Source organism: Leisingera sp. UBA4491 (genome assembly GCF_002388965.1).
Taxonomy (GTDB): domain Bacteria; phylum Pseudomonadota; class Alphaproteobacteria; order Rhodobacterales; family Rhodobacteraceae; genus Leisingera; species Leisingera aquaemixtae.
Genome location: NZ_DGNN01000020.1, coordinates 1 through 47,793 on the forward strand (window position 1 = coordinate 1; position 47,793 = coordinate 47,793).

General features: G+C 65.3%; 38 protein-coding genes and 2 pseudogenes. 24 read left to right on the forward strand and 16 right to left on the reverse strand.

The window, feature by feature from the left end:
• A pseudogene (locus B2P87_RS10970) lies at positions 1-422 on the forward strand (Na/Pi cotransporter family protein); the annotation flags it as partial.
• A 96-nt stretch (positions 423-518) separates the two neighbouring features.
• Here the strand turns inward: B2P87_RS10970 and B2P87_RS10975 are convergent.
• Positions 519-1,322 (reverse strand): helix-turn-helix transcriptional regulator, encoded by an 804-nt coding sequence (locus B2P87_RS10975; RefSeq protein ID WP_141889159.1) that lies wholly within the window; start codon positions 1,320-1,322, stop codon positions 519-521.
• Between the two features lie 229 nt (positions 1,323-1,551).
• Here B2P87_RS10975 and B2P87_RS10980 point away from each other — a divergent pair, with 229 nt between their 5' ends.
• The 7 genes from B2P87_RS10980 (at position 1,552) to B2P87_RS11010 (ending at position 10,078) form a co-directional block, all read left to right on the forward strand.
• Positions 1,552-3,114, forward strand: a complete 1,563-nt coding sequence (locus B2P87_RS10980; RefSeq protein WP_141889158.1) for an ABC transporter substrate-binding protein — start codon at positions 1,552-1,554, stop codon at positions 3,112-3,114.
• Positions 3,115-3,225: 111 nt separating this feature from the next.
• Positions 3,226-4,164 carry an ABC transporter permease gene (locus B2P87_RS10985; RefSeq protein WP_141889157.1) on the forward strand — a complete coding sequence of 313 codons (939 nt, stop codon included), beginning with the start codon at positions 3,226-3,228 and terminating at the stop codon, positions 4,162-4,164.
• A 14-nt stretch (positions 4,165-4,178) separates the two neighbouring features.
• Entirely contained in the window at positions 4,179-5,036 is an 858-nt protein-coding gene (locus B2P87_RS10990) for an ABC transporter permease (RefSeq protein ID WP_141889156.1), read from the forward strand.
• Positions 5,033-6,013, forward strand: coding sequence for an ABC transporter ATP-binding protein (locus B2P87_RS10995; RefSeq protein WP_141889155.1), 981 nt, complete (start codon positions 5,033-5,035; stop codon positions 6,011-6,013). The genes B2P87_RS10990 and B2P87_RS10995 overlap by 4 nt, the downstream gene beginning before the upstream one ends.
• Positions 6,010-6,933: an ABC transporter ATP-binding protein gene (locus B2P87_RS11000; RefSeq protein ID WP_141889154.1), complete on the forward strand. Its 924-nt coding sequence runs from the start codon at positions 6,010-6,012 to the stop codon at positions 6,931-6,933. The genes B2P87_RS10995 and B2P87_RS11000 overlap by 4 nt, the downstream gene beginning before the upstream one ends.
• Positions 6,934-6,956: 23 nt before the next feature.
• A complete protein-coding gene (locus tag B2P87_RS11005; protein ID WP_141889153.1) occupies positions 6,957-8,582 on the forward strand; it encodes an amidohydrolase in 1,626 nt (541 codons plus the stop codon).
• A complete protein-coding gene (locus tag B2P87_RS11010) occupies positions 8,579-10,078 on the forward strand; it encodes a M81 family metallopeptidase (RefSeq protein ID WP_141889152.1) in 1,500 nt (499 codons plus the stop codon). Before B2P87_RS11005 ends, B2P87_RS11010 begins: the two co-directional genes overlap by 4 nt.
• A gap of 60 nt (positions 10,079-10,138) precedes the next feature.
• Here the strand turns inward: B2P87_RS11010 and B2P87_RS11015 are convergent, their stop codons facing one another.
• The 4 genes from B2P87_RS11015 to B2P87_RS11030 form a co-directional block, all read right to left on the reverse strand.
• Complete coding sequence (locus B2P87_RS11015; RefSeq protein WP_058286671.1) at positions 10,139-10,642, reverse strand: universal stress protein; 504 nt, start codon at positions 10,640-10,642, stop codon at positions 10,139-10,141.
• Positions 10,643-10,659: 17 nt separating this feature from the next.
• On the reverse strand, positions 10,660-12,000 hold the full coding sequence (locus B2P87_RS11020; protein ID WP_058286670.1) for a TRAP transporter large permease: 1,341 nt from the start codon (positions 11,998-12,000) through the stop codon (positions 10,660-10,662).
• Positions 12,001-12,018: 18 nt separating this feature from the next.
• A complete protein-coding gene (locus B2P87_RS11025; protein ID WP_141889151.1) occupies positions 12,019-12,555 on the reverse strand; it encodes a TRAP transporter small permease in 537 nt (178 codons plus the stop codon).
• A gap of 72 nt (positions 12,556-12,627) precedes the next feature.
• Entirely contained in the window at positions 12,628-13,641 is a 1,014-nt protein-coding gene (locus tag B2P87_RS11030) for a TRAP transporter substrate-binding protein (RefSeq protein WP_141889150.1), read from the reverse strand.
• A gap of 168 nt (positions 13,642-13,809) precedes the next feature.
• On the opposite strand from B2P87_RS11030, the gene B2P87_RS11035 reads away from it, so the two are divergent.
• Complete coding sequence (locus B2P87_RS11035) at positions 13,810-14,745, forward strand: LysR family transcriptional regulator (protein WP_141889149.1); 936 nt, start codon at positions 13,810-13,812, stop codon at positions 14,743-14,745.
• Between the two features lie 15 nt (positions 14,746-14,760).
• Here B2P87_RS11035 and B2P87_RS11040 read toward each other — a convergent pair whose 3' ends face one another.
• Positions 14,761-15,210, reverse strand: coding sequence for an Lrp/AsnC family transcriptional regulator (locus tag B2P87_RS11040; RefSeq protein ID WP_141889148.1), 450 nt, complete (start codon positions 15,208-15,210; stop codon positions 14,761-14,763).
• Positions 15,211-15,991: 781 nt separating this feature from the next.
• On the opposite strand from B2P87_RS11040, the pseudogene B2P87_RS11045 reads away from it, so the two are divergent.
• Together B2P87_RS11045 and B2P87_RS11050 are read left to right on the forward strand one after the other, a co-directional pair.
• A pseudogene (locus B2P87_RS11045) lies at positions 15,992-17,326 on the forward strand (methyl-accepting chemotaxis protein); the annotation flags it as partial.
• 377 nt (positions 17,327-17,703) lie between these two features.
• Positions 17,704-19,947 carry a methyl-accepting chemotaxis protein gene (locus B2P87_RS11050; protein WP_141889147.1) on the forward strand — a complete coding sequence of 748 codons (2,244 nt, stop codon included), beginning with the start codon at positions 17,704-17,706 and terminating at the stop codon, positions 19,945-19,947.
• Between the two features lie 39 nt (positions 19,948-19,986).
• Here the strand turns inward: B2P87_RS11050 and B2P87_RS11055 are convergent, their stop codons facing one another.
• The 4 genes from B2P87_RS11055 to B2P87_RS11070 all read right to left on the reverse strand — a co-directional run bounded on the left by B2P87_RS11055 (position 19,987) and on the right by B2P87_RS11070 (position 27,191).
• Positions 19,987-20,628 carry a biliverdin-producing heme oxygenase gene (locus B2P87_RS11055; protein ID WP_141889146.1) on the reverse strand — a complete coding sequence of 214 codons (642 nt, stop codon included), beginning with the start codon at positions 20,626-20,628 and terminating at the stop codon, positions 19,987-19,989.
• Positions 20,625-22,850, reverse strand: a complete 2,226-nt coding sequence (locus B2P87_RS11060; protein ID WP_141889145.1) for an ATP-binding protein — start codon at positions 22,848-22,850, stop codon at positions 20,625-20,627. Before B2P87_RS11060 ends, B2P87_RS11055 begins: the two co-directional genes overlap by 4 nt.
• Positions 22,851-23,278: 428 nt before the next feature.
• On the reverse strand, positions 23,279-26,071 hold the full coding sequence (locus B2P87_RS11065; RefSeq protein WP_141889144.1) for a bifunctional aconitate hydratase 2/2-methylisocitrate dehydratase: 2,793 nt from the start codon (positions 26,069-26,071) through the stop codon (positions 23,279-23,281).
• A gap of 229 nt (positions 26,072-26,300) precedes the next feature.
• Entirely contained in the window at positions 26,301-27,191 is an 891-nt protein-coding gene (locus tag B2P87_RS11070) for a LysR family transcriptional regulator (RefSeq protein WP_058286662.1), read from the reverse strand.
• A gap of 115 nt (positions 27,192-27,306) precedes the next feature.
• On the opposite strand from B2P87_RS11070, the gene B2P87_RS11075 reads away from it, so the two are divergent.
• Positions 27,307-28,857, forward strand: a complete 1,551-nt coding sequence (locus B2P87_RS11075) for a proton-conducting transporter membrane subunit (RefSeq protein WP_141889143.1) — start codon at positions 27,307-27,309, stop codon at positions 28,855-28,857.
• Positions 28,858-28,870: 13 nt separating this feature from the next.
• Positions 28,871-31,279, forward strand: coding sequence for a YbcC family protein (locus B2P87_RS11080; protein ID WP_141889142.1), 2,409 nt, complete (start codon positions 28,871-28,873; stop codon positions 31,277-31,279).
• Between the two features lie 119 nt (positions 31,280-31,398).
• On the opposite strand, the gene B2P87_RS11085 is transcribed toward B2P87_RS11080, so the two are convergent.
• A complete protein-coding gene (locus tag B2P87_RS11085) occupies positions 31,399-32,427 on the reverse strand; it encodes a LacI family DNA-binding transcriptional regulator (protein WP_141889141.1) in 1,029 nt (342 codons plus the stop codon).
• Between the two features lie 131 nt (positions 32,428-32,558).
• On the opposite strand from B2P87_RS11085, the gene B2P87_RS11090 reads away from it, so the two are divergent.
• The 11 genes from B2P87_RS11090 to B2P87_RS11140 all read left to right on the forward strand — a co-directional run bounded on the left by B2P87_RS11090 (position 32,559) and on the right by B2P87_RS11140 (position 41,581).
• The gene (locus tag B2P87_RS11090) at positions 32,559-32,744 is read left to right on the forward strand and encodes a hypothetical protein (RefSeq protein WP_027234045.1); all 186 of its coding nucleotides are present in this window, start codon (positions 32,559-32,561) and stop codon (positions 32,742-32,744) included.
• Positions 32,745-32,767: 23 nt separating this feature from the next.
• On the forward strand, positions 32,768-33,913 hold the full coding sequence (locus tag B2P87_RS11095) for a TRAP transporter substrate-binding protein (protein WP_141889140.1): 1,146 nt from the start codon (positions 32,768-32,770) through the stop codon (positions 33,911-33,913).
• 112 nt (positions 33,914-34,025) lie between these two features.
• Entirely contained in the window at positions 34,026-34,538 is a 513-nt protein-coding gene (locus tag B2P87_RS11100) for a TRAP transporter small permease (RefSeq protein WP_058286657.1), read from the forward strand.
• Positions 34,539-34,551: 13 nt separating this feature from the next.
• On the forward strand, positions 34,552-35,880 hold the full coding sequence (locus B2P87_RS11105) for a TRAP transporter large permease (RefSeq protein ID WP_058286656.1): 1,329 nt from the start codon (positions 34,552-34,554) through the stop codon (positions 35,878-35,880).
• 12 nt (positions 35,881-35,892) lie between these two features.
• Positions 35,893-37,200: a histidinol dehydrogenase gene (gene hisD / locus B2P87_RS11110; protein WP_141889139.1), complete on the forward strand. Its 1,308-nt coding sequence runs from the start codon at positions 35,893-35,895 to the stop codon at positions 37,198-37,200.
• Positions 37,193-37,954: an SDR family NAD(P)-dependent oxidoreductase gene (locus B2P87_RS11115; RefSeq protein ID WP_141889138.1), complete on the forward strand. Its 762-nt coding sequence runs from the start codon at positions 37,193-37,195 to the stop codon at positions 37,952-37,954. Before hisD ends, B2P87_RS11115 begins: the two co-directional genes overlap by 8 nt.
• On the forward strand, positions 37,951-38,931 hold the full coding sequence (locus B2P87_RS11120) for an alcohol dehydrogenase catalytic domain-containing protein (protein ID WP_141889137.1): 981 nt from the start codon (positions 37,951-37,953) through the stop codon (positions 38,929-38,931). Before B2P87_RS11115 ends, B2P87_RS11120 begins: the two co-directional genes overlap by 4 nt.
• Before the next feature lie 30 nt (positions 38,932-38,961).
• Complete coding sequence (locus tag B2P87_RS11125) at positions 38,962-39,372, forward strand: universal stress protein (protein WP_058286652.1); 411 nt, start codon at positions 38,962-38,964, stop codon at positions 39,370-39,372.
• A 39-nt stretch (positions 39,373-39,411) separates the two neighbouring features.
• Positions 39,412-39,918, forward strand: a complete 507-nt coding sequence (gene comD / locus B2P87_RS11130; protein ID WP_058286651.1) for a sulfopyruvate decarboxylase subunit alpha — start codon at positions 39,412-39,414, stop codon at positions 39,916-39,918.
• Positions 39,915-40,469: a sulfopyruvate decarboxylase subunit beta gene (gene comE, locus B2P87_RS11135; protein ID WP_058286650.1), complete on the forward strand. Its 555-nt coding sequence runs from the start codon at positions 39,915-39,917 to the stop codon at positions 40,467-40,469. The genes comD and comE overlap by 4 nt, the downstream gene beginning before the upstream one ends.
• A complete protein-coding gene (locus tag B2P87_RS11140; RefSeq protein WP_141889136.1) occupies positions 40,469-41,581 on the forward strand; it encodes an alpha-hydroxy acid oxidase in 1,113 nt (370 codons plus the stop codon). Before comE ends, B2P87_RS11140 begins: the two co-directional genes overlap by 1 nt.
• Before the next feature lie 110 nt (positions 41,582-41,691).
• Here B2P87_RS11140 and B2P87_RS11145 read toward each other — a convergent pair whose 3' ends face one another.
• From B2P87_RS11145 to B2P87_RS11165, 5 genes are all read right to left on the reverse strand, one after another.
• Positions 41,692-41,985, reverse strand: coding sequence for a DUF1330 domain-containing protein (locus B2P87_RS11145; RefSeq protein WP_008558342.1), 294 nt, complete (start codon positions 41,983-41,985; stop codon positions 41,692-41,694).
• Between the two features lie 58 nt (positions 41,986-42,043).
• Positions 42,044-43,534 (reverse strand): NCS1 family nucleobase:cation symporter-1, encoded by a 1,491-nt coding sequence (locus B2P87_RS11150; protein ID WP_058286647.1) that lies wholly within the window; start codon positions 43,532-43,534, stop codon positions 42,044-42,046.
• A 94-nt stretch (positions 43,535-43,628) separates the two neighbouring features.
• Positions 43,629-45,089, reverse strand: coding sequence for a dihydropyrimidinase (hydA, locus tag B2P87_RS11155; RefSeq protein WP_141889135.1), 1,461 nt, complete (start codon positions 45,087-45,089; stop codon positions 43,629-43,631).
• A 5-nt stretch (positions 45,090-45,094) separates the two neighbouring features.
• On the reverse strand, positions 45,095-46,345 hold the full coding sequence (locus B2P87_RS11160; protein ID WP_141889134.1) for a Zn-dependent hydrolase: 1,251 nt from the start codon (positions 46,343-46,345) through the stop codon (positions 45,095-45,097).
• A 62-nt stretch (positions 46,346-46,407) separates the two neighbouring features.
• On the reverse strand, positions 46,408-47,727 hold the full coding sequence (locus tag B2P87_RS11165; protein WP_141889133.1) for an aspartate aminotransferase family protein: 1,320 nt from the start codon (positions 47,725-47,727) through the stop codon (positions 46,408-46,410).
• Positions 47,728-47,793 lie beyond the last annotated feature (66 nt).

Genomic DNA, 47,793 nt, shown 5'->3' on the forward strand with positions numbered 1-47,793 from the left:
GCCGCCTGACGGTGCTGGCCGGGGAGATGCGCAAGAAGGAGCTGCGGTTTTCCCGCGACGGCTGGCTGGAGATCACCCGCATGCATGAGGCGATCCTGGCCAATCTGCAGCTGGCCTCCAACGTGCTGATTTCCGATGACCTGGAGAGCGCGCGGCTTCTGAGCCTGGAGAAGACCGAGCTGAAGCGGATGGAGCGCGACAGCCGCAAGCGCCACCTGCGGCGGCTGCAGAGCGGCGGGCGGGAGAGTTTCGACACCTCCGACATCCACCTGGAGACCCTGCGCGCCCTGCGCGAGTTCAACAGCCACATCGCCGCGGTGGCCTATCCGGTGCTCTACCGCAACGGCCAGCTGCTGGAGACGCGGCTGATCGAGGATCTGCCTGATCAGAACGATGAAGGTTTGGAGGAACCCGCCCGCTGACCGCATCGGGACAAGATGCCTTGACCCGGGACTTTGCCAAACCTTTTGCGGAAAAGTTCTGCCCGGCCCGCAGCGGCACCTTCTGACCCGGACCCTTCAGAGAAGCACGCTGCCGGACAAATCCGGAAGATCCTCCTTGTCCGGGGTTTCCAGATAGTTCCGCACGGTCGGGTCGATCCGCGGGCTGCGCACCGGGTAAACGCCGCAGGCCGCAATCGCCTCGCGCGCCGAGACCCGTTCGTCCAGCCGCTTCCAGATTGTCCGCGCCGCATAGGGGCGGGGAAACGGCCGCCAGGCCAGCCCCATGGTCATGCCGCGCAGGTACTTCAGCTGCTGGCGGTGGGCCGAGAACAGGATAGTCTGCGCCACGCTGCCCTCATGGGCGCGCTCGTGCTCGGTGATGAACAGACGGTTGCCGCGCATCGCCACCAGCCCCCGGTAGCGCGAGATCTGCCGGATGCTCTGTTCCGGATCATGAGCGACTTCCAGTGAGCGGGACAGGATCAGCCCGTCCTTTTCAATGAACCGGGCCAGCGCGCAAAAGATGCCTTCGCCCCAGGAGGGGGTGTGGAAATAGGCGTGGTAGAAGCCCAGGTAGCGTTTCAAATTGCGCTGCTGGCCGCGAAAGGGAGCCAGGAATTCCTCGCCCGGGCTGTGCGGGGCGGGACCGGCGGCTTCGGCAAGGCGGGCCTCGAAATCCGCGCTGGCGGCGAACAGCTGCGATTCCGGGATCGCAAAGTAGCGGGCGATCCGGCGCAGGTTGTGCGCGGAAGGCAGGCTGCTGCCGCTGAGGTAGCGGTTGAATTGCTGGCGGTTGAGGCCGATCTCGCGGCAGATCTGCGCGATGCTGCCATGCTCGGCGCAGAGAGAGCGCAGGTTTTCAGAAAAATTGCCGGACAAGGGTCAGTTTCCTTCGCGTTCTGACGCGGGTGCAGATCATTCCGCGTCAATCCGCGCATGTTTGCACAGTTTTGAATCCGGCGAAACCGGCGTTTCTGAAAGCAAGCCGCGCGGGGTTTGGAAATCCGCTTGGCCGGCCGGGAGGGCTGGAGCGGGCAGGCGGCAGACAGAGCGGCCGGGGAAGCCCCCTGCCGGCGGGCTTCAAAGATCTGATCCAAGGGAGGACACCATGAAGATCGAATGGACCAAGACGGCACTGGGGCGCCGCGGATTTCTGAAAGGGGCCACGGCGCTGGGGGCGGCAGCCGTCTTGCCGGCCGGCCTGGGCAGCCGCGCGCTGGCGGCGGAGGGCGGCACCCTGCGGGTGCGCTCCTACGGCGACATGCAAAGCATCGACCCGGCGTTTTCCAAGGGCGTGATCGACGAGGAGATCCACGCCGCGATCTACAACAAGCTGATCCAGTACAAGCCGGGCCGCGAATGGGACTGGCAGATGGATGCCGCCGCGATGATCGAGCAGGGCGACGAGACCCACATCAAGTTCGCGCTGCGCGACGACATCGGCTTTACGGGCGGCTTCGGCGCAATGACCGCCGAGGACGTGAAGTTCAGCTTTGAACGGATCGTGGATGAGGCCACCGACAGCCCCAACAAACCCGACATGGGTCCGCTGAGCCATGTCGAGGTGACCGGCGAGCGCGAAGGCACCATCGTGCTGAAGGAGCCCTTCGCACCGCTGTGGTCCATCGCGCTGCCCTATATCACCGGCAACATCGTGTCGAAAAAGGCCTGGGAGGCTGCGGGCGGCAAGGCAACCACCGATCCGCTGGCGGAATCCGGCCCTTACCTGCGCGCAAGCTGGTCGCCCAAGGAAAAGACCGTCCTGAAGCGCAACCCGGACTGGAAGGGCGAGGCGCCCGCCTGGGACACCATCGAGATCCTGCCGATCGACGATGAGAACACCGCCGAGATCGCCTTTGAAGCCGGGGAGCTGGACTTTACCCGCGTGTCGCTCGGCTCGGTTCAGCGTTACCGCGATGGGGTGCCGAACGGCGGCACGCTGCTGGAATACCCGTCGCTGTATTACACCTGGCTCGGCATGAACCTGGATCACCCCAAGCTGCAGAACCCGAAACTGCGCCAGGCGATTCAGCACGCCATCGACGTGCCCTCGGTCCTGGAGGCTGCCTATTTCGGCGCCGCGGAGCCCTCGACCGGCATTATTGCACCGGGCCTGGCGGGCCACCGTCCGCAATCGCTGGTGCCGCCGCAGGCGGATTTCGCCAAAGCCGCGGACCTGCTGGCGCAATCGGGTGAAGCCAACGTCACCCTGAAGCTCGACACGCTGAACAAGACCACCTTCACCACCGCGGCGCAGGTGATCCAGGCGACGCTGGCGCAGATCGGCATCACGGTAGAGGTCAACGTGCTGGAATCCGGGGCCTTCTGGGCCAGTGCCGACAATGAGGACCTGCAGCTGGTGCTGAACCGCTATTCGATGACCCCGGATCCCTACTACGCGACCTCCTGGTTCACCACCGAGCAGGTGGGCCACTGGAACTGGGAACAGTTCAGCAGCCCGGAATTCGACAAGATCCACGCCGAGGCCGCGCAGCTGACCGATCCGGCCAAGCGGGATGAGATGTACCGGCGCGCACAGGACCTGATGGAGGAGAGCGGCGCCTACCGCTTCCTGACCCATGAGGCGACGCCGGTGGTCCACTCGGCGGGTGTGGTGCCGGCGCTGCGGCCCGACGGGCTGGCGCTGCTGCGCTACTTCGGCAAGGCCTGATCCTCCCCTCAGGCCCGGTCCTCCCCCCGGGCCTGATCTGGCACGGCTGCAATATGCGGCGCAGCCGTGCCGTTTTCCTCCGCACCGCGAAACCAAGGGAGCCATGCGGCCATGTTACTCTATGCAATCCGGCGGTTCGGGCTGGCACTGCTGATCCTGATCGTGGCGGTCACTGTCATGTTCCTGATGATCCGCGCGGTGCCCGGCGATCCGGTCCAGATCATGCTGGGCCCGCGCGCCACGCCAGAGCTGCAGGCGCGGCTGACGGCGGAACTGGCGCTGGACCAGCCGGTCTGGAAACAGCTGCTGATCTTCTATGGCAACCTGATGCGGGGCGATCTGGGGATCGACGTGTTCTCGGGCCGCTCGGTGACGGCGATTGTGTTCGATCAGCTGCCGCACACGCTGGCGCTGATCTTTGCCTCGATCCTGTGGTCGGCGCTGCTGGGCATCGGCCTGGGCGCCTATGCCGCGGCGCATCCCAACACGCTGATCGACCGCATCGCCGCCGCCATCTCTGTCAGTTTCGTGGCCGCGCCCGCCTTTGTGGTCGCGCTGCTGTCCCTTCTGATCTTCGCGGTGCACCTGCAGTGGTTCCCGGCCATTGGCGCGGGCGAAGGCTTCTGGGGCCGCCTGGACCATCTGGTGCTGCCGGCCTTTGCCATCGGCCTCAGCTGGGTCGGATACATCGCCCGGCTGGTGCGCGCCTCGATGCTGGAGGTGATGGGCGAAAGCCACATCCGAACCGCCCGCGCCTTTGGCATCAGCGAGCGCCGCGTGGTGGTGGTCTATGCGCTGCGCATCGCCATCCTGCCGGTGGTCACAGTGATCGGCGTCGGCATGGGATTCCTGCTCAGCTCCGCCGTCTTTGCCGAGATCGTCTTTGCCCGCCCCGGCCTGGGCAAGCTGGTGATCGACAGCATCACCACCCGCAACTACCCGATCGTGATGGGATCGGTGCTGATCTCGACCGGCCTGTTCGTGGCGTCCACCGCGCTGGCCGATCTGATCAACGCCTGGCTCGATCCCCGCGCCCGCACGGCAACTTAAGGAGGGCGTGAGATATGGCAAAATCCCGTTCCGAACTGGGCCAGATCATCCATGGTGTCGCCCGCGACCCGCTGGGGCTGATGGGTCTGATCATTGTCGGCACCATCGTGTTCTGTGCCGTCTTTGCCGTCTGGATTGTTCCTTACGATCCGGTGGCGATGAACATCAAGGACCGCCTGCAAGAGCCGTCCGCAACTTACCTGCTGGGCACCGACCAGTTGGGCCGCGATACCTTTTCGCGCGTCATCATGGGCGGCCAGGTGGCGCTGAAAGTGGCGCTGCCCGCGGTCTTCGGCGCCATGGCCATCGGCCTGACGCTGGGCATGATCGCGGGCTACGGGCCGAAGTGGCTCGACAATTTCCTGATGCTCCTCTTTGACACCATACGCTCCTTCCCGACCGTGATGTTCGCGCTGGCGGTGGTGGCGCTGGTGGGGCCGAGCCTGCAGACGGTGGTGTTCGTGGTGATGGCAACCTCGATCCCGACATATGGCCGGGTGGCGCGGACCCAGACACTCACCCTGCGCAATTCAGAGTTCATTCTGGCCGAACGCTCCATGGGGGCCAGCATGGCGCGTATCCTGGGCGTGCACATGCTGCCCAATATTATCGGCGTGCTGGCGGTGCTGGCGGCGATGGACATTCCCACCGTGATCGCGCTGGAGGCCGGGCTGTCCTTCCTCGGCCTCGGGGTGAAACCGCCCACTCCCAGCTGGGGCGCGCTGCTGAAAGACGGCTATTCGCTGATCCGCCAGACCCCCTGGCTGGTGGTGGGCGGCGGGCTGCCGATCATCCTGGCAACGCTGGGCTTCACCTTCCTGGGCGAGTCCTTGCGCGATGTGGTTGACCCGAAACTGAGGAAACAGCGATGAGCGACACCCTGCTGGAGATCGACCGCCTCAGCGTCGATTATGAGACCGCCCGCGGCGACCTGCGCGCTTTACGCGATATCTCCTTTGACGTCCGCAAGGGCGAGATTGTCGGGATCGTCGGTGAATCGGGCTGCGGCAAGTCCACCCTGATCTCGTCCATTCTGCGGCTGACCGCGCCGAACACCCGGTTCCGCCAGGGCGAGGTGCGCTTCAAGGGCGAAGACCTGCTGCAACTGCCGGAGCGCAAGATGCGGGCCTTGCGCGGCGCCGATATTTCCATCGTGTTCCAGGACCCGATGCAGACCCACAACCCGGTGCTGTCCATCGGCCAGCAGATGCTGGACATTCAGCACCGCTCCAAGGCGTCCAGGGCCGAAAAGCGCGCCCGCGCTGCGCAGATGCTGGGTGCCGTCGGCATCCCGGACCCTGAGGCGCGTCTCGACCAGTTCCCGCATGAATTCTCGGGCGGTATGCGCCAGCGCATCGCCATCGCCATGGCGCTGATGTCGGAACCGGACCTGCTGATCGCGGATGAGCCGACCACGGCGCTGGATGCCACGCTGGAGGTGCAGATCATCGAGCGCCTGCAGGAACTGCAGCAGCAGTTCAACTGCGCCATCCTGTTCATCTCGCACCACCTAGGGGTGATTGCAGAACTCTGCGACCGGGTGGTGGTGATGTATGCGGGCGCCCTGGTCGAAAGCGGCGAGGTGCGCGAGATCTTCCACGATCCCAAGCACCCCTACACCCGCCGCCTGATCGACTGCGACCCGGGCCACATCAAGGAACGCGCCCGCGTCCTGCCCACCATCCCGGGCGAGGTGCCGGACCTGGCCAACCTGCCCGGCGGCTGCATCTTCCGCGACCGCTGCAACCAAGCGATGCCGCGCTGCGCCGCTGAGGTGCCGCCGCTGACACAACTGAAAGACGGCCACCACGCCGCCTGCTGGCTGAACCACAAGGAGGCCGCAGAATGAGCCTGCTGGACGTCAAAGACCTCAGGACCAGTTATGGCCAGGTCAATGTGCTGGCCGGTGTCAGTTTCACCGTTGAGCCGGGCGAAACTTATGCGCTGGTAGGTGAGAGCGGCTCCGGCAAGACCACGGTGATCCGCGCGATTGCCGGTCTGGCACCGGCGCAGGAGGGTTCCGTCAAATTCGAGGGGCGGGAAATCCGCGGCGCCTCGGAGCGGGAAATGCGCCCCTTGCGCAAGGACATCGCGATGATGTTCCAGGATCCGGTCGGCTCGCTGTCGCCGCGCCTCACGATCCGGAGCCTGATCACCGAACCCTACCGCATCCAGGGCATGAAGGACCGCGATCTGGACGCCGAGGCCAAGCGCCTTCTGGAGATGGTGAACCTGCCTGCGCATTTCGCAGACCGCTATCCTTACCAGTTGTCGGGCGGGCAGGCGCGGCGGGTGGGCGTCGCCCGCGCGCTGGCGCTGGAGCCCAAGCTGATCCTCGCGGACGAACCCACCGCAGGTTTGGACGTGTCGGTGCAAGGCGAACTGCTGAACCTGATGAACGACCTGCGCGAACGGCTGGGGCTGGCGATGGTGATCATCACCCACAACCTTAACGTCGTGCGCCATGTCGCGGACCGGATGGGCATCATGTATTTGGGCCGCCTGGTCGAAGAAGGCACGACAGAGGCGATCTTCAAGCACCCGCGCCACCCCTACACCCGCTGCCTGCTGTCGGCCAACCCGGAACCCGATCCCGACGCCAGGCTGGAGCGCATCGCGCTGAAAGGCGAACCGCCCAGCCTGCTGCGCCGCCCCAAGGGCTGCGAGTTCCGCGAGCGCTGCCCGTTTGCGCAGGAGGTCTGCAGTCAAACCCCGCAATGGGAGGTCGAAAACGGCCACGGCCTGCGCTGCCTCGCCCCCCTCGGCTGAAACCCCTCAACATCTGAAAGACTATGACCAGCACATTGTATTTCAACGGCGTTGTCCTGACGATGGACGCGGCCAATACCTGCGCCCAGTCGGTGCTGACCGAGGGCGAAACCATCCGCGCCGCTGGCCCGGAGGCCGACCTGCGCGCGCAGATGCCCGCGGGCACGGATGAGGTGGATTTGCAGGGCCAGACCCTGATCCCCGCCTTCATCGACCCGCACGGGCATTTCCCCGACCCCGGCTTCATCCGGCTGTTCCGGGTCAATCTGGCCTCTGCCCCCAGCGGCGATTGCCCGGACATCCCTACCGCGCTGGACCGGCTGCGGGCCAAGGCGGCGGAGACGCCTGCGGGGGAATGGGTGATGGGCGTGCTGTTCGATAACACCGCGATTGCCGAGGGCCGGATGCCGACCCGCGCAGAGCTGGACAGTGTTTCGACCGGGCATCCGGTCTGGGTGATCCATGCCTCCGGCCACAATGGAGCCGCCAACTCGCTGGCCCTGGCGCGCCGCGGCGTGAACCGGGACACGCCCGATCCCTTGGGCGGGCGGTTCGGGCGCGACCCGGAGACCGGCGCGCTGACCGGGCTGATCGAGGGTCTCTCGGCGATGGGAGAAATGGGCGATACCGATTTCCTGATCGACCGCGAACGGTTTTGGGCCGGGTTCAATAGCTGCCGCGACGAGTACTTGGCGTATGGCGTCACCTACGCCCAGAACGCCTGGGCCACGCGGCAGATGCTGGAGCATTTCGCCTCGCTGCCCGCCGACCGGGACCCGGGCTATGACCTGATGCTGCTGCCGATCGGAGAGCTGGAGCCGGAGCTGAGCCACGGCCCCGAGGCGCTCGACTGGCCCGGCAACCCGCATTTCACCCTTGGCCCGCGCAAACTGTTCACAGACGGCGCGTTCCAGTTGCAGACCGCCTACCTCAGCGCGCCGTACCACAAACCTGTGGACCCGGCGCATCCCTGCGGCATGCCCTATGCGGAGGCCGCAGAACACCGCCGCGAAGTGAAGAAGCTGCATGATCTTGGTTTTCAGATCCACTGCCATTGCAACGGCGACGCCGGGGCGCAGATGTTCATCGACGCGGTGGCCGCCGCGCTGAAGGCAAATCCGCGCGCCGATCACCGCCACACCATCATCCACGGCCAGGCCTTGCGCGACGGCCAGCTGCAGCAGATGGCCAAGCTGGGCATCACCGTCAGCTTCTTCCCGGCGCATGTGCATTTCTGGGGCGACCGCCATTACGACACCTTTCTGGGACCGGAGCGGGCAGAGCGGATTTCCCCCTGCGCCTCGGCTGAACGCTATGGCGTTCGCTACACCATCCACAACGACGCCTCGGTCACACCGACGCGGCCTATTCACCTGGCCCATTGCGCGGTGAACAGGCTGACGGCCAGCGGGAGGCGGCTGGGCGAGGCGCAGCGGATCAGCGTCCTGTCGGCCCTGCGGGCGCAGACCATCGACGCCGCCTGGCAGGTGTTTCAGGAAGGCACCCGCGGCTCCATCGAACCGGGCAAGCTGGCGGATCTGGCAGTGCTGAACCGCAATCCCCTGGAGGACCTGGACCGTATCGAGACCACCAAAGTCACCCGCACCATCCGCCGCGGGCGGACTGTCTGGATGCAGGTTCAGCCATGAGGCAAAGCAAACCGCGGATCGCCATTGCGGGCTTTCAGCACGAAACCAACTGCTTCGGCACCACCAAGGCCGGGCTGGCAGAGTTTGAGATGGCGGATTCCTGGCCCGCCATGCTGCACGGGGAGGCGGTGATCGCCGCAACCCGCTGCATGAACCTGCCCATCGCGGGCTTTGCCAAGGCGGCGGAGGACGCCGGGATGGCGCTGGCTCCGGTCCTGTGGTGCGCGGCGGAACCCTCGGCGCATGTGACGGATCACGCCTTTGACACCATCTGCGGCATGATCCTGGACGGGCTGCGTGCTGCCGGGCCGCTCGATGGCATCTTCCTCGACCTGCACGGCGCGATGGTGACCGAAAGCCACCCCGACGGCGAGGGGGAGATCCTGCGGCGGCTGCGCGCCTGGGCCGGGCCGGAGCTGCCCATCGCGGTCAGCCTGGACCTGCACGCCAATATCTCCGCGGCTTTGGTGGAGCTTGCGGACTATATCGCGATCTACCGCACCTATCCGCATCTCGACATGGCCGAAACCGGCGGGCGCTGCGTGCCGGTGCTGCAGCACCTGCTGGCAGGCGGCAGGCTGCACAAGGCATTCCGGCAGATGGACTGCCTGATCCCGCTGCACGCGCAATACACCGGTGCCACCCCGGGGCGGGAGCTGTATGCCGCGCTGCCGCCACTGGCGCAGGCCGGCGTGCTGGCGGATATCGCGCTGGGGTTCACCGCGGCGGATTTCCCGGACACCCGGCCCTCCTGCGTCGCCTATGCGGAGACCCCGGGGGCCGCAGCGCAGGCGGCCGATCACATCGCCAAGCTGTTTGCCAGGCTGGAACCCCATGCGCACCACCCGATGCTGACACCGGAGCAAGCGGCAGAGATCGCCTGCCAGCCGCGCACGGGCAAGCCGGTGGTGCTGGCGGATGTTCAGGACAATCCGGGCGCGGGCGGCACGTCCGACACCACCGGGCTGCTGGCGGCACTGGCACAGGCTGGCGCACAGGGCGTGCTGATGGGGCTGTTCCATGATCCGGCGGCGGCCGCGGCGACGCATGAAGCGGGGCAGGGCGGCCTCTTTCGCGCGGCGCTTGGCGGACGCTCGGGCGCGGCGGGCGACCAGCCGTTTGAGGCCGAGTTTCAGGTTCTCGCGCTTGGCGATGGCCGCTGCCGCTATAGCGGGGAGATGTACGGCGGCGGAGTCGCGGCGCTTGGCCCGACGGCGGCGCTGCGGCTGACGGGAACCGGGGCGGACATCACGCTGGTGGTGACCAGCCTCCGCAACCAATGCCTGGACTTGGCGCATTTCACCCACATCGGACTGGACCCGGCGGCCTACAGCACGATCTGCGTGAAAAGCACCGCCCATTTCCGCGCCGACTTCGAACCGATTGCCAGCGCCGTCTATCCGGTGGCTGCCCCCGGCGTGTTTCCCTGTGATCTGGGAAGCTTTCCCTACAAAAACCTGCACCCGGACGTCAGAACCACCCCTGCAAGGAGCTGACGCCTGTTGCAGGGGTGGTCTTTGCAGGCAGCCAGGGGGAAGGCCGCCAGCGGGGAGGGATCAATCCTCGCCTTCGCCGTTATGATAAGGCACCACCAGCGTCGGGATTTGCGAGCGGCGCAGCACGCGCTTGGCCACCGTACCCAGAAACGTGTGGGAAAACCCGTGGTCATGGGCCCCCAGCACGATCAGGTCGCAGCCCAGCTCGGCCGAGCGGCGCAGGATCACCTCCGCCGGGTGGCCGTCGGTCACCTCAACGGAGGTGACCTGATCGCGGATCTTGGCTTCGTCGCCTTCAAAGGAGGCCCAAAACCGCGCCTGCCGCTCTGCCAGGATCTGCTTGACCATCTCGCGCCGCCGTTTGGCCGCAGATTTGCGGGTCTCTTCATTCAGCACGAACATTTCGAACGTGATGCGCGCGTCCTCGGAAATCGGCTCATTCACATGCAGCACATGGATCTCCGCCCCGGTCGCATGGGCCAGGCTGGCGGCATGGCGCAGCGCCAGGGTAGAGTTGTGCGACAGATCGGTGGCAAACAGGATGCTGGTGATCATCGGTTTCATGCCGGTCCCCTTTCAGGTCAATAGCCAAACAGCCGCGGCAGCCACAGCGAGATTTCCGGGAAGAAGGCGATGATGAAAATCGCAATCGTGTTCACCGCGGCAAAGGGCAGGGCCCGCAGCGAGATCGTCTCAATCGAGATGTTCGAGATGCCCGAGGCGATGAACAAGTTCTCCCCCAAGGGCGGCGTCTGGAAGCCGATGCCAAGGGTGCAGACCATCACCACCCCGAAATGGATCGGGTCGATGCCGACGGAATAGGCCACCGGCAGCATCACCGGCACCAGGATCAGGATCGTCGCCAGCGTCTCCATAAACATGCCGACAAACAGCAGGAAGAAGATGATCAGCGCCCAGATGACATAGAGGTTCTGGGTGAAGCTCAGCATCGATTCCGCGATCATCGCCGGGATCTGGTTTTCCACCAGCAGACGGCCGAACACGGTGGCGGTGAACAGGATCAGCAGCACCCGGCCGGTCAGCCAGGTGGTCGCCTCCAGCGACTGGAACAGCGACGACCAGGTCAGCTCGCGGTAGATGAAGACGCCGATGACGAGGGTGTAGAAGATCGCCACGATGGCCGCCTCGGTCGGGGTGAAGAAGCCGGTGTAGATGCCGCCCAGAATCACCAAAGGCGCCATCAGCGACCAGAACCCGCGGTACATCTCGCACATCACGTTGCGCACCGACCAGCCCTCAGCCGAGCCCTTGTAGCCGCGTTTCTTGGACATCACGAAGTTCATGATCAACAGGCTGGTGGCGATCAGGAAGGCGGGCATGAACCCGGCGATGAACAGCTTCGAGATAGAGACCGACTGGAAGGTGCCGAATTTCTCGACCGCTTCCGGCGGCGGCGCCATGCCAAGTGCCGCGATGCCGAAGATCACCATCGGGATCGACGGCGGAATGATGATGCCCAGACCGCCGGAGGAGGCGGTGACGGCAGAAGCATAGCCCTTTTCATAGCCGCGTTTAATCATCGCCGGGATCATCAGCATGCCCACAGCCGCGGTGGTGGCCGGGCCGGAGCCGGAGATCGCGCCGAAGAACAGGCAGGCCATCACCGTGGCGGCGGAAATACCGCCGGTGAACGGCCCGGCCAGGCTTTCGGCCACGTTGATCAGGCGTTTCGAAATCCCCGCAGCCTCCATCAGCGCGCCGGCCAGGATAAAGGCGGGCAGCGCCATCAGCGGGAAAGACCCAACCGAGGTGAAAGCGATCTGTACGAATTTGATCGGGTTTTCGTCCAGATAGAGGAACGAGATCAGCGACGACACCCCCAGCGCGACGGTGATCGGCGCCCCCAGAAGCAGCAGCAGCAGAAAGGATCCGAACAGGATCGTGACGATTTCGGTTTCCATAAGTCCTGTCCTTCCCGGTTACGTGCGGCGGTCCGCGTCAGCGGCTGCCTTGATCTCGTCAAGGTCGATCTGGTCGGGATCGTGGATATCTTCGCCGCGGATCAGCTTGCGGTAATTCACCTGCAGAATGCGGATCGTCATCAGGGCAAAGGCGATGGGCAGCACCATGTAGATGTACTTCATCTCGATGCCCAAGGTCTGCGACTTCCAGAACTTGTTCATCTTGTTGAAGACGAAATCGGTGGCCAGCCACAGGAAATAGCAGTTGAAGAACAGCCAGAAGAGGTCGGCAAAGGCCTCGATATACTTGATCGCGCCCGCAGGCAGGAATTTGAACTGGAAGGTGACGCGGTTGTGCGCGCCCTTCAGCGCCGCATAAGAGGCGCCGAAGTAGACGAACCAGACGAACATGTAGACCGACAGTTCCTCGATCCAGGAAAACGAATGGCCGAACACCTCGCGCGAGACAATCTGCACAAACAGCAGAATGACAAAGCCGGACAGCAGCAGGCGGCAGATATAGCTTTCGATGTTGTCCAGGAATTTCCAGACCATGATGCACTCCTCCCCTGAGCGGAGCAGCGCCGGCAGCGCTGCTCCGTTGTGTGGTTCCGTCAGGCCAGAGGTTTACTGGACAGGCTCGCGGCCGATGGTGGTCAGCACGGTGTTCAACTTATCGACACCGCCGATGGAGTCGTAAAACTTGGGCCAGACCGCTTCGGTCGCAAGTTTGATAAACTCGGCCTCATCATTTGCCGGATCGTCGATCTGCATGCCTTTGGCGACCAGCTCATCCTTGATCTGGGCCTCGATATCGCGCAGGTACTGGGCCGATTTCACGGTGGCCTCCTTGCCCGCCTCGATCAGGATTTGCTGGTCCTCTTCGGGCAGATCCTGGAACACCGCCTCGGACACGATCAGCGGCTCGATCGAGAAGATGTAGCGCAGGTTGGTCACATATTCCTGCACCTCGTAGAACTTCATCGAGTTGATGGTGGTGTAGGGGTTGTCCTGGCCGTCCACCACCTTGGTCTGCAGGCCGGTAAAGGTCTCGGACCAGGCCATCGGGGTCGGGTTGATGCCCCAGGCCTTGTAGGTTGCGATCATGATTTCGTTCTTGGGAACGCGGATGACCAGATCCTGCAGATCCGCCACCGTGGTGACCGGTTTCTTGGAGTTGGTCAGACGGCGGAAGCCGGTGTAGGTCCAGGCGAGGATGCGCACGCCGGCATCGCGGATGGTGTTTTCGGTCAGCTCCTGCCCGATCGGGCCCTGGGTCAGCTTTTCCGCATCCTCCAGCGACAGGATCACATAGGGCAGGGTGAACACGCCCACGGTGGGCGAAAACGGGGTGACGTTGTTGATTGCCAGCAGCGACATGTCCAGGGTGCCGATGGCGGCCTCGTTCACAGTGTCCTGCTCAGACCCCAGCTGGCCATTCAGGAACATCGTCGCGGTATGTTTGCCGCCGGACTTCTCCTCCAGCGCCTCGATGAAAAACTTGCCGGTGCCTTCCTGCGAGCTGCCGGCACCGTCGCCCACGGCGATCTTGAAATTCTTGGCGGATACCGCACCGGCGGTCAGCATCGCGGCGGCAGAAACGGCTGCGGTCAGCGTGCAGACCTTCTTGAGAAATGACATGGCTTCCTCCCGTATTGTCATCCTGGGTCGCAAGGCGCGCGCTGGCCCGCCCTCCACTGCGGTGCTGCCAGTCCGATCCGTCCTTGGTCCGCAGGACGCTACATTGCGTTCTTTGTTTCTTGGATGTAAACTTTTGAGCGCAAAGTTTCATATATCGCGAACATCCGGATGAGCCGCAAATCCCACCTCAAACATGTTGCCGATGCCGATCTCAAATTGCTGAGGGTGTTCAAGGCGGTGGCCGAAAGCGGCGGTCTGGCGGCGGCGGAAACCGAACTGAACATCGGCAAATCCACAATTTCAAAATACATCGCCGATCTGGAGCTGCGGCTGGATCTGAAACTGTGCAACCGCGGCCCGGCCGGGTTTTCTCTGACCGATGAAGGCAGCAAGGTGCTGAAGTCGGCGGAGGGTCTGCTGGCCTCGGTCTCCGGTTTCCGGGCCGAAGTGAACGAGATCAAGCAGCAGCTGGCCGGCACCCTGCGCATCGCGCTGTTCGATCAATGCGCCTCCAACCCGGAGGCCTATGTCGCCGGTGCCATCCGGGCCTTCAACAAGACCGCGCCCGCAGTTGAGATCGACCTGTCGCTGGAGCCGCCCAACGTGATTGAAACCAATGTGATCGGCGGCGGGATCGATGTCGGCATCCTGGCGCTGCACCGGCCGTCCCCCAGCCTGGACTACGCGCCGCTCTATGGTGAAAACATGTTCCTGTACTGCGGCAAGGGCCATCCGTTCATGGATTGCGACCACGCCAGCCTCAGCCTTGCGGATGTGCAGGCGGCGAATTACGCCGGCATCCGGGTGAACTCCCCCAACCTGCATGTCGGCCAGACCCTCGGTTTCCGCCGCGCCGCCAAGGTCCAGAACGAACAGGCGCTGGCGATCCTCGTCATGTCGGGCAGCTACCTGGGGTTTCTGCCCGACCATCTGGCAGATGAATTTGTCCGTGCCGGCATGATGCGCAAGGTGCTGCCGGAGCAAATCTTCTACCGCAGCCAGTTCGCCGCCGTCACCCGCAAGCGCCCGGCGATGACCCGGATCACCAAGCTGTTCCTCGACACTTTGGTTGCAGCCCACGCAGCCCCGGCCCCCGGCAGCTGACGCAAAGGCGCCGGGTCAGATGATGTCCAGCGAGACCTTGACCCGGTCCATCACCACCGAAGAGGTGAAGCGGCTGACATTGGATTCATCAAAGAAATACTCCTGCGTGAAGGCCTCGTATTCCTTGATGTCCCTGACGATGACCATCAGGATAAAGTCCGCTTCGCCGGTGGTGTAATAGCACTGCTGCACCTGCGGCGCCTTGCGCATCTTGCGCTTGAAGGCATCCAGGTGCATCCGGCTTTCCCGCTCCAGCACCACCTGCACGATCACGGTCATTTCACGTCCCAGCCGGGCCGGGGAGAGGATGGCGATTTCCTTTTCGATTACCCCGGTGTCGCGCAGCTTCTTCAGCCGTTTCTGCACCGCGGGCGCGGACAGGCCAACCTCATGGCTGATGGCCTCAGCGGTCAGCTGCGCGTTGGACTGGATCAGCCGCAGAATGTCGTGGTCTTTGTCATCCATGGCCGAGTTTTTGTCCGGCGCGGCGGATTTGACAACCTGTTTCGTCAATTTCCCCGCAACTGTGCCCCGCCGCGCCGGCTCCGGCAGACGGCGCAAGCAGCGGCCGGGCACGCGATTGACGTAAACTTTTGCTTGTGCGGGCGGATTTTTCGCTCTTTTAACGCGATCCGGCTCCCCGGTCCGGTCTTTGTTACCGGATCCTTAGGGCATCCGCGGAACACTTGTCCCGTCAACGGGCAGGTGCCCGGCTTTCCAGCGCGGGCCGGGTGCCGGTCCTGTGCGGCGCAGACAGTGGTTAGCGGTTGTTGCGGAGTGTTTTATGGGTACCGGTTCCAAGTCCCTCCTGTTCAGGCTGACCATCCCGGTCGCCGCGGTTCTGACGCTGTGCCTCGCGGCCGGCTGGCTGGTTATTCCGCGGGCGGTCGAACGCAACGCTGTTGCGGCCGCATCAACGGCTGCGGTCCAAGCGCTCGACCAGATCAAACCGCTTTTGGAAAATAGCCCCCGTATTGGCAGCGGGGGCGCAATCGTCTCAGGCGCCGTAACCGGCGGCGGTCCGGGCGCCTTGTTCGTCTACAGCGCCAGTTCCGGCCCGAACACGGATGAGTTCATGCAGGCAGCCCGGGATTACCTGAGCAGCAATCCCGGCGGTTCCTACGTCCGCACCGAGGCGCGGGACGGGGAAACCTTGGTGCGGGCCGCGGCGGCCGGCCGGATCGCGGCAGAGGGCGGCAGTGCGCCCGTTGTTATCGAACTCCGGCAGACCATCACCGGCCCGCTGGCAGCCGCCGCGAGCCTTGCGCATCAGATCCTCGCCGCGCTGACACTCGCAGGCGCGGTCCTGCTGGCAGCGCTCGCCGCTGCGGCGCGCTCGGCCATCCTTCCTCTCAGGCAGATCGGCGCGGGCCTCCGGGTCGTCAACGCGGGCGATCTGGACCGGGACATCGGGCAGACAGGCCGCAAGGACGAGATCGGCGCCATCGGGCGCGCCATCGCGGAGATGCAGGAGAGCCTGAAGGCCGCCCGCTCAGCACAAGAGGACCGGCGCGGGGCGCAGGTGCAGCAGGCGCAGCAGCAGGAAGTGGTCGATGCCCTGCGCACCGGGCTGTCCCGCCTGTCCAGGGGGGATTTCAGCTATCAGATCACAGACCCCTTCCCGGCAGAGCATGACGGGCTGCGCAAGGACTTCAACCTGACCGCCAGCACGCTGAGCTCCACCGTGGCCCAGGTTGTCGAAGCCTCCAGAAGCATCCGCAGCGGCGCCGCTGAAATCAGCCAGGCCTCCGACGACCTGTCGCACCGCACCGAAAGCCAGGCCGCGACGCTGGAGCAGACCGCCGCGGCGCTGGATCAGCTGACGGCATCGGTCAAATCCGCCGCCGAAGGCGCCCGCAGTGTCGAGGCCACGATGGAAGAGGCCCGCACCGAAGCCGAGGGCAACCACGAGGTTGTGCAGGACGCCGTGGCCGCAATGGCTGAGATCGAGCAGAGCTCGAACCGGATTTCCAAGATCCTCGGCGTGATCGACGACATCGCCTTTCAAACCAGCCTGCTGGCGCTCAACGCCGGCGTCGAGGCGGCGCGCGCAGGCGAGGCGGGCAAGGGTTTTGCCGTGGTTGCCGCCGAAGTGCGGGCGCTGGCACAGCGCTCTGCCGATGCCGCCACCGAGATCAAGACATTGATCGGCGACAGCTCCAGCCATGTGCAGCAGGGGGTCGATCTGGTCGGCAAGGCCGGCGGCGCGCTGCAAAGCATTGTCGAGCGGGTGACCCAGATTTCCCAGCTGGTCTCCGGCATTGCCCAGGGCGCGGCGGAACAATCGACCGGGCTGAGTGAGATCAACGCCGGCGTCACCCAGCTTGATCAGGTGACCCAGCAGAATGCCGCGATGGTAGAACAGGCCACCGCGGCCGGCCACATGCTGAACTCCGATGCCGCCAAGCTGGCAGAACTGGTGGCGGGCTTCCAGGCCGCAGACGGCCAGGCGGCCCCTGCCGCGGCACCGGCAGCCCCGCCGCCGCCAACGGCGCATGGGGAAGACACCTGGCAGATCGAGGCCAGCCCGGCTCCCGCGGCGGCGGCAGCGGCCGCCCGGAATCTCTGGCAGGATTTTTAAACCCGAAACGGCAGGCAAGCTTGCACCGGACCCGGTTCTATCCGCCCCCGGCAGACCGCCCGCCGCGCCCGCCGGCGCAGGGCCGCGCCTGCAAAATCATCAAATCTGAATATGACAGGACTGGCCGGTTTGCGTCACAGAAAACCGGTCGTTCAGAAAAGATGCAGGCGGAATGCTGGTAATAACAAAGCGGATCCCCTTGTTTCCCGCCCGTTTTGCCGCACTTCAAATTTGCGGCATAAAATTCCATGAATTCCGGAAAACTTCATTTGCGGTGCCCTTGCGGTACACACTTTTTCAGGACTTTGCCGATTAACACTTCTGTATGCGCCCCTCGCAAACCGGGGCGTGCCGCCGATTGCAGGAGATTTTCGCCAATGCCCCGGACCACGAAACTGCCGCTGAAACTGAAACTGCCGATGATCATGGTGGCGCTAACGGGCGCGTTTCTCGTCACCGTGTCGCTGCTGGTCTATTCGATGGCGGAACGCAGCATCCGGGACAACGCCTTTGCCGCGCAGAAGATCGAAGCCAAGTCAGGCGCCCAGGCGCTGGAGTTCCTGCTCAAGGCGGCGCGCTCCGATGTATCAAGCCTGGCGGGCCAGCCGGCGGTGTTCCGGGCGATCGGCAATTTCGAGCGGGTGATCGGCATGGTCGAGGAAGCCGACCCCGTCGCCTATCTGAAAGAGACCTATGCAGACGCAAACCCGCATCCCGCCGACCAGCGGGAGGAGCTGACGGACGCAGGCGACGGCAGCTATTACAACCAGTCGCATGTCACCTATCATCCCACCTTTCTGCAAAGCCTGCACCTGAATGGCTATCAGGACCTCTACCTGATCAGCGCCAAGGGGCAGGTAGTGTATTCCGTGAAAAAGCAGGGCGATTTCCTGACCGATATTCAGCCCGGTTCCAGCGGCGGGCTGGCGCAGGTGTTTCAGGCCGCCCTGCAGGCCGAGGCCGGCACCGTGGTGGCCGCGGATTTTGCCGCCTACAGCCACAGCGCCGATGGCGTCGCCGCTTTCATGGCCGCCCCGGTGTTCTCCAAACGCCAGGAGGTGGCCGGGGTGATCGCAGTGCGGCTGGGCACAGCGGGCGTCGTCAGCGCGCTGACCAGCAACCTGTCGGGCGGCACCCATCAGAACATCTTTGTGGTCAGCAGCGATGGCCTGGCCCGCAGCCCGTCGTCGGCTGAAGGGCTGTTCCCGGTGCTCACGGCCCTGCCGGACACACCGCAGATCCTGGCTGCCAAGGCCCGCGAGGCCGGCCAGTTCGAGGCTGTGGCCTCCTCGCTCGGCGAACGGGCCATTGCCCTGGTGATGCCGCTGGACCTGCCGGGATTTGACTGGTCCCTGGTGCTGGAAACGGATGAGCATACCGCGTTTGCCGTGGTTGAGCGGATCCGCCTGACCGCAGCCGGGCTGATCGGCGCCGCGCTGCTGGCGGCGATCGGCGTGTCCTGGCTGGCGGCGCGCAGCGTCACCCGGCCGATCCACGCCCTGCGCGAAGCCACCAATGCGCTGGCGGACAGCAATTACGGTACCGCAATCGACGGCCGCGACCGCGGCGACGAGCTGGGCGACCTGGCCCGAAGCCTCGACAGTTTCCGCGGCAAGCTGAAGGACGCCGACGAGGCCGCTGCGCGGGAGGTGGAGGCGGCGCGCCATACCGCGGCGGTGGTCGACAGCATGAGCGCGGCGCTCTCTGAACTGCAGCGCGGCAACCTGGCCTGCGACATCCAGACCCCGTTTGCAGGCCAGTACGAAGCGCTGCGGGAGAATTTCAACCGCAGCCTTGAGAAGCTGCGCAGTTCGATGGCCCAGGTCGTCGGCGCCGCGGAGAATGTCGGGCGCTTCTCCGAGGAGCAGCGCAGCGCCGCCACCGAAATGGCGCACCGGACCGAAAGCCAGGCGGCGACACTGGAAGAAACCGCAGGCGCCATCCGCGAGCTGACGGACGGCATCCGCTCCACCGCGGAGCAGGCAGGCAAGATGGATGAAACCATGCGCGGCGCCCGCAGCGAAGCGGAGCAAAGCACCGGGGTTGTGACCTCCGCGGTGGAGGCGATGGACCAGATTCAGGAAGCCTCGTCGGAAATTTCCAAGATTATCAATATGATCGACGACATCGCCTTTCAGACCAACCTGCTGGCGCTGAACGCCGGGGTGGAGGCCGCACGGGCCGGCCCCGCAGGCGCCGGCTTTGCCGTGGTTGCCTCTGAAGTGCGCGCCCTGGCGCAGCGGGCGTCCAACGCGGCCGGGCAGATCAAGGGGCTGACCAGCGCCAGCGAAGAACATGTGGCCAACGGGGTCTCGATGGTCGGCCGCGCGGGCGATGCGCTGACCAGCATCATCGAGCAGGTGTCGGCTGTGTCCGGCCTGGTCACCGACATTGCTGACGGTGTGCGCGCCCAGTCCCGCGGGCTGGAGAAGATTGATGGCGCCATGCACCAACTCGACAGCATGACCCAGCAGAACGCGGCCATGTCGGAGGAAGCTGCGGCGGCCAGCCAGCTGTTGCAGAATGAATCGCACAGCCTGACAGAAATCGTCGGCAGCTTCGATCTGGGCGGCAGGGGCCCTGCACCCCTCCACGCTGTCCCGCAGCGGCTCAGCGCCTGATCCTGAGGGCCGCCTTGCCCGGCCCGCCGGGGCGGGCCCTTAGCGGGAGGCTGCTTGCCAGGCAGAACCGCGCGCAGGCGGAATATTCCTGGCGGCATCGGGGAGGAGCGAGGCCTGCAGCCCCGCCAATTGCAGGTCGGCCAGCCGTTTGTAAGTGCGGAACACTTCCCTTGCCCCATCGGCAAGCTCCGGCAAACCGGCCTGCGGGACCGCATCCAGCAGCTGGCACAGGGACCGCCAGGCCCCGGTGTCGCGCGGCACGACAAACGACCGGGGGGCAGAAGGCACGGCGCGCCAGATCGTCTTGGCCAGCGAAGCCGCCCCGAAGGCGGACCCGTGGATGACGTAAAGCGCGCCAAGAAGGCCCGCGTCTGAGGTCAGATACGCCTGCCCGGGCTGCGGCGCCGGGCACGGCTCCTTGCCCAGATCCCGTTCCAGCGCCGTCAGGTGATCCGCCAAGGAAATTTCCGGCCAGAGCTGCCGCCTGGCACGGTCCGCCTCCACCGCCGAGGCCGCGGCATATGTCACTGCCGCGGTTGCCCTCAGTTCCTGATAGGTCAGGTCCGGCTCCGTCAGGCGCCGGTAAAGCGGATGCTCATGCAGGTCCAGATGCAGCCGGTGCGTGGCCTCGCGCAGCCACAGGCGCGCGGACCGCCGGGCGGCGTCCTGCGGGCGCGTCATTGCGGCTGGGCTTTCGGCAGTTCCAGAACAAACCGTGCGCCGGCTTCAAACGTCTTGTCGGCATAGATGCGGCCAAGGTGCAGCTTGGCGATCTCGGCGCAGATCGACAGGCCGAACCCGCTTCCTTCGGCCTTGTCATCTGTCACCAGCCGCTGCGACGGCTCGAAAATCTGCTCCGCATATTGCGGCGGGATGCCGGGGCCGTTGTCCTCAATCAGGATGCGGTGCCAGCTGCCGTCTTCCTCGGAGGTGACCGCAATCCGGAGCGCCCGGTCCGCAGAGCGGCCGTATTTGAGCGCGTTTCCGATCTGGTTCAGGAACACCCGGATCAGCAGGTCCGGCGCCGCGACACAGGACGGCAGGCCGCCGATCTGCACGTCGGCGCCGGCCGCCGCGATGTCATGCCCCAGCAGCTCAACCGCCTGCTGCGCCAGCTCGCCAAGGTCGACAGTCACCATCTTTGGCTTCTGCTCCTGCAGGACGGCCAGTTCCAGCAGGCTTTCGGTCAGGCGCTGCAGCTTCTTCGCCTGCTGCGCCGCCAGGTGGCGGTGCTCTTCGACGCTTGCGGGATCGGCCTCATCCTCTTCCATCCACTGCAGCGCCGAGCTGATGCCCCGCAGCGGCGCCTTCAGGTCATGCGCCGCCATATGCGCAAAGCGGCGCAGCGAGGAATTCTCCTCCTTCAGCAGAAGCTGCGAGGAGATAATGTCCAGAAACTCTTGGAAGATTTCGCGCGCGGCCTGCAGCTCAGCCTCCTCCCAGGGCAGGCTTTGGTCGTTGTGTTCATTGACCCATTTGTCGAACGACGTCCGCGGCCCCAGGGTGACACCCGTCTTTTCGTCTGCCACCATCTTGGCATCCGGGCGCCCGGCCCAGGCCACCTTTTGCGTGATCGGCCCGCGGAACCAAATCAGCTGGCAGACCCGGTGCACGACGATCGGCTGCACCAGAACCCCGCAGGCGACATCCTTATAGGGCACCGAGTCCGGATAGATGGACTGCAGCGAAATCGTCTGGAACTGATCTTCGCCGGTCAGGTTGTCCTTGGTCCACCGGATCAGATCGCGGATGAACTCCGGCGGCGGCGTTTCACCCGATGTGTGAAGGTTAAGCCCGTACTGAAAGGCGAACCCGTCGGCGCGCAGGAATTTCTGCAGCACCGGGACAAGCGTTTTGATCACGTCCTCAACGTCGCCGGTCTGGCGCAGTTCGGCCGCAAAGTTGCTCTCGATCCGCCGCAGCTGCGAGATCATGTCCGCGGTCTCGGTGCGTTGCGCCTGATCGTAGCGCAGCATCAGCGCGGTGCCGATTTCCTGCGCCAGCGCCCAGCTGTCCGAGGGCACAATCGCCTCCTCGACGTGGTGGCAGGCAATCAGGCCCCACAGCTTTCCCTTGTCCATCAGGCTGCAGGAAAACGACGAGGACGCCCCGATGTTGCGCAGATAGGCGGTGTGCATCACGGAGACCGCGCGCCCCATCGACCAGGTCATGTCCAGCTCGCCAGCCTGACCGGCCAGCGCGCGGATCGGCACGTTTTCGTCCTGCACCGACCCCACGAAGCGGTAGGGCACAATGGTCATCAGTTCCCGGACCTGCTTGGGGATATCGGTATCGGGGAAATGCATTCCCAGCATCGGCACCATCCGGTCGTCCCGCGATTCAGCAATTGTCGCGCCTGACCAGTCGGGCAGGAACCGGTAGACCTTGACCCGGGACATGCCCGTCAGATCGCGCACCGCATTGGCGGCGACCTGCATCGCCTCCTCAAAGGTCAACGCGCCCATGATCTGCGAACAGGCCGACCCGCAGCGCCGCATCCGTTTGCGCACCAGCGACGCCGACGGCGCTTCGTTGCGGATGAATTCGACAAACCGGCGGCCCGCGTGGGCGTGGGTGACGACATCGTAAATTGCGCCGTCCGCCTCGAACTGCGCGTCGAGGATTTCGTGGGAAATATGCGGGCTGTCCGCCAGTTCGGCCAGCTGCTCGGCAATATCCTCCGACAGAACCCCGATACCTGCGCCAAGCAACGCGTCAGCTGGCTTGCCCAGGATTTCATGCAGGTTCTCCGACACGCCGACGATGCGGCCATCGGCAGGATCCAGCACCAGCAGGCCGGTGCCCTTCTGGATCATGCCGATCATGTGAACCGGCTCACGGTCGCAGGTGTCGAGATTGGTCGCCGGGGTGCTTTCAAAGAATCGGGAGAGAGAAAGGTTCATAAGCTGTACCTCGTTGGACCCTTAACACCCTATAAGAAGAGTGTGAAAAAGCAATTACCGTTTAGCGTGTATTACTTTATAACGCCCCGGCGTGAGGGCCGGCTGGCAGGACCGAGCGCCGCATGTGGAAATAAAGTGAACGATATCCGCTGCTTATGCGCCTGCCATACGCTATGGCCGGTGCCGCCGGGAGGCCGGGCACCTGCCGCAGCCCAAAACGGCCGCGCCTGCGGTTCTTTAGAAGCGAAATAACATAATCAGGATTACGGGCGCTAGCAGCCGTCCCGGGCGGAGGCCGCAGCCGGGCGGTTCCAGGTCTGACGGGCCGCCGGGCAAGGCTTTGCACCTGCCCGGCGGCACCAGGATTTGCAGCCGCCATGCGCCCTTGCCCGCAGGGGCGGCACGGCGGCGGGACGCATCAGCTGGTGTCAGAAATGAACCGACCGCGCGCCAGCGGGTTTTTCCAGCGGCGGCGCGAATTTGGTCAGGTCGATCCCCTCCACCGCGGATTTGTACTCGTCCATGCTGGGGGTTCTGCCCAGGATCGCCGACAGAACAACAACCGGGGTCGAGGCCAGCAGCGACTCGCCCTTCTTGTCTGCCGAGTCTTCCACAACGCGGCCCTGGAACAGGCGCGTGGAGGTGGCCAGAACCGTATCGCCCTTGGCAGCCTTCTCCTGGTTGCCCATGCAGAGGTTGCAGCCCGGACGCTCCAGATACAGGATGTTCTCGTATTCCGTGCGCGCCTCGCTTTTCGGCATCAGGTCATCGAATTCAAAGCCCGAGTAGCGCTGCAGGATTTCCCAGTCGCCCTCTTCCTTCAGCTCGTCGATGATGTTGTAGGTCGGCGCCGCGACAACCAGAGGCGCGTTGAACGCGACCTTGCCGGATTTCTTCTCCAGGTTCTTCAGCATCTGCGCGACGATTTTCATGTCGCCCTTATGCACCATGCAGGAACCGACAAAGCCCAGGTCGACCTTCTTTTCACCGCCGTAATAGGACACGGGGCGGATGGTGTCGTGGGTGTAGCGCTTGGACACATCCGCGTTGTTCACATCGGGGTCCGCAATCATCGGCTCGTCAATCGCGTCGAGGTCAACGACGACTTCGGCGAAGTACTTGGCATTGCCGTCCGGCGCCAGGGCCGGGTTTTCGCCGGACTTGATTTCGGCGATGCGCTTGTCGGCCTTGTCGATCAGCCCCTGCAGGGTGGCCGCCTCATTGTCCATGCCCTTGTCGATCATCACCTGGATGCGCGATTTGGCCAGTTCCAGCGAACCGATCAGCGTCTCGTCGTTGGAGATGCAGATCGAGGCCTTCGCCTTCATCTCTGCGGTCCAGTCGGTGAAGGTGAACGCCTGGTCAGCCAGAAGGGTGCCGATGTGCACTTCGATCACGCGGCCCTGAAACACGTTGTCGCCGTGCTGCTGCAGCATCTGCGCCTGGGTGGCATGCACCACGTCGCGGAAGTCCATGTGGTCCTTCATGCGGCCCTTGAACGTCACCTTGACGGACTCGGGGATCGGCATGGTGGCCTCCCCGGTTGCCAGCGCCAGCGCCACGGTGCCGGAGTCGGCGCCAAAAGCCACGCCCTTGGACATCCGGGTGTGGCTGTCGCCGCCGATGGTGATGTCCCAGTCATCCACGGTGAGGTCGTTCAGCACCTTGTGGATCACGTCGGTCATCGCGTGGTAGACGCCCTTCGGGTCCCGCGCCGTGATCAGGCCGAACTTGTTCATGAATGTCATGAGCTTGGGGATGTTGGCCTGCGCCTTCAGATCCCAGACAGAGGCGGTGTGGCAGCCGGATTGATAGGCGCCGTCCACGGTCGGAGAGATGACGGTCGCGGCCATCGATTCCAGTTCCTGCGCGGTCATCAGGCCGGTGGTGTCCTGCGAGCCGACGATGTTCACCTTGACGCGCGCATCCGAGCCCGCGTGCAGCACCGTGTCCCCGGCCACGCCAACGGCGTTCTTGTTAAAGATCTTCTCCACCGCGGTCAGGCCCTGGCCCTCATGCGACACCACCTTGGAGGGCGCAAAGACCGTCACCGGCTCGACGCCCAGGGTCTCGGCTGCAAAGGTCTGCAGCTTCTTGCCGAACACGATGGCATAGGAGCCGCCGGCCTTCATGAATTCGACCTTTTGCGGCGTGAAGGCAGAGGAGACATCCGCCAGCTCTTCGCCGGTTTCAGCGCTGCAGAGCTTTTTGGTCTTGGTGTCGATGGCAAGAACGGTGCCCGTTTCGACAGAGTATTTCTGCTCCAGGATCGGGTTGCCGTCGTTGTTCAGGATCGGGTTGCCATCGGTGTCCGTTTTCTTGACCCAGTTCTTCAGGTCCAGCCCGATGCCGCCAGTCACGCCCACGGTGGTCAGGAAGATGGGGGAGATGCCATTGGTGCCCGCAACAACCGGCGCGATGTTCACGAACGGCACATAGGGGCTGGCCTGCTTGCCGGTCCACAGGGCGACGTTGTTCACGCCGGACATGCGCGAGGATCCGACCCCCATCGTGCCCTTTTCGGCGACCAGCATCACGCGCTTGCCCGGGTGCTGCAGTTTCAGCGCCTCGATTTCCTGCTGCGCCTTTTCGGAGATCAGGCATTTGCCGTGCAACTCGCGGTCCGAGCGGCTGTGCGCCTGGTTGCCCGGCGACAGAAGATCGGTTGAGATATCACCCTCGGCAGCGACATAGGTGACGACTTCGATCTTGTCTTCGATATCCGGAAGCTTGGTGAAAAACTCTGCCTTTGCATAGCTTTCCAGAATGTCCTTGGCGATGCCGCTGCCCGCTGCATAGGCCTGCTTCAGGCGATCGGTGTCCGCCTCATACAGGAAGACCTGCGTCTTCAGCACCTCGGCCGCCTGCCCCGCCACCGCGGCATCCTCGCCAAGCGCCAGGTCCAGCAGCACCTCCACCGACGGGCCGCCTTTCATGTGGGACAGCAGCTCGAACGCGAATGCGGTGGAAATTTCCGGAACCTCGGCCTGGCCCAGGATGATCTCTTTCAGGAACTTCGCCTTGACGCCCGCCGCGCTCGTGGTGCCGGGAAGAGTGTTGTAGATCAGATAGTTCAGGGAGTCGTCGCGGTGCGCGTTACCGGTGTCCCTGATCTGCGCGATCAGCTCTTCAACCAGCGCGCCATCGTCGATGGGCTTGGGGTTCAAACCCTGCTCTTTGCGGGTTTCGATCTCATTCAGGTAATCTGTGTAAAGGCTCATGGCTGTCCCGGCGAGTAAGCGTTAGAAGGGCGTGCATCCCGGGCCTCGGCAGCAGCCTGCGAACCCGGGAGCGCGGTTTGTATGCCGCGGTATACGAAATGATCCGGCTTGGCAATATGGCGGTGAGTGTCAAGTTGCCCCACGTGCCCGCATCCGGCAGGGAAGTGCCAGAGTGAAGCCTTTTTTCAAACGTGACGAATCCACGCAGCGGCCCTGAACGGCCAGATGCTCAGGTCAGCGGCGCCGGATCATAACTGCTTGCCAGCAGCTCCTGCACAACCGGGTTGGGAAACCGGCGCCGCAGGGTGATGGCGTAAAACGTCTCTCTGATCCGCGGGTGCTCCCTGGCTTCCACCAGCCGCCCCGACGACAATTCATCCTGCACCACGATCGGCGCCACCAGAGCCAAGCCGATGTTTTCCCGCGCCAGCAGGCGCATCATCGCCATATCATCCACCTCTGCGGCCACCTGCGGGCGCACCGACAGCCGGCTGGCCATCGCATCGAAGGCGGTGCGCAGGGTGTTGTCGGTGGTGGGCAGGATGAACGGATGCGCGCCCAGCAGCTCGCGGATGGGACGGTCCGGGTCGAACCGTTCCGGGGAGCCGACGATGCTGACGGCCTGTTCGGCAATCTGATGGGTTTCATAAGGCGCCAGGCTGTCGTCCGGCGGCTCCCGGTTCATCAGCACCAGATCCAGATTGAGCGTGCCCAGACCCTCCAGCAGTTCCGCCGGGCTGCCAGAGCGCAGGATCACCTCAACATCATTCCGCGCCAGGATCGGGCGCAGGAACCCGATCTGGAAATTGCGGGACAAGGTGGCCAGCGCCCCCACGCGCAGCGCCTGACGGCTGCGGCCTGTTTCCTGCAGGGTGGCGACCAGCTCCTGCCCGGCGGCGAAGATCGCATCGGCGTGGTCCAGGGCGATCCGGCCCGCCTCGGTCAGGTGCAACTGCCGCCCGCGGCGCTCAAACAGCGCATGGCCCAGCCGCTCTTCCAGCTGCTTGATCTGCACGGACAGGGCAGATTGCGACAGGTTCAGCTGCTGCGCCGTCCGGGTCAGGTTTCCGTCATGCGCAACCGCCCAGAAATAGCGGAGATGGTGATAGTTCAGCGGCATACCGTTCTATTTAATAGAACCAAACCCAGCAAACAATGAATTTTTTATATCAAGAAACCTGTCCTATCTCGGTATCAAGCGCGATTCCGCCTGCTGAGACCGAGGAATTTGAACCATGAGTCACCTGTTTCTGCCACTTCTAAGCCCGCTCATCCTGCTCGCCGCCGCAGCCTTTGCGCGCCGCACTCCCGGCCGCCGCCCGGGCCTGCTGCCCAAAGCGGCCGAGTGGGCCGCGCTTGCCGCCTTTGCGGCCGCGGCCGCCTCGGCCGTCCTGCTGCTGCTTCACGGCCCGGGAACCTCCGCGCTGATCGGCCTGTGGGGCGTTGGGATCTCGGTGCGGCTGGATGCGATCAGCGCCACCATGCTTGTGCTGGTCAGCTTTATCGGCTGGATCGTCATGCGCTACGCGGCCACCTACATGGACGGCGAAGCGCGCCAGGGCGCCTTTGCGGGCTGGATGTCAGCGACCCTGGCCGCGGTTCTGCTGCTGGTGATGTCCGGCAACCTCATCCAGCTGCTGGCAGCCTGGGTGGCAACCAGCCTGCTGCTGAACCGGCTGCTCCTGTTCTACCCGGAGCGCACCACCGCCCGGCGCGCCGCGCGCAAAAAGGCTGTTGTGGCCCGGGCAAGCGAGCTGGCGCTGGCAGGGGCAGTGCTGCTGCTGGTGCTGACCTACGGCACATCCGAAATCTCCGCCATCCTGGCCGCCGCGCAAGCAGGTCCTGCGACCATAGCCGCAGCGCTGCTGATCGCCCTGGCAGCGGTGCTGGCCTCGGCGCAGTTTCCGGCCCACGGCTGGCTGACCGAGGTGATGGAGGCCCCGACCCCGGTTTCGGCGCTGCTGCACGCAGGCGTCATCAATGCGGGCGGCTTCCTGCTGATCCGGTTTGCCGATGTGATGCTGGCCGCGCCGGGGGTGATGGCGCTGCTGGTGATGCTGGGCGGTTTCACGGCGCTGTTCGGCGGGCTGGTGATGCTGACGCAGGCCGCGGTCAAGACCTCGCTGGCGTGGTCCACGATTGCGCAGATGGGCTTTATGGTCATGCAGTGCGGCCTGGCGCTGTTCCCGCTGGCGCTGCTGCACATCGTGGCGCATTCGCTCTATAAGGCGCACGCCTTCCTCAGCGCGGGCGAAGCGGTCCGCAATGTGGCCGCCATCCGCCGTCCCGGCCCCGTCGCGGTGCCAAGCGCCCGCAACGTGCTGCAGGCCTTTGCCATCGGCATCGTGATGTACGGGCTGATCGGGGCGGTCTTCGGCTTTGACGGCAAATCGGTTCAGGCCATCGCCCTGGGCGTGATCCTGATCTTCGGCGTGGCCTACATCCTGGCGCAGGGCCTTGCCGATGCGGCCCCCGGCGCGCTGACCCGCCGCACCGTGATCTATGCCTCCGCGACCTCGGTCAGCTACTTCCTGCTGCAATCGCTGGCCCTGCACATGACCGCAGGCACCCTGCCGCCGGCCCCCGCACCGGGCCCGCTGGAATGGGCGCTGATCGTTCTGGCGCTGATCAGCTTTGGCGCGGTCGCCGTGGCCCAGGCCACCTTCCCGCTCTGGGCCACCCATCCGGCCGCCGCCGGCCTGCGCGTGCATCTGTCCAGCGGGCTTTACGCAAATGCGATCTTCGACAGGCTGCTGGACGGCTGGTCGAACCGGAAAACCGCCTGAAACGGAGCGAGACATGTTTACCAAGCACGAAACCTACCCTGCGGCCCTGCTGGAATTTGTCGCCGAGGCGAACAAGGCCGTGAAAGCGGTGCCGCCGCTGTTCCCGCTCTCCTCCAGCGTTGCGGTCAACCCGTTCCTTGGCCAGACCGGTGAACCCCTGGCGGTGGCAGCGGCGCGCATGGCGCGGGTCGCGGGCGCCCGGATCACGCCGGAGCGCGCGCATTGGGCGGCGAAATTCGACGCCGGAGAGATCGGCGCGGAGGATCTGCGCGCGGCCCTGGCCAGTGCCGAAAGCCGCTTTGGCCTGCCGGATCTGGACACCGTCAAGGCCGCGCTCCAGACCGAAAGCGCCCCGCTGCGCGCCCTGCCCACAGTGGCGGAGCTGGCGGCGGAGGTGTCCGGCATCGACTGGCCGGGCCTGATTGAGGAGCGGATCGGCGCCTGGGCGTGCAGCCATTTCGATCAGGGCCAGGCCCTGTGGCAGCCCAACCGCACCGGCGGCGCCTTCAGCGCCTGGCGCGAATTCGCCTCCCGCGATCTGACCCCGGAAATTCACGGCCTCAAGGGCTTCGGCGCCTTTGTTGCCGCCACCAACCGGTCGCACTGGCGGGCCATCGGGCGGGCGTCCGAGACCCTTGGTGTGTCGGCCGAGGCCGCCGGCACCGCCTACCACAGGTGGCTGATCACCCTCGGCGGCTGGGCGCAATACGCGCGCTACCTGCTGTGGCAGGCGGAACTGGACGGCCAGGCCGACAACACCGCGGCTGAGCTGCTGGCGATCCGGATGGTCTTCGACGAGGCGCTGTTCCATCTCTACAAGGAGCAGATTGCCAGCCGGTGGGCAGAGGTTGCCGCACAGCACGAAATGCCGGTGACCCCCAGCCGGGATCTGGTCATCGACGCGGTGCTTCAGGACGCCGCCGAGCGGGCGCAGCAGCGCAAGCTGTCCGCTGTCCTGACCTCCCGCCAGCCGCGCCTGACCACGGGACGCCCTGCCGTGCAGGCCGCCTTCTGCATCGACGTGCGCTCCGAAGTGTTCCGCCGGATGCTGGAAGCGCAGGATGCCGGGATCGAAACCATCGGCTTCGCGGGCTTCTTCGGCCTTGCCAGCGCGCACCGCGCCGCCGGTTCGGACGTGACCGAGATCCGCGGCCCGGTCCTGCTGCAGCCCGGTGTAACCTCGCAGGCCGCCGAAGCGGACGACAGCGACCGGAAGCGGCGCTATGCGGCGCGGGCCAAACGCGCCTGGGGCCGGTTCAAACTGGCGGCGGTCTCCTCCTTTGCCTTTGTCGAGGCCACCGGCCCGCTGTACGTCAGCAAGCTGCTGCGGGACTCGCTTGGCCGCCCCGCTGGCGCCAAGCCGGACCCCGCCCCGCAGCTTGACCCTGCGATCGGTCTGGAAACCCGCGTCGGCATGGCCAAATCCGTGCTGGCCGCGATGTCCCTGACGGAGAATTTCGCGCGGATCGTGATGCTGGCAGGCCACGGCGCTGACGTCACCAACAACCCGCATGAAAGCGCCCTGCAGTGCGGCGCCTGCGGCGGCCATGCCGGCGATGTGAACGCGCGCCTGCTGGCCGGGCTGCTGAATGACGCCCAGGTGCGCGAGGGGCTGCGGGGCGAAGGCATCAGCATCCCCGCCGATACGCTGTTCCTGCCGGCGCTGCACCACACCACCACCGACGCAGTCACGCTGTTTGAGCAGGATCTGCGGGGGCAGGAGTGGAAGGCGGATGTCGCCCGGCTGAAGCGCTGGCTGGACGATGCCGGGCGGCTGGCCCGCAGCGAACGCGCCGCCAGGCTGCCGCGGGCGAAGGGGGAGGCGGATATTGCCCGCCGGGCCAGCGACTGGGCCGAGCTGCGCCCGGAATGGGGTCTGGCCGGCTGCCAGGCGCTGATCGCCGCCCCGCGCCAGCGGACCGAGGGCGCGGATCTGTCCGGCAACACCTTCCTGCACAACTACGACTGGCAGGCCGATGCGGGCTTTGGCGTGCTGGAACTGATCATGACCGCCCCGGTGCAGGTCGCCAGCTGGATCAGCCTGCAGTACTACGGTTCCACCGTGGCGCCGGAGCTGTTCGGCGGCGGCAACAAGCTGCTGCACAATGTTGCAGGCGGCATCGGTGTGCTGGAAGGCAACGGCGGCGCGCTGCGCCCCGGGCTGCCCTGGCAGTCCGTGCATGACGGCGAAGGCTTCCAGCATGATCCGTTGCGCCTGTCCGTCATCATCGAAGCCCCCCGTGAAGCCATGACCGATGTGCTGAAACGGCACGCCAATGTCAGGGCGCTGTTCGACAACCGCTGGCTGTCGCTGATTGCGATGGACAGCGAAGGCAAGCTGGCTTGGCGCTATGACGGCGAACTTGAATGGTCGCCGTTCCAGCCGGAAGACCGCGGCAACCGCGCAATCGCGGCGGAGTAAGCGCGGGCGGCAAGCCCCAGACATGCAAAGGACACCGGCAGGCACGCTTGCCGGTTTCCATACGTGAGGGGCAAGCTGCTGCTGCGCGCAGCTATGGTGCCAGAAAGCTGATGCCGTGCTTATAACTGGCCGGGCGGCCCGGCCAGCGACTGCCGCGTCACGACATGCGTGCTGATGCACTCCGGCTGCCCTGCCGATGTGCCTTCAACCATCGCCACCAGCTCCCGCGCGGCCTTGCGGCCCATTTCGCGGTGCGGAACATGCACCGTGGTCAGCGCCGGGCTGACAATTGCCGCCAATTCGATGTCGTCGAACCCGGTGACGGAGACCTGCTCCGGCACCGCAATGCCCATCCCTTTCGCCTCGCGCAAAGCGCCCGCCGCCAGCACGTCGTTGCCGCACATCACCACCGTCGGGCGCGGCTCCAGCGCCATCAGCTGGCGGAATGCCTCAGCCCCGTTGTCTATCTCATACGGGGTTTCGATCAGGGTCAGCGCCCCCTCCCCCAGGCCGGCCGCCTGCAATGCCTGCCTGACACCCTCCACCCGGCTCAGCGCCCGGTCGTTGCCCTCCGTCAGGCCTGAAATCATCGCAATCCGCCGGTGGCCCGCCGCCAGAACGCTCTCCGCCAGCGCGCGCATGGCGCAGGCATTGCTGAACCCGACCGAGGGCCGCCTGGCCTCCGGCACATAGGACCAGGCGACCAGCGACGGCACCTGATGCCGGTCGAGGTATTCGTAAATCTGCGGGTCGCGCGCGTGCCCGATCAGCAGCAGCCCGTCCGCGCCGCGCGCAACCAGGGTGCGGATCTGCTCGCGTTCGGCCTCCGGATCATAGGCCGAACTGGACACCAGCAGCGTATAGCCGCGCTCCCGCAGCTCGTCCTGAAAGGCCTGCAGGCCGCGGGCAAAGATCGCGTTGTCCATGGTGGGGATGATCGCCCCGATGGTGAAGCTGCGCTTGGCCGCCATCACCCGGGCGGCGAAATTCGGCGTGTAGCCCAGTGATTCGACCGCCTGCAGGACCCGCTGACGGGTCGATTCGATCACCCGTTCCGGCGTGTTGAGGCAGCGCGACACCGTCGCGGTCGAGACGCCGGCCTCCCGTGCAACATCGGTAAGTGTCGGAGCTGAGCGGGTTTTTCCCATATCATGCCTGCCATTCCATTGGCCCCTGTCTTAGCACAAATCGCAGCCGTTGCCATCCGCCCATGTAAGCGCTTGCATTAATGATGTAAGCGCTTACAAATGGTGTTGGGATCAAAAAACGGGATTAAACGATGTTTCTCCTCGCTGCCGTTGCCGTCTTTGCCGTGTTCTTTGCCAATGTCGCCCTGGGCGCGTTTGGCGGCGGCGGGTTTCTGAACGACGTGGGAGAGATGCTGGTCCTGTTTGCGGCCTCGGTCCTGTTCGTTGCCGCGATCCTCAAGCGCGAGGCTGACCACAAGAAAAACAACGGCAGCTGACGGATTTCCAAGGGAGGAAGACAATGACGACTGACAAGGATGGCCCCAAATCTGCGGAGCGCCGCAATTTTCTGAAACTGGCCTCAACCGGCTCCTTCACCGCGGCGCTGGTGGCGGGTGCGGGCGGCGTTCTGTGGTCATCGGAGGCCGCCGCGCAGACTGCCAAGGAAGAGAAAGAGCGCGAGCGCGCAGCGGAGCATATCATGACCGTGGCGACCGCTTATGTGCTCGGCGCCTCCCGCAGCTATCCGATCATGCAGCTGGACCTGAAGGAAAACATCCAGAACGCCACCAACGGCAAGATCTACGTCAAGCTTGCCCCCGGCGGCCAGCTCGGCGCGGGCGGCGCTTTGGTGCAGAAGGTGCAGGGCGGCACCATCCAGGCGGCGCAGCATTCGCTGTCCAACTTCGCGCCCTTCGCCTCCACCGTTGACCTGATCAACATGCCCTATCTCTGCGGCTCCAACCAGCGTTTCACCAATCTGGTGAACTCTGACTTCTGGGCCGCCGAGGTCCACCCCAAGGTCGAGGCCGCCGGGTTCAAGGCGCTGTTTTATGTGAACATCGACCCCCGTGTGGTGGCAGTGCGCAAGGGCGGCAACGCGGTGATGTCACCCGGCGACATGTCGGGGGTGAAATTCCGGGTGCCGGGCTCGAAAATGCTGCAGCAGTATTACCGGATGGTCGGCGCCAACCCGACCCCGGTGGCCTGGGGCGAAACACCCTCGGCGATCAAGCAGGGGGTGGCGGATGCGCTCGACCCTTCGGTCGGGGCGCTCTATGTCTTTGGCTTCAAGGACATCCTCAGCCATGTGACCTTTACCCAGGCGGTGCCGGACAGCCAAGTCTATTCCTGCAATCTGGAATGGTTCAACTCATTGCCCGCCGATGTGCAGCAGGGCGTGATCTGGGGGTCGGAGATGACCGCGCATCAGAACCTGTCCAAGGTGCCCTCCGCCCGCGCCTATGCAATGGCGGAACTGACCAAGGCAGGCGTCGAGTTTCATTCGCTCAGCGATGACCAGCTGGCGGAGTGGAAGGAGGCCGGCGGCTACCAGCGCAGCGAATGGGATTCCTTCAAGACAGAGCTGGCCGGGTCGATGGACAATTTCGCCAAGCTGGAGGAGGCCGCAGGCACCCAGGGCAAGTACTTCGTCCACGACGCCTGACCGCTGCAGAGGCGCGCGCCGCACACCGGCCGCCGCCCGCCACCGAAACCGCCGCTTCTGCAGCAGCCCGCCGGGCTGGCTGCGGGGGCGTGCCTGAACCCCGGGAACAGCGATGAAGATCCTGCGAACGATAGACAAGAACGCGGAGCGCTGGCTGCTCCTGGTGTTCTACGTGATGCTGGTCATCACCATGGCGATCGAGGTGATCCGGCGCGAGCTGTTTGCCTTCTCCTCGATCTGGGGCGAGGAGATCGTCCGCTATTCCTTCATCTACCTGGCCTGGATCGGTGCCGCCGCCGCGGTCAAGGAGCGCGCGCATATCCGCATTGATGTGCTGATGCACTACCTCGGCCCCCGGCCCAAGGCGCTGCTCTACATCTTCGGCGATCTGGTGATGTTCATCGTGGCCCTGGTCGCGCTCTACTGGTCGTTCGAGACGGTTCTGGTTTCCGCCAAGTTCGGATCGGTCAGCCACGGGCTGCGGGTTTCGATGGTGTGGTTCCTGATGGCGGTGCCTGCGGGGTTCACCCTGATGGTCTGGCGCCTGCTGCAATCCTTCCTGCGCGACTGGCGCAGCCTTCGTGACGGCACTCCCGTCTTCGAAGGCGACAAGCTGTTTGATTGAGGGGCCTTAAGCGATGCTGTGGAACACACTCAACCAAACAGTCGAACTGGGCTGGGATTTCTACCTGCCGGTGATCATGTTCGTGGCGCTGATTGCGCTGGCGGTGCCGGTCTGGGCCGCCATCGGGGCGGCGGCCATCACCATGCTGGTGATGTCGGGCGACCTGCCGCTCAGCGCCATCGGCGAAAGCCTGTTCACCGGCATCGACGCCTTTGCGCTGACCGCGGTGCCCTTGTTCATCCTGACCGGCGACGTGCTGGTGCGCACCGGCCTCAGCAAGAAATTCCTCGATGTGGCAGAGGCGCTGACCTGCTGGACGCGGGGCGGCTTCGGCTCGGCCACGGTGCTGGTCTGCGGCATGTTCGCGGCGATCTCCGGCTCTGACGCCGCCGGCGCTGCCGCCGTCGGGCGGATGACCATCGCCCGGCTGGTCGAAAGCGGCTACCCCCGCCCCTATGCCTGCGCGCTGGTCGCGGCGGGTGCCTGCACCGGCATCCTGATCCCGCCCTCCATCGCCTATATCATCATCGGCCTGGTGCTGGGCATTTCCGCCTCCACCCTGTTCCTGGCCGCGCTGATCCCGGGGATTGCCATTCTGGTGTCGATCCTGGTCACCAATATCATCATGAACCGGCTTTATACTTATGAGACCGGCGGCAACATGGGGTTCGGTGAATGGCTGGGCAACCTGGGTCATTCGCTGAAATCCGGCTGGTATGCCTTCATCGTGCCGGGGATCATCTTCTACGGCATCTTCTCCGGCCGCCTGACCCCGACAGAGGCCGGCGCCACGGCGGTGGTCGTCACCATCCTGATGGGCTTCATCCTGGGCACCCTCAAGCTCTCGGATTTCCCGGCGATGCTGGTCAGCTCTGCCAAGGTGAACGGGGTGATCCTGCCGATCATCGCCTTCTCCGCGCCGCTGGCCGAGGCGCTGGCGATCATGGGCGTGCCGCAGGGGTTTGTGGCCGCGGTGACCGGGCTGACCGATGACCCCTCGGTGCTGATCCTGCTGATGATCTGCATCCTGATCGCCGCCGGCTGCGTGATGGAAACGACCCCCAATATCGTGATCCTGGCACCGATCCTGAAGCCGCTCGCCGACAACATCGGCATGAACGAAATCCAGTTCTGCATCATGATGATCACCGCGCTGGGGGTCGGCTTCATCACCCCGCCCCTGGGCCTGAACCTGTTCGTCGTCTCCGGCATCACCGGCGAGTCCATCCTCAAGATCGCCGCCCGTGCCATCCCCTTTGTTCTGACCATGCTGATCGTGGTGCTGCTGATCGCCTACATCCCGCCGATCTCGACCACGCTGCTTCCTGACATCTACAAGTAGGACCCCCTGAAAATGACCCGTGAATACCTGAAGAAGGCTGCCCTGACCCCCAAGTCGGACGCGTCTGAGACCCACAAGACCGTGCAGGGCATCCTGGACGACATCGAGGCCGGCGGCGACGCCAAGGCGCTGGAATACGCGGCCAAGTTCGACCGCTACGAGGGCAGCGTGCTGCTGACGGCAGAGGAGATCGAAGCCGCCTGCGCGCAGGTGCCGGAGAAGCTGAAGGCCGATATCCGGTTTTCCCACGACAACGTGCGCCGCTTTGCCGAGCTGCAGAAAAGCACGATGCAGAATGTGGAAACCGAAATCTGCCCCGGCTTCATCACCGGGCAGAAGGTGATCCCGGTGGATGCGGCGGGCTGCTATGTGCCGGGCGGGCGCTACAGCCATATCGCAAGCGCCATCATGACCGTGACCACCGCCAAGGTGGCGGGCTGCAAGCACATCACCGCCTGCTCGCCGCCGCGCCCGGGCACCGGCGTGGCCCCCGCCATCGTCTATGCCGCCCATATCTGCGGCGCGGATAAGATCATGGCGATGGGCGGCGTGCAGGGGGTTGCGGCGATGACCTTTGGCCTGTTCGGCCTGCCCAAGGCCAATATCCTGGTCGGCCCCGGCAACCAGTTCGTGGCGGAGGCCAAGCGCATCCTGTTCGGCCGCGTCGGCATCGACATGATCGCAGGCCCCACCGACAGCCTGATCCTGGCCGACAGCACCGCCGACGCCCATATCGTCGCCACCGATCTGGTGAGCCAGGCCGAGCATGGCTACAACTCGCCGGTCTGGCTGGTGACCGATGATCGGACTCTGGCCGAGGAAGTCATGCGGCTGGTGCCGGGGCTGATCGACGACTTGCCGGAGGTGAACCGCGAGAACGCCGCCGCCGCCTGGCGCGACTATGCCGAGGTGATCCTGTGCAAAGACCGCGAGGATATGGCGGCCTGCTCCGACGAATACGCGCCCGAGCATCTGACCGTGCAGGCAGAGGATCTGAACTGGTGGCTGGAGCAGCTGACCTGCTACGGCTCGCTGTTTCTGGGCGAGGAGACCACGGTCTCTTACGGGGACAAGGCGGCGGGCACCAACCACGTGCTGCCGACCTCGCGCGCGGCCAGCTATACCGGCGGGCTGTCAGTTCACAAATACATGAAGATCGTCACCTGGCAGCGCGCCACCCGCGAAGGCTCGAAACCGGTGGCGGAGGCCACCGCGCGGATCGCCCGGCTGGAAGGGATGGAGGGCCACGCCCGCGCCGCCGATGTGCGGCTGGCCAAGTATTTCCCGGACGAAACCTTTGACCTGACCGCCAATGGCTGACCCGCGCGCCCTGTTCGATCTGACGGGCCGGACCGCCTGCATCACCGGCGCCAGCTCCGGGCTGGGGCGGCGGGCGGCCATCGCGCTGGCCGCCGCCGGGGCGCAGGTGGTGGCGGTGGCGCGCCGGGCGGAGGCGCTGGAAAGTCTCTGTTCGGAGATCGGCACAGGCGCGGCTTATACGGTGGCCGATGTGGCGGACCGCAGCGCGCTGGCGGCACTGCGGGACGTCGTTGCGGCCCCCTTTGGCGCACCGGACATCCTGATCCACGCGGCCGGCGTCAACACGCGGCAGCCTGCGGATGAGGTGACCACGGAAGGCTGGGACCGCACCCTGGCGCTGAACCTCTCGGCGCCCTTCTTCCTCAGCCAAGCACTGGTGCCTGCGATGAAGGACCGGGGCTGGGGGCGGATCATCAACTTCGCCTCGCTCCAGACCTCCCGCGCCTTTCCCGGCGGCATCGCCTATGGCGCCAGCAAGGGCGGGATCGGCCAGCTGACCCGCGCCATGGCAGAGGCCTGGTCGCCCCATGGCATCACCGCCAACGCGATCGGCCCGGGGTTCTTCCCGACTGAGCTGACCCAGGCGGTGTTCGGCGATGAGGCCCGCGCGGCCCGCAACGCCGCGCAGACCTGCATCGGCCGCAACGGGCGGCTGGAGGACCTCGACGGGCCGCTTTTGTTCCTGTGCTCGGAGGCCTCGGCCTATGTCACCGGGCAAATCCTGATGGTTGACGGGGGGTTCACCGCGAAATGAAAGCCTTGGTTTATGAAGGGGTTGAGACGCTTTCGGTCCGCGATGTGCCGATGGCCGCGGGCCAGCCGGGCGAGCAGCTGATCCGCATTCATGCCTCCGGCATCTGCGGGTCTGACATGCACGCCTATCTGGGCCATGACAACCGCCGGCCCGCGCCGCTGATCCTGGGGCACGAAGCCGCCGGGGTGATCGAGGACGGGGCGGATGCGGGCAGACGGGTGACAATCAACCCGCTGGTCACCTGCGGCAGTTGTGCGGCCTGCGCATCGGGGCGCGAAAACCTCTGCGCCAGCCGCCAGATCATCTCCATGCCCCCGCGCGAGGGCGCCTTCGCCCAGTTCGTGGCAATGCCGGAGCGCAATCTTGTCACCGTGCCGGACGCGGTACCGCTGGCAAAGGCCGCGCTGGCCGAGCCGCTGGCGGTCAGTTGGCACGCCGCCCGGCTGGCGCTGGAGGCGCTGCACCCGGCACAGGAGCGCCGCGCGCTGGTGATCGGCGGCGGTGCCATCGGGCTTGCGGCGGCGCTGGCGCTGCGCGCGATGGGGGTAGAGGACGTCACGGTCCAGGAACCCAACGCCGCGCGCCGGGCCTTTCTGGCGGACCGCTGCGGCCAGCAGGCGGTGGCGGAGTTTCAGGGCATGGTGCCGCTGGTGGTGGACGCGGTGGGCTATGCCGCCACCCGCGCCGCCGCCTCTGCCGCCGCTGCGCCGGGCGGGGTGATTGCTCATGCCGGGCTGGGGGAGGACGCCGGAGGTCTGGATATCCGCCGCATGACCCTGCAGGAGATCACCTTTATCGGCACCTATACCTATACCGCGCAGGACTTCCGCGACACCGCGCAGGCCATCTTTGACGGCCGCCTCGGCCCGCTGGACTGGCCCGAAACACGGCCGCTGTCGGACGGCGCCGCTGCGTTCCGCGACCTGCGCAGCGGCGCGGTGGCGGCGCCCAAGATCATCCTCGACCCCTGGGCCTGAGCCCGCACGCCAAACAAACGGAGAGCAACGATGTATGACAATATCCTGGTTCCCATGGCCCTGGATCACGGGGTGTCCGGAACAACGCTCAAGGCCGCCGCCACCCTGTGCAACCCCGGCGGGCAGATCACCGCGCTGCATGTCTATGAGCCGCCGCACAGTTCGGTCACCGCCTACCTGGACGAAGACACCGTGCGCGACGGCTTTGACAAGGCCCGCGAGGCGCTGGCCCTGAAAACCGCAGGCCACGCCAATGTCACGGCGGAGATCGTCAAGGGCCGGTCCTACCGCGCCATTGTCGAATACGCGCAGCAGCACGGCATGGACTGCATCGTCGTCGGCTCCCACAAACCGGGCCTCAGCGACTTTTTCCTCGGCTCGACTGCCGCCCGCGTGGTCCGCCACGCGCCCTGCGCCGTGCATGTCTGCCGCACCTCCTGACCCCGAGAAACAAGACACCCGAAGCAAAGGCAACCCACCATGAATATCGACAAGAGGATCGCTGACGATCTGGCGGCCAACGGCGTCTCCTTCGTCACCACCGTGCCCTGCAAGCAGCTGGCCGGGGTGATCGAGGAGATCGACCAGCGCGACGACATCTTCCATATCCCCTCCAACAAGGAGGACGAGGGCATGGGGCTGTGCGCCGGCGCCTGGATGGGCGGCAAGCGCCCGGCCATCATAATGCAGAACACTGCCATCGGGGTGACCATCAATACGCTGGCGACGCTGATCCAGTACTACCGGATGCCGCTGCCGATGCTGATCTCCTACCGCGGCGAGCTGCGCGAGCCGGTGGCCTGCCAGGTCGAAATGGCGGTGCATACCAAGGCGCTCCTGGCGCAGCTCAACATCCCCGCCTACCACTTTCACTGGCAGAAAGATGTCGAGGAGTTCGACAACATCCTGAAATACACCTTCATGTGCAACAAGCCCGTTGCCATCCTGACCGACGCCAATTTCTGGGGAGGCTATGGCGACCAATGATCCGTTCCGAAATCCTGAAAGAGATCGCGCCGATCCTGCGCAACGAACTGGTGGTCTGCAACATCGGCATTCCGTCGCAAGAACTGCACGCCATCGACGACCAGCCCAGCAATTTCTACATGCTGGGCACCATGGGGCTGGCGTCCTCCATCGGCTTGGGGCTGGCGCTGGCGCAGCCGAAACCGGTGATCGTGATCGACGGTGACGGCTCGATCCTGACCAACCTCGGCACCCTGCCCACCATCGGCAACAACGCGCCCGGCAACTACATCCTGATGATCATCGACAACGGCTCCTATGGCTCCACCGGCGATCAGCCGACCTACACCAGCCAGCGCACCGATCTGGCCGGCATGGCCCGCGCCGCCGGCTGCGCCCGGGTGGTGGAGGTGCAGGACAAGGACACCGGCCCTGCGCTGGAGGAGGCTTTGGCCAGCGGCGAGGCGACGGTTCTGGTGGTCAAATGCGACAGCGGCAACGCCAAGATGCCGGTGATCACGATGGACCCGGTGGTGATCCGCGACCGCTTCATGAAGGCCGTGGCCGGCTGATGGGTGCAGGCGCCATCCATTCGGCTGAGGACGCCCGCCGCCTGGCCCGGCGGCGGCTGCCCTGGATGGTGTTTGACTATATCGACGGGGCCGCCGGGCAGGAAACCGGGGCGGCGCGCAACCGTGCGGCCCTGGATGCCATCACCCTGCGGCCCCGTATCCTGCGCGATGTCAGCCGGCGCTCGCTGGCGGTCCGGATTTTTGGTGCCGAAGCGGACCGGCCCTTCGGGATTGCCCCCATGGGCATGTGCAACCTCGCCGCCCCCGGCGCCGACCTGATGCTGGCCCGGCTGGCCGCCCGCCACCGGGTGCCGCATGGGGTCTCGACCGTTGCCTCGACCCCTTTGGAGACTATCCTGGAGGCGGCGGAGGGCTATGCCTGGTTCCAGCTCTATTTCAGCGGCGACGGCAGCGGCACCTTCAAACTGGCGGAGCGCGCCCGCGCGGCCGGCTATCAAACCCTGGTGCTGACGGTCGATGTGCCCGAGGTCGGCCGCCGCCCGCGCGAGTTGCGCCATGGCTTCAAAATGCCGTTCCGCATCGGCCCGCGGCAGTTCCTCGACTTTGCCCTGCACCCGCGCTGGTCGCTGACGGCGCTGCTGAAGGGCAAGCCGGTGATGGCGAATTTCCAGATGGAAGGCTATGACTTCGACCGCACCGAAAGCCGGGCGCGGGCCACCTGGGACACGCTGACCCGGCTGCGCGACCTCTGGCCCGGCAAACTGGTGATAAAGGGCGTGCTGGACGTTGAAGACGCCCGCGCGCTGGCGGCGGCGGGCGCGGACGCGATCCAGGTCTCCAGCCACGGCGCCCGGCAGCTGGAGGCCGCACCTGCTCCGATAGAGATGCTCGCGCAAATCCGGGCCGCGCTGGGGCCGGAATTCCCGGTGTTCTACGACAGCGGCCTCCGGTCGGGCGAGGATGTGCTGAAGGCGCTGTCGGCCGGGGCGGACTTCACCTTCCTGGGGCGGATTTTGCAGTTTGCCATTGCGGCAGGGGGCGAAGCAGGGCTGCAACAGCTGTGGGAAGCGCTGAGCGAAGAGCTGAGCATCGCCATGGCGCAAACCGGGCTGACGGCATTGTCAGCTGACAATTTTTCCGGGCGATCGTAGCAGCGCACAGGCGGGCTGCTGGATTTAATCAAGAAAACAATGACTTGACCGGCGGCCTGCCCCCTCCTGTCACGCAGGGCGGCAAGCAGCCGGTGCAAGCGCGCGCCCGCTCAGCCGGGCGCGCCTTCGACGATCACGATATTGGCCAGCCCGGCGCCCTCGCGGTGCGCTTTGGCGGCCTGGTATTCCGGCGAGTTGTAGCAGCTCAGCGCCGCCTCCATCGAGTCGAACTCGATCACCACGTTGCGCGGATGGCCGTCGCCCTCCATCTGCTCGCAGGCGCCGCCGCGGGCCAGAACGCGGGCGCCGAATGTCTTGAACGCCTCCGTCGCGCCTTCGGCATACAGCTTGTAGGGATCGGGATCGGTCACAGTGACATGGGCAATCCAATAGGCTTTGGGCATGGGAACTCCGCTTGTCCGAAAAGGAAACCGGGGCGGCAGGCACCGCCCCGGCCAAAGGTCACTTGTTCAGGATCTTGGACAGCACCAGATAGGCGGCGCCGGCCACGAACAGGCCCACGAACCAGGCGTAGGTGTAGATCGTGGCAAAGAAGTCCGAGGTGCCCGCAGTAATGCCGACACCGGCCAGGAAGCCCGGCAGGTTCGGCAGGATGCCGATCACCAGCGCCCAGACACCGGCCCAGTTGGTGCCGTTGCTGCCGGAATAGATGCCGTTCATCTTGAACAGGTCAGCCACTTCCAGCTTGGTCTTGCGCAGCAGGTAGTAGTCCGCCAGCATCACGCCCGCGATCGGACCCAAGAGCGCCGAATAAGCGATCAGCCAACCGATGATGTGGTTCACCAGAACCCAGGGGAACATCGCGATGCCGATGCCCGCGGTGATATAGCCGCCGCGCTTGAGGTTGATCTTGCTCGGCGCCAGGTTCGAGAACCCGTGCGCAGGCGCCACCACGTTGGCCGCCAGGTTAGTGGTCAGCGTCGCCACGATCAGCGCAAACAGCGCGATGATCACCGAGAACCCGCCCATCTTCTCAGACAGCTGGATCGGATCCCAGATCGCCTCGCCATAGATCACCACGGTGGCCGAGGTCACGGCGGAGGCGATGAAGGCAAACAGCGCCATCGGGATCGGCAGGCCGACCAATTGGCCCACCAGCTGGTCTTTCTGGCTTTTGGCGTGGCGGGTGAAGTCGGGGATGTTCAGCGCCAGCGTCGCCCAGAAACCGATCATGCCGGTGAGGCTCGGCCAGAAGACGACCCAGAACTGGCCCTCTTGCGGCTGGCCCGGATCAAAGGCGCTGGGGGTGGACAGCATCTCGCCGAAGCCGCCGGCGTTGACATAGGCCCAGGCCAGCAGGGCGAGGCCCATCGCCAGCAGGAAGGGGGCCGCATAGGTCTCCAGCCAGCGGATCGACTCGGTGCCGTTGGCGATGAAGTAGAGATGCAGCGCCCAGAAGGCGAGGAAGCAGATGAATTCGCCCGCGCTGATGCCCAGCACCGGAAGCGCCTCGCCCGCCAGCGCACCGCCGGTCAGGGTGTTGAGGATCACAAAGATCGCCGAGCCGCCGACCCAGGTCTGGATGCCGAACCAGCCGCAGGCGACGATGCCGCGGGCCACGGCCGGGATCTTGGCGCCGGTCGGCCCGAAGGAGGAGCGCAAGAGCACCGGGAAGGGGATGCCGTATTTGGTGCCGGCATGGCCCACCAGCACCATCGGGATCAGCACGATGGCGTTGGCGGCCAGAATGGTCATAACTGCCTGATCCCAGCTCATGCCGGAGCCGATCAGGTAGGAGGCCAGCAGGTAGGTCGGAATACAGACCACCATGCCCACCCAAAGCGCGGCAATTGCCAGCCAGTCCCAGGTGCGTTCCGCCGCCGTCGTCGGCAGCTGGTCCTCGTTATAGAGTTCGGGGTCGATCCCGGTCAGATCCACCCGCGGCGGCGCGTCGGCGCCGGACGCGGAATACCCGCTGGTTACATCAGCCATTTTGAGTTTCCTCCCTGTTATTTGGCTTTGTTGCTGCCTGCTTCTGCGGCAGGCAGTAAATGCAAAAGCCCCCGGCCTGCGCCGGGGACCGTGATCAGACGCAGGCCGGCATGTTTTCAGCCGAGCGCACAACCTGGCGCGGCGCGGTGACCTGTTTCCACTTGGACAGCGCCTTGCTGACCTCGGGGAACGCGGGCCGTTCGACAAAACGCCCATGCCCCGGGGTGGCGCAGACGGTGCCGTCGTCCACCGCCAGTTCGCCGCGGCTGAGGGTATAGCGCGGCAGGCCGGTCACCTCGCGGCCGGAGAAGACGTTGTACTCCACCACCGACTGCTGGGTTTCGGGCGAGATCACCTTGGACTTCTTCGGATCCCACACCACCAGATCGGCGTCGGAGCCTTCCACGATCGCCCCTTTGCGCGGGTATATGTTGAGGATACGCGCGATATTGGTCGAGGTCACGGCCACAAACTCGTTCGGTGTCAGCCGCCCGGTGTTCACGCCCTCGCTCCACAGGACCGGCATCCGGTCCTCCAGCCCGCCGGTGCCGTTCGGGATCTTGGTGAAATCGCCGATGCCAAAGCGTTTCTGATCCACGGTAAAGGCGCAGTGGTCAGTCGCCACCACCTGCAGCGAACCTGCCTGAAGACCGGCCCACAGGCTGTCCTGATGCGCCTTGTCGCGGAACGGCGGCGACATCACCCGCTGCGCGGCGTGGTCCCAATTTGGGTTGCGGTATTCGCTTTCGTCCAGCACCAGATGCTGGATCAGCGGCTCGCCATAGACGCGCATGCCCTTCTGGCGCGCCCGGCGGATCGCCTCATGCGCCTGCTCGCAGGAGGTATGCACGACGTACAGCGGCACGCCCGCCATGTCGGCGATCATGATGGCGCGGTTGGTGGCTTCGCCCTCGACCTCGGGCGGACGCGACAGCCCATGGCCTTCGGGGCCGCGGATGCCGTCGGCCAGCAGCTTCTGCTGCATGGTGGCCACCACGTCGCCGTTTTCCGCATGGACCATCGGCAGCGCGCCAAGCGCGGCGCAGCGGCGGAAGCTGTCAAACAGCTCGTCATCGTCCACCATCAGCGCGCCCTTGTAGGCCATGAAATGCTTGAAGGTGTTGATGCCCAGATCCACGACCTGCTGCATTTCGTTGAACACCTGCTCGCTCCACCAGGTCACCGCCATGTGGAAGGAGTAGTCGGCACAGGCGCGTTTGGACTTGGCGTGCCAGGCCTCCAGCGCCTCCAGCATCGACTGGCCGGGGCTTGGCAGGCAGAAGTCCACCACCATGGTGGTGCCGCCAGCCAGGCCCGCGCGGGTGCCGGATTCAAAGTCATCCGCCGAATGGGTGCCCATGAAGGGCATTTCCAGATGCACATGCGGGTCGATGCCGCCCGGCATGACATAGCAGCCCTCGGCGTCCAGCACCTTGTCGCCAGTGAGGCCCGCGCCGATCTGCACGATCTTGCCATCCTCGATGGCGACATCGGCGGCATAGCTGCGGTCGGCGGCAACGATAGTGCCGCCCTTGATCACGGTTCTTGCAGTCATAGTCTTCACTCCACGACTTCTGCCGTTTCCAGCACGGCATGCAAGAGCACATCTGCCCCTGCCGCGGCCCATTCACGGCTGATTTCCTCGTCCTCGTTGTGGCTGAGCCCATCGACGCAGGGGCACATCACCATCGCGGTCGGCGCAACCTTGTTGATCCAGCAGGCGTCATGGCCTGCGCCCGAGATGATGTTGCGGTGCGAATAGCCCAGCTGCTCGGCGGCACGGCGCACGGCAGAGACGCAGTTTTCGTCGAACGTCACCGGGTCGAAATGGCCGACCTGCTCGATTTCCAGGCCCAGTTCCAGCTCCTCGGCGATCTTGGCGGCACCCTCGCGCAGGCGGCGCTCCATGTCCGCTTGCGTGTCAAAGCTGGGCGAGCGGAAGTCGATGGTGAACACCACCTTGCCCGGCACGATGTTGCGGCTGTTGGGGTAATAATCGCAGTGGCCCACGGCACCAACGGCGTCGGGCTGGTGGCTCATCGCGATCTCATGCACCAGCGTCGTGATCCGCGCGGCCCCCAGGCCCGCATTGCGGCGCATCGGCATCGGGGTGGAGCCGGTATGCGCCTCCTGGCCCGTCAGCGTCACCTGCAGCCAGTTCAGGCCCTGGCCATGGGTCACGACGCCGATGTCCTTGCCCTCGGCCTCCAGAATGGGGCCCTGCTCGATGTGCAGCTCGAACATCGCGTGCATCTTGCGGTTGCCCACCGGCTCATCGCCCGCGTAGCCGATGCGGGCCAGTTCCTCGCCGAACTTCTTGCCTTCCGCATCCTCGCGCGCATAGGCCCAGTCCTGCGTATGAACGCCCGCAAAAACGCCGGAGGACAGCATCGCGGGGGCAAACCGCGTGCCTTCCTCATTGGTCCAGTTCACCACCACGATCGGGCGGCGGGTCCGGATGCCCTGATCGCGGATCGAGCGCACCACCTCAAGCCCTGCCAGCACGCCCAGCACGCCGTCGTATTTGCCGCCCGTGGGCTGGGTGTCCAGATGGCTGCCCATCATCACCGGATCCAGATCCGGATTGGTGCCTTCCAGGCGGGCAAACATATTGCCCATGCTGTCGACGCCGACGGTCATGCCGGATTCTTCGCACCAGCGCTTGAACAGGTCGCGGCCTTCCTTGTCGGCGTCGGTCAGCGTCTGGCGGTTGCATCCGCCGCGCAGGCCGGGGCCTTTCTGCGCCATCTCCATCAGCGTGTCCCACAGGCGGCTGCCGTTGATGCGGGCGTTGCTTTGCACGTCTTTCATATCTCTCTCCCTTTGCCGCCCCTGCCCCGCGCGCCATTCGAGCGCAAGGCAGAGGCAGGTCCTCACGCGACCAGCGACTCGGCCAGAATGCCGATCAGCTCGTCGATTTCCGTCTTTTCGATGATCAGCGGCGGCGACATCGCGATGATGTCGCCGGTGGTGCGCAGATGCGCCCCCTTGTCCCAGGCGCGCAGGTAGGTGTCGAAGGCGCGCTTGGTGGGCACCCCCGCAACCGGCTCCAGCTCCACCGCGCCGACCAGGCCGGAGCAGCGGATGTCCTTCACATGCGGCATCCCCTGAAGGCTGAACAGGGCATCGGACCAATAGTCCTCCAGCGCCGCCGCACGCTCGAACAGCTCCTCCTCGCGGTAGGTGTCCAGCGCCGCCAGCGCCGCGGCGCAGGCGACCGGGTTGCCGGAGTAGGTATAGCCGTGGAACAGCTCGATCATATGCTCCGGGCCGGTCATGAAGGCATCGTGGATGGCGCTGCTGATCATCACCGCGCCCATCGGGATCACCCCGTTGGTCAGACCCTTGGCGGTGGTGATCATGTCCGGTTCGACGCCGTAGTAATCCGCGCCAAAGGCCCGGCCCAGGCGGCCATAGGCGGTGATCACCTCGTCGAAGATCAAGAGGATACCGTGCTCCCGGGTGATCTCGCGCAGCCGCTGCAGGTAGCCCTTGGGCGGCAGGATCACCCCGGCGGAGCCTGCCATCGGCTCGACGATCACCGCGGCGATGGTCTCCGCCCCGTGCAGCTCGATCAGCCGCACCAGATCCTCCGCCAGCTCCGCGCCATGCTCCGGCTGGCCCTTGGTAAAGCCGTTGCGCGCCGGGTCATGGGTGTGGCGCAGGTGGTCGACGCCGGTCAGCAGGCTGCCGAAATGGCGGCGGTTGTTGACGATGCCGCCCACCGAGATGCCGCCGAAGTTCACCCCGTGATAGCCCTTCTCGCGCCCGATCAGCCGGGTGCGGCCTTGCTCGCCCTTGGCCTTGTGATAGGCCAGCGCGATTTTCAGTGCGGTCTCCACCGATTCCGAGCCGGAGTTGGTGAAGAACACATGGTTCAGATCGCCCGGCGCCAGCTCCGCCAGCCGCGCGGCCAGCTCAAACGCCTTGGGGTGGCCCATCTGAAAGGCGGGCGCATAGTCCAGTTCGGTGACCTGTTTCTGCACCGCCTCGGTGATGCGCGGCGCAGCGTGGCCCGCGTTGACGCACCACAGGCCCGCGGTGCCATCCATCACCTTGCGCCCGTCGGTGGTGGTGTAATACATGCCCTCGGCCGAGGCGACCATGCGCGGCGACTGCTTGAATTGCCGGTTGGCCGTGAACGGCATCCAGTAGGCATCCATGGCGTTCGGCCGCTTCAGTTGATTATCCATGTCCAAGTCCTTTTCGTTCGAGTGTTCAGGCCGCAACGAGTTTTAGCAGCGTATCGAGGCTCTGCT

What these genes read in the sequence shown, in the direction of transcription:
- B2P87_RS10980 (WP_141889158.1), top strand. Translation starts at nt 1,552, where the DNA reads ATGAAGATCGAATGGACCAAGACGGCACTGGGGCGCCGCGGATTTCTG.
- B2P87_RS10985 (WP_141889157.1), top strand. Translation starts at nt 3,226, where the DNA reads ATGTTACTCTATGCAATCCGGCGGTTCGGGCTGGCACTGCTGATCCTG.
- B2P87_RS10990 (WP_141889156.1), top strand. Translation starts at nt 4,179, where the DNA reads ATGGCAAAATCCCGTTCCGAACTGGGCCAGATCATCCATGGTGTCGCC.
- B2P87_RS10995 (WP_141889155.1), top strand. Translation starts at nt 5,033, where the DNA reads ATGAGCGACACCCTGCTGGAGATCGACCGCCTCAGCGTCGATTATGAG.
- B2P87_RS11000 (WP_141889154.1), top strand. Translation starts at nt 6,010, where the DNA reads ATGAGCCTGCTGGACGTCAAAGACCTCAGGACCAGTTATGGCCAGGTC.
- B2P87_RS11005 (WP_141889153.1), top strand. Translation starts at nt 6,957, where the DNA reads ATGACCAGCACATTGTATTTCAACGGCGTTGTCCTGACGATGGACGCG.
- B2P87_RS11010 (WP_141889152.1), top strand. Translation starts at nt 8,579, where the DNA reads ATGAGGCAAAGCAAACCGCGGATCGCCATTGCGGGCTTTCAGCACGAA.
- B2P87_RS11015 (WP_058286671.1), bottom strand. Translation starts at nt 10,642, where the DNA reads ATGAAACCGATGATCACCAGCATCCTGTTTGCCACCGATCTGTCGCAC.
- B2P87_RS11020 (WP_058286670.1), bottom strand. Translation starts at nt 12,000, where the DNA reads ATGGAAACCGAAATCGTCACGATCCTGTTCGGATCCTTTCTGCTGCTG.
- B2P87_RS11025 (WP_141889151.1), bottom strand. Translation starts at nt 12,555, where the DNA reads ATGGTCTGGAAATTCCTGGACAACATCGAAAGCTATATCTGCCGCCTG.
- B2P87_RS11030 (WP_141889150.1), bottom strand. Translation starts at nt 13,641, where the DNA reads ATGTCATTTCTCAAGAAGGTCTGCACGCTGACCGCAGCCGTTTCTGCC.
- B2P87_RS11035 (WP_141889149.1), top strand. Translation starts at nt 13,810, where the DNA reads ATGAGCCGCAAATCCCACCTCAAACATGTTGCCGATGCCGATCTCAAA.
- B2P87_RS11040 (WP_141889148.1), bottom strand. Translation starts at nt 15,210, where the DNA reads ATGGATGACAAAGACCACGACATTCTGCGGCTGATCCAGTCCAACGCG.
- B2P87_RS11050 (WP_141889147.1), top strand. Translation starts at nt 17,704, where the DNA reads ATGCCCCGGACCACGAAACTGCCGCTGAAACTGAAACTGCCGATGATC.
- B2P87_RS11055 (WP_141889146.1), bottom strand. Translation starts at nt 20,628, where the DNA reads ATGACGCGCCCGCAGGACGCCGCCCGGCGGTCCGCGCGCCTGTGGCTG.
- B2P87_RS11060 (WP_141889145.1), bottom strand. Translation starts at nt 22,850, where the DNA reads ATGAACCTTTCTCTCTCCCGATTCTTTGAAAGCACCCCGGCGACCAAT.
- B2P87_RS11065 (WP_141889144.1), bottom strand. Translation starts at nt 26,071, where the DNA reads ATGAGCCTTTACACAGATTACCTGAATGAGATCGAAACCCGCAAAGAG.
- B2P87_RS11070 (WP_058286662.1), bottom strand. Translation starts at nt 27,191, where the DNA reads ATGCCGCTGAACTATCACCATCTCCGCTATTTCTGGGCGGTTGCGCAT.
- B2P87_RS11075 (WP_141889143.1), top strand. Translation starts at nt 27,307, where the DNA reads ATGAGTCACCTGTTTCTGCCACTTCTAAGCCCGCTCATCCTGCTCGCC.
- B2P87_RS11080 (WP_141889142.1), top strand. Translation starts at nt 28,871, where the DNA reads ATGTTTACCAAGCACGAAACCTACCCTGCGGCCCTGCTGGAATTTGTC.
- B2P87_RS11085 (WP_141889141.1), bottom strand. Translation starts at nt 32,427, where the DNA reads ATGGGAAAAACCCGCTCAGCTCCGACACTTACCGATGTTGCACGGGAG.
- B2P87_RS11090 (WP_027234045.1), top strand. Translation starts at nt 32,559, where the DNA reads ATGTTTCTCCTCGCTGCCGTTGCCGTCTTTGCCGTGTTCTTTGCCAAT.
- B2P87_RS11095 (WP_141889140.1), top strand. Translation starts at nt 32,768, where the DNA reads ATGACGACTGACAAGGATGGCCCCAAATCTGCGGAGCGCCGCAATTTT.
- B2P87_RS11100 (WP_058286657.1), top strand. Translation starts at nt 34,026, where the DNA reads ATGAAGATCCTGCGAACGATAGACAAGAACGCGGAGCGCTGGCTGCTC.
- B2P87_RS11105 (WP_058286656.1), top strand. Translation starts at nt 34,552, where the DNA reads ATGCTGTGGAACACACTCAACCAAACAGTCGAACTGGGCTGGGATTTC.
- hisD (WP_141889139.1), top strand. Translation starts at nt 35,893, where the DNA reads ATGACCCGTGAATACCTGAAGAAGGCTGCCCTGACCCCCAAGTCGGAC.
- B2P87_RS11115 (WP_141889138.1), top strand. Translation starts at nt 37,193, where the DNA reads ATGGCTGACCCGCGCGCCCTGTTCGATCTGACGGGCCGGACCGCCTGC.
- B2P87_RS11120 (WP_141889137.1), top strand. Translation starts at nt 37,951, where the DNA reads ATGAAAGCCTTGGTTTATGAAGGGGTTGAGACGCTTTCGGTCCGCGAT.
- B2P87_RS11125 (WP_058286652.1), top strand. Translation starts at nt 38,962, where the DNA reads ATGTATGACAATATCCTGGTTCCCATGGCCCTGGATCACGGGGTGTCC.
- comD (WP_058286651.1), top strand. Translation starts at nt 39,412, where the DNA reads ATGAATATCGACAAGAGGATCGCTGACGATCTGGCGGCCAACGGCGTC.
- comE (WP_058286650.1), top strand. Translation starts at nt 39,915, where the DNA reads ATGATCCGTTCCGAAATCCTGAAAGAGATCGCGCCGATCCTGCGCAAC.
- B2P87_RS11140 (WP_141889136.1), top strand. Translation starts at nt 40,469, where the DNA reads ATGGGTGCAGGCGCCATCCATTCGGCTGAGGACGCCCGCCGCCTGGCC.
- B2P87_RS11145 (WP_008558342.1), bottom strand. Translation starts at nt 41,985, where the DNA reads ATGCCCAAAGCCTATTGGATTGCCCATGTCACTGTGACCGATCCCGAT.
- B2P87_RS11150 (WP_058286647.1), bottom strand. Translation starts at nt 43,534, where the DNA reads ATGGCTGATGTAACCAGCGGGTATTCCGCGTCCGGCGCCGACGCGCCG.
- hydA (WP_141889135.1), bottom strand. Translation starts at nt 45,089, where the DNA reads ATGACTGCAAGAACCGTGATCAAGGGCGGCACTATCGTTGCCGCCGAC.
- B2P87_RS11160 (WP_141889134.1), bottom strand. Translation starts at nt 46,345, where the DNA reads ATGAAAGACGTGCAAAGCAACGCCCGCATCAACGGCAGCCGCCTGTGG.
- B2P87_RS11165 (WP_141889133.1), bottom strand. Translation starts at nt 47,727, where the DNA reads ATGGATAATCAACTGAAGCGGCCGAACGCCATGGATGCCTACTGGATG.